Below are 54,981 nucleotides of genomic sequence, written 5' to 3'. Positions count from 1 at the left end.
ACAAGCCTGCTTCTCAGGCTGTGGCGACACTGACGTTCTCCAAGCGTCGTATCGCTCAGCAGGTTAAGAAGACGCTTGAGAGCGCGATCGCCAACGCTGAGAACAACCACCAGCTGGACGTTGACCAGTTGGTGGTGAAGACGGCTGATGTCGGCAAGTCGATTGTAATGCGTCGCTTCCACGCTCGTGGTCGCGGTCGTTCCGCTCGTGTCGAAAAATTCTTCAGCCATCTGAAGATTGTCGTGGCCGAGCGCGCGCCCGAGCCTGAGGCAAAGACGGAAAAGAAGGCGGCCTGACGATGGGACATAAAGTCAATCCGATCGGGCTTCGGCTCGGTATCAACCGCACCTGGGACAGCCGTTGGTATGCAGACGGCGACTATTCACGGTTGCTGCATGCAGATCTGAAGCTTCGCGCTTTCCTGCGTCGCAAGCTGTCCGGCGCGGGTGTATCCCGTGTGGTCATCGAGCGTCCGGCAAAGAAGCCGCGTGTAACGATTTACGCTGCCCGTCCGGGCGTCGTGATCGGCAAGAAAGGCCAGGACATCGACGCGCTCCGGAAAGAGCTGACGAAGATGGCCGGCACGGAAGTCGCGCTGAATATCGTCGAAATTCGCAAGCCGGAAATCGACGCGACACTGGTGGCTGAGAATATTGCTCAGCAGCTTGAGCGTCGTGTTGCGTTTCGTCGCGCAATGAAGCGTGCGGTGCAGTCTGCTATGCGTCTCGGCGCACAGGGCATCCGGATCAACTGCTCCGGTCGTCTTGGTGGTGCTGAAATCGCCCGTGTCGAGTGGTATCGCGAAGGTCGCGTGCCGCTTCATACACTTCGTGCCGACATTGATTATGGGACTGCGACGGCGAAGACGACCTACGGGACGTGCGGTGTCAAGGTTTGGATCTTCAAAGGTGAGATCCTTGCTCATGACCCGTTGGCCCAGGATCGCCGTGCCGCTGAGCAGGCGCCGCAGCGCTGAGGGATAGAGAACAATGCTTTCTCCGAAGCGGACTAAATTCCGCAAGGCCCACAAGGGCCGCATTCATGGGCTGGCGAAGAGCGGCACGCAGCTGAATTTCGGCGCGTTCGGTCTCAAGGCGCTTGAGCCAGAGCGTATTACGGCACGTCAGATTGAGGCGTCCCGTCGTGCAATCACTCGTGCGATGAAGCGTGCTGGTCGCGTGTGGATTCGTATTTTTCCTGATCTTCCGGTCTCGACAAAACCTGCCGAAGTGCGTATGGGCTCCGGCAAGGGATCTCCGGAGTACTGGGTAGCCCGTGTAAGACCGGGTCGTATCCTGTTCGAGATCGAGGGTGTCCCGCCGGAAGTCGCGCGTGAAGCGCTGGCTCTTGGTGCTGCGAAGCTTCCGATCAAGACGAAGTTCGTGACCCGAATCGGAGAGGCATAAGATGAGCAAGGCACTTAAGCCGGCTGATCTGCGTGTGAAGTCCGTTGATGAGTTGCAGGCGCTTCTTCTTGATCTGAAGCGCGAGCAGTTCAATCTTCGGTTCCAGCAGGCAACCGGTCAGAATGAAGGGGCAAGCCGCGTACGCGTTCTGCGTCGCGACATTGCCCGTATCAAGACGGTCGTAGCTCAGGCTGCGAAGAAGACTGCCGTAGCTAGCGCTGCGGCCAATTCCTGAGGGAGCGGCTGATGCCTAAGCGCATTCTCAGCGGTCGCGTGACCAGTGACAAGATGGACAAGACGATTACCGTCCTTGTTGATCGTCGCATCATGCATCCGCTTTATAAGAAGTTCATTCGTCGTTCGAAGAAATATGCGGCGCATGATGAACTCAACGTTTGCAAGATTGGAGACGCGGTTCGCATCGAAGAATGCATGCCGATTTCCAAGCGCAAGACCTGGACGGTCATCTCGCGTAACGGTGAAACCGTTGGCGAAACAGCGTCCGGGAATGTTGCGTAACAGGGGTATAAGGTAAATGATCCATCCCGAGACCAACCTTGAGGTCGCCGATAATTCCGGCGCACGTCAGGTGCAGTGCATTAAGGTGCTGGGCGGTTCCAAGCGGAAGTCTGCCTCGGTCGGCGACGTGATCGTCGTTTCCGTCAAGGAAGCGATTCCCCGTGGCAAGGTGAAGAAGGGTGACGTCCATCAGGCCGTTATCGTTCGGACGTCCTACCCGGTGCGTCGTGCAGACGGCAGCGCGATCCGCTTCGACCGCAATGCGGCTGTGCTGATCAACAAGCAGCAGGAGCCGATCGGTACGCGTATCTTCGGTCCGGTCGTCCGTGAACTGCGTGCGCGCAAGTTCATGAAGATCATCTCGCTGGCGCCGGAGGTGCTGTAATGGCTGCCCGTATCAAAAAGGGTGATACCGTCATTGTGACAACCGGAGCGTCGAAAGGCGTTCGTGGTGAGGTCCTGACGGTTCTCCCGACCGAAAACAAAGCGGTTGTTCGCGGTGTTGCGGTGGCCAAGCGCCACAAGCGGGCCACGCGCATGGGTGAGGAAGGTGGTATCATCGAGCGCGAAGCTCCGGTGCATCTGTCCAATCTTACATTGATCGATCCCAAGAGCCAGAAGCCGACGAAAGTGGGTTTCAGGGTTCTTGAGGGTGGTCGTAAAGTTCGTGTCGCCAAGGCGACCGGCGAAGTCATCGAAGGCTGAGGGGGCGACTGATGGTTACCGAAAACACGCGCGTCGTCCCGCGTCTGCAGGCGCTGTATCAGACGGAACTGGCTGCCAAAGTGCGCGAGCAGTTTGGCTACAAGAATGTCATGCAGATTCCTCGCCTTGAGAAGATTGTTCTCAATATGGGCGTAGGTGAGGCTGCTGGCGACCAGAAGAAACTGGACGCTGCTCTGAATGAGATGATGCTGATTGCCGGTCAGCGCCCGGTCAAGACTGTGGCGAAGAAGGCAATCGCAGGCTTCAAGATCCGTGAGGGTCTGCCCATCGGTTGTAAGGTCACACTGCGCCGTGCACGGATGTATGAGTTTCTTGATCGTCTTGTGACCATTGCGATGCCGCGTATTCGCGACTTCCGTGGACTGCCGGCGAACAAGGGCTTTGACGGACGCGGCAACTTTGCGCTTGGTCTCAAGGAGCAGCTGATGTTCCCCGAGATCGAATACGACAAAGTTGACGATATCCGCGGCATGGACATTATCTTCGTGACCACTGCGAAGACCGATGCCGAGGCAAAAGCACTATTGAAAGCTTTTGACCTTCCCTTTATGGGGTGAGCTCAAGCAGAGTGATCGTTCCCTGCGGCGTCCGATAGCCGCAGGTTGTTTGTCCTGATAGCAGCTCTATGCAGTCAGGATGTTGAAGGTTTTGGAAAACCGCTGGAATGGTCCGGCAGGTTCCGGAGGGTAAATCAGGCATGGCCAAGATTTCCGCCGTCAATCGCAACGTTAAGCGCGCCTATATGGCTAAGCGCGATAAAGCGAAGCGAGTGGCTCTCAAGAATATTGTGATGGATCGCACCCTTCCGATGGAAGATCGGTTTGACGCTTCTCTGAAGCTCGCTGAACTTCCTCGTAATGGCTCGCGTGTCCGCGTCCGTCTGCGCTGCAAGATAACCGGCCGTTCTCGTGGTAATTACCGCAAGTTCGAGTTGTGCCGTATTGCTTTGCGTGATCTGGCCTCGAATGGTCAGATTCCGGGCTTGGTCAAGGCTAGCTGGTAAGGGTAGGCAATGTCACTTTCTGATCCCTTGGGTGATATGCTCACCCGTATTCGCAATGCGCAGCGCGCTCGTCACGCTGCATGTGTTGCTCCGGCTTCAAAGCTTCGCGCCAATGTTCTTGAGGCTCTGAAGCGTGAAGGCTATATCCGTGGTTTTTCCCTTGAGGAAGTCCGTAAAGGTATTGCCCAGATCCGTATCGAGCTCAAATATTCCGAAGGTGAGCCGGTGATCAAAGAGATCCACCGCGTCTCCCGTCCGGGGCGTCGTGTCTATTCCAAAATCAAGGAATTGCCGCGTGTGTATGCCGGTCTCGGTGTGTCGATCCTTTCGACGCCTCGGGGTGTTCTTTCTGACGCAGAGGCTCGCGCCGCCAATGTTGGTGGCGAAGTTCTCTGTCGTGTATTCTGAGGAGGGATAAATGTCGCGCGTTGGCAAATATCCCGTCGAGGTTCCGGGTGGAGTCACGGTCAGCATCAATGCTGGCATTCTGACAGCCAAAGGAAAACTCGGAGAGTTGCAGCTTCCGCTTTCTTCGCTCGTTGAGACGACGGTCGAGGATGGTAAGGTTGCGGTAAGACCGCTCGGATCTCTGACCCAGGCCAGGATGATGTGGGGTACGACTCGTGCTCTCGTCGCTTCCATGGTGAAGGGGGTTTCCGAGGGTTATTCCAAGACCCTTGAGATTACGGGTACTGGTTTCCGTGCCGCTGTGCAGGGTTCCAATCTGGTTCTCAATCTCGGTTATTCTCACGACGTGGTGTATCCGATCCCGCAGGGGATCAAGATCACGACGCCGCGTCCTACAGCAGTGGTTGTTGAGGGAATTGACAAGCAACGTGTTGGTCAGGTTGCTCTCGATATCCGCAACTTCCGTAAGCCGGAGCCCTATAAGGGCAAGGGTGTGCGGTATGAGAACGAGACCATTCGTCGCAAGGAAGGCAAGAAGAAGTAATGAGCACTCAGCAGGAATTGCGGGATCGTCGGCGCAAGCGCCTTCGCTTCCAGCTCCGCCGCAAGGCCGGCGGACGTCCGCGCCTGTCGGTGTTCCGTTCAGGCAAGAACATCTACGCCCAGGTGATCGACGATGCAGCCGGCCTTACGGTGGCGGCAGCGTCTTCTCTGGACAAGGAGTTCCGCACAGCCGGTGCGGCAGGTGCGAACCGGGATGCCGCAACGGCAGTCGGCAAGCTGGTCGCAGAGCGTGCGGTTGCCGCAGGTGTGACGCAGGTCGTGTTCGACCGCGGCTCCTATCTGTATCATGGGCGCGTCAAGGCGCTCGCGGAGGCTGCCCGCGAGGGCGGCCTCTCCTTCTGAGGGAGGTCGCGTAATGGCACGTGAACCTAGAGAGGGCGGTCGCGGTCGCGATCGTGACCAGCGCCAGGAGCGCGACGGTGACGATCTGATCGACAAGCTCGTGACGATCAACCGTGTTGCGAAGGTGGTTAAGGGCGGTCGTCGCTTTGCCTTTGCGGCTCTTGTAGTTGTTGGTGACCAGAAAGGTCGCGTCGGGTACGGTGCGGGCAAAGCCCGTGAAGTTCCTGAAGCAATCCGTAAGGCTACTGAAAAAGCGAAGCGCGGCATGATCCGTGTTCCGATGAAGGAAGGTCGTACGCTGCATCACGATGTTGCTGGTCACTTCGGTGCAGGCAAGGTGGTGCTGCGTTCGGCAGAAGCCGGAACCGGGATTATCGCGGGTGGCCCGATGCGCGCTGTCTTCGAGAGCCTTGGTATCAACGACGTTGTTGCCAAGTCGCTCGGAACGCGTAATCCGCACAACATGGTGAAGGCGACGTTCGCGGCGCTGGAACGGTGTGCAAGCCCGCGTGTTGTGGCTAATCGTCGCGGCAAGAAGGTCTCTGACATTCTTGGTAAGCGCGAGCAGGTTGTGGAGGGCGCTGATGTCTGAAGCTAAGACTGTTCGTGTCAAGCAGATTGCATCAGGTAATGGGCGCAAGCCGGGCCAGCAGGCAACTCTGATCGGTCTGGGTCTTAACAAGATTGGCCGCACCCGTGAGCTGCAGGATACCCCCTCTGTGCGGGGTATGCTGAGCAAGGTGGCCCACCTCGTGAAGGTGGAGGATTGAAATGAGGCTCAACGAACTTCGTGATAACGAGGGCTCTCGTTATCGCAAGAAGCGTCTTGGTCGTGGTATTGGCTCTGGTAAGGGCAAGACCTCGGGCAGGGGCGTCAAGGGTCAGAAAGCGCGTGAAGGCGTTTCGCTGAATGGCTTTGAAGGTGGTCAGCTTCCGCTGTATCGCCGTATGCCGAAGCGTGGCTTCAAGAATATCTTCCGCAAGGTTTATGCACCGGTGAACCTCGGTTCTCTGGACAAAGCTTTCGCTGAAGGTAAGCTTGAGACTGGTGTTGTCGTCAACGAGGATGCTCTCCGTAAGGCGGGACTGATCGGCTCTGGCAGGTATGCTGGTGTACGTCTTCTGGCTGGCGGTGAGATCTCACGTGCGGTCAATCTCGAAGTTTCGGGCGCGTCGGCTTCTGCGGTTGCTGCTGTCGAGAAGGCTGGCGGCTCCGTGAAGCGACTGGTTGCTTCGAAAGAAGAAATCGCCGCGGCTTCGTGATGTGGTTAAGCGGACAGAATATATCATTCTGTCCGTGACCTATAAGTTGGTTTGCAGGCGTTGGTGTCTGCCACGACAGCGCCCCGCTTTGCGGTGGCGCTGTTTTTTGTGAAAGGACAGGCGTATGGCCTCGGCGGCTGAGCAACTCGCGGCCAATTTCAATATGGGTTCGTTTGCCAAGGCGACGGAGCTCAAGAAGAGGATCTGGTTCACCCTGGGTGCCCTGATCGTCTATCGTCTGGGAACCTATATTCCTGTCCCGGGCATCGACGCAAAGGTGATGGGGCAGCTTCTCGCCCAGCATCAGGGTGGCATTCTCGGCATGTTCGACATGTTCACGGGCGGTGCGCTCGGGCGCATGACCGTCTTCGCCCTGAATATCATGCCTTACATTTCCGCCTCGATCATCATTCAGCTGATGTCGACGGCGATCCCCTCCATGGAAGCTCTCAAGAAGGAGGGCGAGCAGGGGCGAAAGAAGCTCAATCAGTATACCCGCTATCTGACGGTAGCGATTGCGTTCTTCCAGGCTTACGGGATTGCCGTAGGGCTTGAGCGGATGAGTTCATCTTCAGGCTCAGCGGTCGTCAATCCGGGTATGTTCTTCTTGGTCTCCTGCGTCTTCACGCTTGTGGGCGGAACAATGTTCCTCATGTGGCTGGGAGAGCAGATTACATCGCGAGGTGTGGGGAATGGTATTTCTCTGATCATCTTCGCGGGTATCGTGGCTAACCTACCTCATGCGCTCGCGACCCTGTTTCAGTTGGGATATACGGGAGCGCTCTCTCCATTCTTTGTGCTGATCTTTCTTGTCCTTGCTGCAGCGACCATTACGTTCATCGTCTTCATGGAGCAGGCGCAACGACGGGTCGTTATCCAGTATCCGAAGCGGCAGATGGGTAATCGGGTCTTTGGCGGGGAAGCGACGCATATGCCGCTGAAGGTCAATACCGCGGGTGTCATTCCGCCGATTTTCGCTTCCTCGGTGTTGCTCATTCCCGTGACCATCGCAGGTTTCATGAATGGGAAAGGAATGCCCAGCTGGCTCTCTTTTCTCGGGCAGTCACTGGGGCAGGGGCAGCCACTCTACATGCTGTTCTACGCCCTCATGATCGTATTCTTTTCGTACTTTTATGCGGCAGTGACGTTCAATCCGGAGGAAACTGCGGATAATTTGCGGAAACAGAACGGATTCATTCCTGGTATTCGGCCCGGAGCTGCGACGGCGACGTATTTTGACTCGATCCTCACGAAACTGACAACGATCGGGGCTCTTTATCTTGTCGCGGTCTGTCTTCTGCCGCAGATTCTGATTAGCCGGTACAATGTACCTTTCTATTTTGGTGGAACGAGCCTGATCATCATCGTGTCGGTGACAATCGATACAGTGACGCAAATCCAGTCGCACCTGGTAGCGCATCAATATCAGGGACTTATCCAGCGGAGTCGCAAGGGTGGTTCCAATCGAAGGATCATTCGTAAATGAACATCATTTTTCTTGGGCCGCCGGGTGCGGGAAAGGGAACCCAGGCAAAGCGTCTGGAAACACGTTACGGCATTACCCAGATTTCGACGGGTGACATGCTGCGCGCCGAAGTGAAGGCGGGGTCCGAGATCGGTCAGGAAGCGAAGGCCCTGATGGACGCAGGCAAGCTGGTGCCGGATTCCATCATCGTGAGCATGCTTGAAGCGCGAATCCAGAAGCCTGACTGTGGAAAGGGATTCATTCTGGATGGGTTCCCCCGCACAGTTGCGCAGGCGGAAGCCCTCGATATCGTATTGCAGCGTCTAGGACGCAAAATCGATGTCGTCCTGATGCTTGAGGTTGACGAGAACGCTCTGGCTGATCGTGTTGCTGGCCGCTTCTCCTGCGCGAAATGCGGGGCCAGCTACAATGATGTCTCAAAACCGACGGCTGTGGGCGGGACATGCGATCTCTGCGGCTCCCATGACTTCGTGCGGCGTGCTGACGACGATCGTGAGACGGTAACGTCACGGCTGGCAGCGTATCGCAAGGAAACCCTGCCACTGCTTCCTTATTATGAGGAAAGAGTGACAGTCTCCTTTATTGACGGCATGGCGCCGATCGATGAAGTGAGCAAACAGATTGATTCCACAATGATGGAAATCGAGAAGATCACGCAAAAGTGATCTCTTTTGATTGACTCTTCATGCCTGCTCGGTCTATTGCGCGCGCTCTAGACCGCGTGGTCGTGGACGGCCGACAGGCGGCAAATAAATTCGAATCAACGCTCGGGCGCGCAAAGCCGGGCGGACTAGGAGTGTGTAGCGTGGCGCGTATTGCCGGCGTTAATATCCCGACGAACAAGCGGGTCGTGATCGGACTGCAGTATATTTACGGCATCGGTCAGACCAAGGCTCAGCAGATCTGCAAGACTCTCGACCTCCCGGACGCCAGGCGCGTTAACGAGTTGAGTGACGACGAGATCATGAAGCTTCGTGAGCTTATTGATAACAACTACCGCGTCGAAGGTGATCTTCGTCGTGAAGTTGCTATGAACATTAAGCGTCTCATGGACCTTGGTTGCTACCGTGGCCTGCGTCACCGTCGCGGCCTGCCAGTGCATGGCCAGCGTACCCATACCAATGCGCGCACGCGTAAAGGTAAGGCCGTGGCCATTGCGGGTAAGAAGAAAGTTACCCGCTAATCGGCTTCGCCTTCGGGCAGGTCATACAAAATTCCAGGTGCCTGTCGGCTTCGGTCGGCGGGCGTCAGGCGGGTTTGTCCCGCTTTGACAGTAAAAAACAAGGCGACAGATATGGCGAAGGCCGCTGCACCGCGTATCCGCAAAAAAGAGCGCAAGAACATTATCTCGGGCGTGGCGCATGTGCTCTCCACGTTCAACAATACCATGATCACGATCTCTGATGCGCAGGGGAATGCCATTGCATGGTCTTCCGCTGGTGCTCAGGGGTTCAAGGGTTCTCGTAAGTCCACGCCATATGCCGCACAGGTTGCTGCTGAGGATGCTGGTCGCAAGGCGCGCGAGCACGGCATGGAAACTCTGGACATTCAGGTCTCGGGTCCTGGGTCGGGGCGTGAGAGCGCACTCCGTGCTCTTCAGGCTGTCGGTTTCCAGATTGCTTCCATCCGCGATCTGACCCCGGTGCCGCACAACGGCTGCCGTCCCCGGAAGCGTCGTCGCGTCTGACGAGTGCATTCCCGGTATCGGAGAGTGGTTTGCCCCTCTCCGGGACGGAATTCTTTTATAGAAGCTGCCCCGGCTTGATGTCGGGGCTTCCGCCGTCTTGTTGCGGCCCCTTTTATTGAAAGGCCGAGACCTTGGTGCTCCAGAAAAACTGGCAATCCCTGATCAAGCCGGAGAAGCTGGAAGTTGAATCCGGCTCCGTTCCGTCTCGCGTGGCGACGATCGTTGCCGAGCCGCTTGAGCGCGGTTTCGGCATGACGCTTGGCAACGCTCTGCGTCGCGTTCTGCTTTCTTCACTTCAGGGCGCGGCGATCACCGCGATCCAGATCGACGGCGTTCTACATGAATTCTCGGCTGTGCCGGGTGTGCGTGAAGACGTGACGGACATCGTGCTCAACATCAAGCAGCTCGCTCTCAGCATGCATGGCGAGGGCCCGAAGCGCATGGTGTTGACGGCGACTGGTCCGGGTGAAGTCAAAGCCGGTCAGATCCAGACGGGTCATGGTATTGAGATCATGAACCCCGACCTGGTGATCTGCACCCTCGACGAGGGTGAGAAGCTGGGCATGGAGTTCACGGTGAACATCGGTAAGGGTTATGTCCCTGCTGCTGCCAACCGTCCGGAAGATGCGCCGATCGGGCTGATCCCTATCGATGCGATCTATTCGCCGGTGAAGCGTGTCTCCTACAAGGTTGAGCCGACCCGTGTCGGGCAGGTGACGGATTATGATCGTCTGCTGCTCACGGTCGAAACGAATGGCGCGGTGACGCCTGAGGATGCAGTGGCTCTTGCTGCGCGTATTCTTCAGGATCAGCTTCAGTTGTTCATCAACTTTGATGAGCCTCGCCCGGTTGTCACGACCGAGCCGCAGGACGACCTGCCGTTCAACCGCAACCTGCTTCGCAAGGTTGATGAGCTTGAACTATCTGTCCGTTCGGCGAACTGCCTCAAGAACGACAACATCATCTATATCGGTGATCTGGTTCAGAAGACCGAGCAGGAAATGCTCCGCACGCCGAACTTCGGTCGTAAGTCACTGAACGAGATCAAGGAAGTCCTGACGACTATGGGACTTTCTCTTGGCATGAATGTTCCGGCATGGCCGCCGGAGAATATTGAGGATCTGGCGAAGCGGCTCGACGAGCCCTTCTGATCCGCGACAACAGGAGACTTAACAATGCGTCATGGTGTTGCCGGTCGGAAGCTCGGCGTAACCTCCACCCACCGTGCGGCGATGTTTCGCAACATGGCCGTCGCTCTCATCAAGCATGAGCAGATCACGACGACCCTGCCCAAGGCGAAAGAACTGCGCCCGGTCGTTGAAAAGCTGATCACGCTCGGTAAGCGCGGTGATCTGCATGCTCGTCGTCAGGCTTATGCACAGCTGCGTGACGACACGATCGTCAGCAAGCTGTTCTCGGCTGTGGCTGATCGCTACAAGGCTCGCACGGGCGGTTACACGCGCGTTCTGAAGGCTGGCGTTCGTTATGGCGATGCTGCCAATATGGCTGTTATCGAACTGATCGACCGTGATGTCGAAGCGAAGGGCAAGGACAGTGGTCCGCGTCCGGTTGCTACGGAAGAAGAAACCGGTCTGGCGGCCTGAACTGCCGCGGTTGATTGAAAGCCGGCCTTCGGGCCGGTTTTTTTTTGCTCTTTTGCTGGCCGAGAGGTCCGGGACTCAGAACGATAGCGTCGAGGCAGATGGCGGCTAAGAAGACTACTGCTGGCAGTTGTCGTAACGTGTGGCGATCTGTCGCCAGTCCCTGAGGCAGGTGCACATGATTTCGGTGAGGTTACGGCGTTTATAGCTCGTTTGTCGTATCTGACAGGCTTTGTCCACGACTTCACCCCCCGCTATGAATACAGGGAAATACCTTTTTCCTCAAAGGTGTAGGGCTGCCGAGAGTTCTTCAGATTCTGCCAGCGAACAGGCTGAGCAAACTGGCATCATTTTAAATGCTGTTTCACGAGGTCTCTGCTGGCGATCCGGCGCCCGTTTTCTGCGCTCCGATGTTCACGCCCCGTATGACCGCTCCGCTTCAGTAATCAAAATACACGGTGTCCTCGCGCCTTCAGAGGCTTTCTTGCTCGGCAGATAGCTTTTGAAGCAGTCCCCTTAAAATCGTGGGATGGGCTCCCGCGTGTGGCAGATGTGGCAGGCCCGAACTGGACCAGTAGCTCGCTTTTCCTGCTTTAGCCTGAGATGGCAGCTTTCACATTGATGGTGAAATTGCTCCTCTATGAAAGGCGTAATCTCAGGCGTTTTTTTGTGACATTCAATGCAGTGCTGAAATGGCCATGAGGCGAGCTTCGGCTCCGTGTAGTTGTGATGGCAGATCACGCAGTTAAAAGCTCCATGATCGCTGTGAGCAAACGTCAGAGGCATGAGGGCATGTTGGGCGAAACTTTTGGGAGCACCTTTGAGGTGCCACCAGAGTGCGCTGCCGATGAGGCCGCCGCAGACAAGCAATCCAGCGAGTAAACGGAGCGCTAAAGCAGTCGGCTTTCTCAATGGTGCAGCCATAACACGCATAAAATCGGCGTCAGAATTCCTGCAAGACAAAGAACGGTGACCGCCGGCACGGCTAATCTCGTAGTATTCCGTATGCGGCGTTTTTGCGTGCGAGGCGCTCGTTCAGGAAGGAAGCAGCGGTTCACGGCCGGGCTCGCCAGCGTCGCTAAAGTGACGAGGGCGAGAATGTAAGGGATCGTGTGGCCCGAGATCCGGAAGCCTGCTTGCCAGGCATGAAAAGAAGCGGCGCAGAGAAGAACACCGGCCAGACCGTAATGGGCATAACGGAAAAAACGAGAGTTTCCGAAAATCAGGCGTCTGGTCCCGGTATGTGATGTGGTGAGCATCACGATCAGGAGGATGCTGGACAGGAGTCCGGTCTGCATGAGTGGAAGTACTGGAGGCCAGATGTCCTGCCAGATCAGGGGTTCACACAAGAGACTGCCGCCAACGTGAACGGCAACGAAGAGGGAAGCCAGATAGCCCAGAAAGATGTGAAGGCGCATGAAAAACTTGCCTTCATAAGCGGGTTTTCTGAAAGGGCGTCCCGTCAGGATAAACAACGCCAGAAAAGCAAAGATGGCCGACAAGCCACTGAGCATTGCAAAATCCCAGCCGCGCGTAAGGGCGGGTTGCCCGGTTCCGAAGCCGAACAGGCCGAAGAATAACAGGTAGAGAAGCGTCAGGCTCAGGGAGAGCGTCATCCAGCTTTGCATGACGGCTAATCCGGATTGTTACGAATTCGTTTTAGAAAATCACGGACGTTCGGCCAACCCCAATGGTTGTCGCTTTTTGGCCAACAAAAAACGGGGATGCCTGAGAGCATCCCCGTTGATATGAACGCTTCTGATAAGCGGCGGACTATTTGGAAACAGCCCCGACGCCGATGAGGACCATTGCAAACAGCACGACACAGATGATGACGGCGATGAAGAAGAGGATTTTCGCCATCCCGGCAGCAGCGGAGGAGATGCCACCAAAGCCAAATAAGCCGGCAATGATGGACACGATCAGGAAAAACAGAGCCAGTCTGAGCATAACTTTTTATCCTTTTGATTTGTGGGCTCTATGTAATGAGTAAACTGTTTTCCCTTGCGTCAGTTGCATTGAAAACTCCGTAAGAGACGGAATTTTATGCTGATCCACAGAAATTTGTCCCAGCATAATGCCTGTCAGCGGCGCGCAAGCCACATGCCGCACAGACTGCCAAACACCAGTGCTACGCTGAGGGTCCGGATGGGCGTATCCACGGTCAGATCACGCAGGATATCCAGCCCGTCCGTCATGCAGTCGTTTACGCTGGCCCAGCGGGAGGTGTGCGGTCCGTCCTCGTCTTGCAGGCGACCGATGCCACTTTCAAGCGTGTAATTGTCCTCGGGGCTCGTCTGAGACATGCGGTCTTCCTTTGTATGTTTGGCGTATCGGATCAGGAAATTCAGTCTGTGTTGGCCGTCCGGGGAGGTCAACATCCGTAAGGTCAGATTTCGGCGGCCTGCCAGTAGGCACTGTCACCGGGGTCGTCTTCGCCCGCGATCAGACTTCTCAGACGGCCGGCAAGAGCACGAAGAGCGGGGGTGGACGGATCGCGGGGACGCTTCCCGACCTGAAGGTCGCCTTGCACGCGGGCCGGTTTTCCCGCCAGCACGATCACGCGGTCGGCCAGAAGGAGTGCCTCGTCGATATCGTGCGTCACGAAGAGTACCGTCTTGCGGGTCTTTTCCCAGATTCCGAGAAGTTCCGTCTGGAGACTGCTGCGGGTGATCGCGTCCAGTGCGCCGAAGGGTTCATCCATCAGCAGAAGGTCCGGGTTCACCGTCAGGGCGCGGGCGACGCCTACACGCTGCCGCTGGCCGCCGGAAAGCTGGCGCGGCCAGCGGTCGGCTTCCGCAGATAGACCGACCAGTTGCAGCGCCTGCGCCGCGCGGTCATGCCGTTCGGCACGACTGAGGCCCAGTCCTTCCAGGCCCAGTTCGACATTGGTGCGGACCGTTCGCCAGGGCATCAGGCGCGCGTCCTGAAAGACCAGTGCGGCCTGCCGGTTGCCTTTATGCTCCGTGGTCGTGGTCAGCGCGATCTGGCCCTCGGTCGGCGGAACGAGCCCCATGATCACCCGGAGGAGAGTCGACTTTCCGACGCCGGATGGCCCCAGAACGGCGACAAATTCTCCCTGCCTGATTGAGAGGTCGACATGGCGAAAGATGAAATTCTCGCCGCCGTCATGCGACAGACCGGCATCCTCGACGTGCACAAGAGACGTCATGTCATTCATCCCTGCCACCGAAGCAGCCGGTCGCGGACCAGTCCAAACAGAAAATCAGTCAACGCATACAACCCCGCCATCGTGATCATGTAGACGACCACCACATCCGTCGCGAGCAGGCTGGACGCCTGCATCATCCGGGCGCCCACACCCGGCACGCCGAACAGTTCCGCCGCCACGACGGACATCCAGCCCTGCCCCAGGCCCGTTCGCAGTCCCGCCAGAAGGCCCGGCGAGGCGGCAGGCAGCGTGACATAACGAAGCTGGGCGAGCAGTCCCCTGTGACCGAAGGCGGCCGCCACCTCGTACAGTTCACGGTCAACCGATTTAACCGCACCATAGGCGGCATAGAAATTGATCCAGAAGACGGAAATGGCGATGACGAACGTTGCACCGACATTGTTCAGGCCGAACCACAGGATGGCGAACGGCACCCAGGCCAGTCCGGGAATCGGACGCAGGAGGCGGACGATGCCGCCGGTGAAAGCATCCACCAGAGGCACGGACCCGCACAGAAGTCCGGCTGCGGCACCGAGCAGCGAGCCGATCAGCAGGCCCGCGCAGTAATGGACCAGACTGTCCTCGATGGATTGAAGCCAGAAGCCGCCGGAGACTTCCGATACGAAGGCAGGCCACAGTTCCGTAGGGGCGGGAAGCAGCCCCGGCGGCACGAGATGAAACTGGACCGCGCACTGCCAGAGGCCGACGAGTGTCAGCAGGCCGAGAGAGCCCAGCCCCAGCCGGCTTTTTGTTCCAACATGCAAACCGATCATTCCAGGTCCCTTGTCCCGCGCTTAGGGCGCAGGCTGGCGCCACATCTGCAGGTCGAAGAGGTCATCTACCGGTACTGCCTTCTTGAGGACACCCTCCTTGACCTCAAAATCCTGCAACGCCTTTACGCCGGGAATGATCTGGGCCGGGTCGGTCACGAACTGTGCCGATGAGGCTTTCAGCGCCTGCTCGATCACGACCGGTTTCAGCAAGCCGCCACCCAGTGCTTTTGCCACGAATGGGGCCGCTTCCTCCGGATGATTCGCGATCAGCGTGGTTCCCTTGACGAACAGGCCGGTCAGTTTGCCCGACCAGGGGGCATGATCCGGAGCGTTGGGGCTGACGATTGCCAGAACCGATCCGGGCTGTCCGGGCAGAATGTCATGGCCAGTGGCCAGCACGCGGGTTTCCGGCACGCGGGCCTTGATGACGGTCAGAGCTGGCTCGCGCAGGATGGCGGCATCGACGGCACCAGCGAGAAACGCCTGCTGCGCGGCGTCGATATCAATCCCGACAATCTCGACTGTCGAAAGATCCACGCCTTCGCGCTCCTTGAGCCAGTAGCGGAGCGCGGTGTCAGGGACGGAGCCTGTCGGCTGTGTGGCGATTTTTGGCTTGCGTCCGGTCGCTTTGGTAAAGGCCGCTATCCGGTCGGCGAGCTGCTCTTTCGTCAGGCCGCCCGGCTTTGTCACGTCCAGTCCGCCTGCGAGAGGCCCACGAGCGATAACGGCCAGCTCCTCGATGGCCCCGGATGCGACGACCTTCACGTCCACGCCGCGGCTGCGAACCTGAAGGAGCGGGAGAACACCGGCGACATAAGCGTCAATCCGACCGGCGACGAGGGCCTGAATCGCCTGCGGCCCCGAGGTGAAGCGGACGAGCTCAAGATCCAGCCCGGCCTGTTTTGCCCAGCCTTCTCCATCGACCACAAAAAGAGAGGAAGAGCCCAGCACGGGGATGTAGCCAACACGGATGGCTGCGGCACTTGCCATCTGGGCGGCGCTGACAAGCAGTCCGGCCGCGACGGCGAGGCCCGACAGAACTCTTCTGGTTTTCTTGGCCAGCATCGTGTGGGATTCCTATCCACTTATTGAGGTTGTGATATGTGAATTACCTCATATCTCAGGATATATTTTCGCGCAATCCATGCTTCTTTGTTAGCGAAGGCTGGAATTTCCACTTTTTATTTCTGTTGAATTTTGGTGGTGTGCCGGAGAATGCGGCATTTCCGCCTGCTATCTTTGGAGGCGAAGGGGAGGAGCCCACCCGGTGTTGTGGCTCCTCCCGATAAAAAACGCCGCTTGTCAGCTCCGAACGGCGGCGGCCAGTTCGCGGAGCTGTGTCAGAACGGAAGGGAGAGTGGAGGGCGTCGCCTGATCGGCCGCATCCAGTGTTTTCGCCAGTGTCGCCAGCAGGGCCGAGGCGACAACCGCGCCCTCAGCGATGCGTGACGCAGACGCCGCCTGTTCCGGCGTGCGGATGCCGAAGCCGATGGCGACAGGAAGATCCGTCACTGCACGCAGACGCACAAGGGCCGCACGCAGATCCTCGTCGCTGGCCGAACGTGTTCCGGTGATGCCGGTGATGCTCACATAATAGACGAAGCCGGACGCGTGGTTGAGCACCAGCTTGAGGCGGTTGTCATCTGTGGTCGGCGCGATCAGGCGGATGATGTCCAGACCAGCGGCTTTGGCCGGTCCCTGCATCGGTCCGGCTTCTTCCGGCGGCATGTCCACGATGATCAGGCCGTCGATTCCGGCGGCTGAAGCGTCGACACAGAACCGATCGATCCCATAAGCTTCAATCGGGTTCAGGTAGCCCATCAGGATGATCGGCGTGTCGTTATCCTGCTCGCGGAACGACTTCACCATCTCGAACAGGCGCGGCAGCGTGGCGCCCGCCTTCAGGCCGCGACGGGCGGCAAGCTGGATGATCGGGCCGTCGGCGGAGGGATCGGAGAACGGCATGCCGATTTCGATCAGGTCCGCGCCCGCTTCCGGCATGGCCTTCAGCAGGTCGAGCGACGTCTGGAAGTCGGGGTCACAGGCTTCGAGATAAGGGATGAGCGCACCACGCCCTTCCTGTTTCAACGCCGCAAAACGGCGGGCGATACGGCTCACAGCTTCACTCCCAGATGTTCGGCGACGGTGAAGATATCTTTGTCTCCACGGCCCGAGATGTTGATGACGAGCAGGGTCTCCGGGCTCAGCGTCGGTGCGATTTTCGTCGCATGGGCGACAGCATGGGCGGATTCCAGCGCCGGGATGATGCCCTCCGTGCGCGTGCAGGTCTGGAACGCGTCCAGCGCCTCATCATCCGTGATGCCGACATACTCGGCGCGACCGATTTCATGCAGCCAGGAGTGCTCAGGGCCGACGCCGGGATAGTCGAGACCGGCGCTGATGGAGTGGGCTTCGATGATCTGGCCGTTCTCGTCCTGCAACAGATAGGTGCGGTTGCCGTGCAGCACGCCGCGTGTGCCCCGCTCGATCGAGGCGGCGGTCTTGCCGCTGTCCAGACCATGTCCGGCAGCTTCGACGCCGATCAGCCTGACGGAGAGATCGTCAAGGAACGGATGGAAGATGCCCATCGCATTCGAGCCGCCACCGATGGCCGCGACGATGACATCCGGCAGGCGGCCCTCGGCTTCCTCCATCTGGACCTTCACCTCGTCGCCGATCACGCTCTGGAAATCACGGACCATGGCAGGGTAGGGGTGCGGGCCAGCGACGGTGCCGACCAGGAAGTAAGTGTCATGAACATTGGCGACCCAGTCGCGCATCGCCTCGTTCATCGCATCCTTCAGCGTGCCGGCACCGGACGTGACGGGCACGACCTCGGCCCCGAGCAGCTTCATGCGGAACACGTTGGGAGCCTGCCGTTCAACGTCGGTCGCGCCCATGTAGATGACGCACTGCATGCCGAACAGCGCGCAGACCGTGGCGGTGGCGACGCCATGCTGACCCGCGCCGGTCTCGGCCACGATGCGCGTGCGGCCCATGCGGCGGGCAAGCAGGATCTGGCCCATCACGTTGTTGAGCTTGTGGGAGCCGGTGTGGTTCAGCTCCTCGCGCTTCATGTAGATCTTCGCGCCGCCGAGCTGGTCTGTCAGGCGCTTTGCGAACCACAAGGGAGAAGGCCGACCGACGTAATCCTTCAGGTAAAACGCCAGCTCCTTGTGGAAAGCCGGATCGGCCTGCGCGGTCTTGTACGCCGCGTCCAGCTCCAGAATCAGGGGCATCAGAGTTTCCGCTACGAACCGTCCTCCCAGCCCGTCGCCGAAATGGCCGGATGCGTCTGGCCCGTTTCGCAGACTGTTTGCTCTTGCGCCGTCTGTCATGATTGTCGCCGTCTCCGCTGCACTGCGCTCTCGCGCGGAATTATCAGGTCTGGCGGTATAACAAGGGGCCACGAAAGCGTCCATGAGGGGCATCCATGAGCGGGGCGTGTGTTGTCGCAGGCGGAGGCTGGCGATAGCGTGACGGCAGAACAGACGGGACGGAGATGAGCGTGAAGCAGGCGGCCACGAAGTCAGGAGACGGGAGCAGAGAACTCTCCGCCGTCACACGAAAAGGCACCAACCCTGCGCCCCATGTGAAGGCCATGAAATGGAGCTGGTACGTTGCGGGCGTGACGGCCGCCGTTCAGGTCGTCTTCATTTCCCGCGCCCTCCTCAGACCGCATCGCCAGCCGGCTTCACGGGTGGCCTGGGTCGCGATCATTGGTGCGCTGCCTGTTGTCGGGTCCGTAGCCTATCTTTTGCTCGGTGAGACAAATCTCCTGCCCGAGCGTGTGCTGCGGATACGGGATGCGATGAAACGCCTGCCTGTTCCGGGCAAGAGGGCGGACGCGCTCATCGATGCGGAAAAGGAATTCGGTCTGCCGCCACGGCTCGCGCCGCTGTTTCGGGTAGGACAGTCGATCAGCGGTTACCCGCCGATGGGTGGTAACCGCGCGGCACTCATGAAGGATTCTGATGCGGCGATCGACGCCATGGTCGCCGATATCGATGGCGCCCGCGCGCATGTCCATATCTGCTTCTATATCTGGCTGCCGGATGGCAATGGCATGAAGGTTGTCGACGCACTGGTGCGGGCGGCGAAGCGCGGTGTGGTGTGCCGTGTGATGGCGGACGATCTTGGGTCCCGTCACCTGATCCACACCCCGCACTGGGGCAACATGGAGCGGAGTGGCGTGCGGGTGGTGCGGGCGCTTCCTCTCGGAAGCCTGCTGCTGCGGCCGTTCCGTGGCCGGTTCGACATGCGCAATCACCGCAAGGTCGTGGTGATTGACAATCGCGTGACCTATTGCGGCAGTCAGAACTGTGCCGATCCTGCCTTTCTGGTAAAGGCGAAATACGCGCCGTGGGTGGATATGGTCGCCCGCTTCGAAGGGCCGGTTGTCCTGCAGAACCAGCATCTGTTCGCCACGGACTGGATGGCGCACACGAACGAGGATCTGACTCCGCTTCTGGCCTCGGCGAAGGTGGAGGAAGGGGAGGGATTCGTGGGGCAGGTGATCGGCACGAGCGCGGCGGTCCGTTATGCTGCCATGCCGGAAACCTTTGTCTCGATCATGAATGCGGCAGCGGAGGAACTGACTGTCACGACACCGTATTACGTGCCGGACGAGTCAATACAGGCGGCGTTGTGCGCGGCGGCGCGGCGCGGGGTGGTGACGACTCTGACCGTGCCGAAGCGCAACGATTCCTGGATCGTTGCCGGTGCCAGCCGCAGCTATTACCGGGATCTGCTTGAAGCGGGCGTGAAGATCCATGAATACCCCCATGGACTGCTGCATACCAAGGCGATGACGGTGGATGGCCGCATGACTCTCATCGGTTCCGCCAATCTGGACCGGCGCAGTTTCGATCTGAATTTCGAGAACAACATTCAGCTTGTGGATGCGGCCTTCACCGAGGTCGTCCGGGAGCGGCAGCAGGTCTATATCGATGCATCGGAAGAGGTGACGCTTGAACAGGTTGTGAACTGGCCAAAAACGCGGGTGCTCTGGAACAACACCCTTGCGATGATCGGCCCTGTGCTTTGATGGACGCAAGTTAAGGACAGCAACTCTTGAAAATTGAAAGATGCGGCCCAATATTCAGGAGAGAACTGTGGCCGTAAGGGTCGTGGTCGTCGTGATTTCAGGAGTGCAGCTATAATGAGCGCCACCGATATTCTACGGAAACTTGCCCCCGAGGATCTTGAGGAGATTGCCAAGCATCTCGACAAGTCCCTCCACAAGCATAAGAACGAACTGCACAAGCAGATCACCGAGCATCTCGCGGAGATGAAGGGTGAGGTGAAGGTGCATGAGAAGACGATTCCGACCGGCTGCAAAGTGTTCGGCTTTCTGATCCTCGTGGCGGCTTCGGCCATCAGCTATGTGCTGGGCCGCAAGGCTGCTGAGTAATCCGAAAGGTATTGTTATGAGTACGCTTGTTGTTGTTGGGTTCGACAGTCTCGACGGCGCGAAGAACGCGCTGGGCGAATGCCGCGAACTTGAAAAGGAATATCTTCTGGATCTGGAAGATGCCGTGGTCGTCCGCCGTACGGCTGATGGCAAGGTTCATCTTGACCAGAGCATCAACCTTGAGAAGGTTGGCGCTTCCTGGGGCTTCCTGTCAGGTGGTTTCTGGGGTGCGCTGGTAGGATTGCTGTTCCTCAATCCGCTTGCCGGTCTGGTGGTCGGCAGCGTTGCCGGCGCGGGTATCGGCGCGCTGGACGGGAAATTCAGCGATTATGGAATCAATGATGATTTCATTAAGAATCTCGGTGCGACGCTGACGCCGGGAAGTTCCGCGCTGTTCGTGCTGATCCGCAAGGCGGAGCCGGAGAAGGTGATCGCTCACCTGTCCGATCTGAAAGGTCATGCGAAGATCATTCAGACCTCACTGTCGCCGGAGGCCGAAGGCAAGCTCCGCACGGCTCTGGGGCAGGTCGTGGCCGCTACCTGATACGGGTTTACGGGAAATGGCGGGAATGCTGGACAGCAGCCCCGCAAAGACGCCAAACTGGAAAGCCTCGCGGTGTGCGGGGCTTTTCTTTTAGCGGGAGTGGTCCGTGCGCCTGATTATTGCTTTTTTCTTGCCCTGGCTGACATTCTTTACGATTGGGCGTCCGATTGCGGGCATTGTCTGCCTCTTCCTTCAGGTCACCGTTCTCGGCTGGATTCCGGCGGCTATCTGGGCTGTCTACGCGTTAAGTCAGTATAAGACCGATCAGAAGCTCAAAAGAGCTGGCCTGAACTGACTCCGAAAGAATCGGCTTGCGCCCGGCTTTTGATCCTGTGCCGGGCGATCAGGCACGATGCTGAATACGCCCGATCGTTCCCGTCGTTGAGTGTCCTGCCTGAAGATCAGCCAGAAATAACCGGCCGCCACTGGCGGTGACTTCCCTGCCTCCGATCACATCCTCCGGCCTGTAGTCTGAGCCTTTTACAAGCACATCAGGCATGAGCGCGAGGATGGTCTCCAGTGGCGTGTCTTCGGTGAAGGCCACGACGGCATCGACATAGCGGACAGCGGCCATGACAGCGGCGCGACTTTCCAGCATGTTGACGGGGCGAGTTTCCCCTTTCAGGCGACGGATGCTGGCATCGTCATTCAGGGCGACAATCAGCCGGTCGCATTCGGCCCGTGCGGCTGCCAGAAGACTGATATGTCCCGGATGCAGGATGTCGAAGCACCCGTTCGTAAACCCTACGGACAGTCCTTGTGATTTCCAGCCAGCGACCTGTCTCTGGGCATCGTTCAGGGTGAGCAGGTGCGGAGATGTGACCGGTGCATCTTCTGCATGCAGTTCGCGTTTGACCTCGGCAATGTCCGCCGTCGCGGTCCCGAGCTTGCCGACCACGACACCCGCCGCCGCGTTGGCGACACGCATGGCCTGAGCGAAACGCATTCCTGACCCGACTGCTAGCGCCATGGTCGCAATCACGGTGTCGCCCGCACCGGACACATCGAACACTTCCCGGGCACGGGCCGGGACGGCTTCGGCTTCACCCTCCGCTGGAATGAGCATCATGCCTTTTTCCGAGCGTGTGGCGAGGATGGCGTCGGCTTCCGCCTCGGCCATGACCTTGCGGGCCGCGCGTTCGACACTGGCATCATCAGTGCCGGAGATGCCTGATGCTGCAACCAGTTCTTTGGCATTGGGTGTGATGCAGGTCGCGCCGCGATAATGCCGGAAGTCGGATGTTTTCGGGTCAACGAATACCGGGATGCCCCGCAACCGGGCTTCGCCGATCAGGTGCCGCACGACCATGCTGTCGCAGACGCCTTTGCCATAGTCTGACAGGATCACGACACTGGCCTCATCCAGCCGTGCGTCGATGGCGCGACAGAGCAGTTCTGCTTCTTCGGGTTGCAGTTTCAGGCGGCTTTCCTCGTCAGCCCGGACGACCTGCTGATGCGAGGCGATGAAGCGTGTCTTGCAGATGGTCGGGCGTTTGGGGGTCGCCACCAGCATTTCCGAAACGCCTGTGCGGAGGCGCAGGGCGTCGCGCAGCGTGAGGGCGGCCTCATCCTCGCCGACAAGGCCGATCAGGATGGCGCGTCCGCCCAGTGAGATGATGTTACTGGCAACGTTGCCCGCGCCGCCCGGCATTTCACGCCGTTCCTTGAGAAGCAGGACTGGCACCGGTGCTTCCGGGGAGATTCGTTCCATCTCGCCATAGACGAAACGGTCGAGCATGACGTCACCGACACAGAGAACGGTGATGCGGGAAAAATCCATCATGGTTCAGCCCAGAAACCCGGCAACAAAGTCGGCAAGCCCCGTCTGCCGTGGTGTGCGCAGCCGCGCGGCGGTCAGGACGGCACGGGCTTCGGCGATGGCGCGGTCGAGTTCCGCGTTGACGATCACATGGTCGAATTCCTGCCAATGTGAAATCTCCGCGAGCGCGGCGTCCATGCGGCGTCTGATTTCCTCGGGGGCATCGGCCGCACGACCGGTCAGGCGTCTTTCCAGTTCGGTGAGGGAAGGGGGAAGAACGAACAGGCTGGCGACGTCATCGGGCAGAGCGGTGCGGATCTGGCGATGGCCCTGCCAGTCGATGTCGAACACCATGTCGTATCCGGCGGCGAGTGCCTGCTCCACCGGCGCGCGGGGCGTGCCGTAGCCGCGTCCGAACACGGTGGCCCATTCCAGCAGTTCACCCTGTTCGGCCATTCTCTGGAATTCATCCATCGAGCGGAAATGGTAATGGATGCCGTCCGTCTCGCCGGGGCGTGGCGTGCGGGTGGTGATCGACACCGAGTGCCGGAGTCTGGGGTCGGCTGCGCGGAGGGCATTGGCAATGGTTGACTTGCCTGCGCCGGACGGAGCGGAAATGACAAGGCAGACGCCCCGCCGCGTAATAGGTGTCGTGGCGGTGGTCGTTCCGGTGCGTGTCATATCGGCGTTCTCAGCCTCCCTGCCGTATTCAGCAGCCTTCCCCGTTTATGTCGGGGCGGCGGTTGCGACCTTTTAGCAGCAGGTTCTTAATGGGGCGACTATGAAACAGGATTCTCTTCTGATCACCGGCGCAGCCTCGGGGCTGGGTCGGGCTTTCGCCCTGCGTTCCGCCCGTCCGGGCGTCACGTTGTATCTCATCGATTGTGAGGACCGTCGGCTCGCCGACACCGCCGCGCGCGCGGAAGGGCTCGGCGCGCGGGTGGTGGCGCACGCGCTGGATGTCGCGGACGAGGCGGCCATGCGTCAGGCGATCGAGGCTGCCGAAACGCTGGACGTCGTGCTGGCCTGCGCCGGCATCACGGGTGGTATTCATGCCGCGGCAAAGGCCGGTGAGGCGCCCGGTGAGTCCGAATATCAGGTGCGCCGGATGGTGGCCGTCAATCTGGACGGCGTGCTCAACACGATTTTCCCCGCTATCGATGTGATTCGTCGTCAGCCACTGGCCCCCGATGGGTTCCGGGGCCGAATCGCGGCGATTTCTTCGATTGCCGGACTGGTGTCCTTTCCGGGAACCCCGTCCTACTGCGCCACGAAGGCGGCGGTGGACCGGTTCATGGTGGCGACCGGAGGTAATCTGAAACAGGAGGGCATTCTGTTGAGTTCGGTCGTCTGCGGTTTCATCAACACGCCGATGGTGGCGTCGAACGAGTTTCCAATGCCGGGGCTTGTCCAGACAGCAGAGGCGACGGCCCGGATCATGGCTGGGCTGGCGAAGAACCGTCGTCGCATCTCGTTTCCACGATGGATTGCCGCCGGATCGCGCTTCATGGATCTTCTGCCCGTTTCTCTGGCAGAACGTTATTACCAGAATCAACCGACCGGAGCGGCGGGCAGTATGCCGGCAGTAAGTGAACCTGGAGTCGCATGATGGCTGCTGATCCCCATGGCCTGATGGAGGATCTGTCGGCTGCCTCGGTGTGTCAGCCGGTGCCGGAGGCGCGGAAGACGATGCCGATGGACAGGGTGTTCTGGAGCCATTTTTCACCGAATCTCGGCCCCGGAGGATGGGTTACAGGCGCGTTGCTGGTCAGTCTCGGTCTGGATTTCCGGACGGGCGTTCTGGCGATTCTGATCGGTAATCTTGTCGGAGCATTTCCTGTGGCGCTGGCGGCCGCGATCGGTCCTTCGACGGGACTGACGCAGATGGAAGCTTCCCGCATGGCGCTGGGGACGATTGGTGTCAGGCCACCATCCTTCCTGAACTGGCTTTACTGCGTCGGCTGGGATGCCGTGAACAACGTCCCGGCTGCTGCGGCACTGATCAGCCTGCTGGCACTTGCAGGATTCCCACCACCGTTCTGGCTGGCGCTTGGTGTTCTGGCATCGATCCAGATGGTGGCCTCGATTTACGGGCATCATGTCGTGCAGGCTCTCCAGAAATATCTCGGTGGAGGGCTGCTGATCGTCTTTGCCGCAATCGGGGTGACCTTCGCCGTGCGTGGCGGAGGTGTGATCCATGCGACGCACCCGGTCGGGCTGGCGACGTTTTTATTGGCGGTGGGCATTCTCGTCAGTTTCAACCTGTCATGGGCGACCTATTCGTCGGACTACACGCGCTATCTTCCGGCAAACGCAGAACCGAAGCGGGTGGTGAAACTGGCACTCGCGGGACTGTTGCTATCAGCCGTGCCGTTCCAGATTCTCGGCCTGCTGACGGCGACGAGCATTGCGGAGCCATCGCCCACGGCGGTCATTGCCAGTCTTCAGCATGCGATGGGACCGCTCGGCCCTCTGGCTCTGGCGGCCATCGCGCTGTCATCGATCACCGGGAATTCGTTCAATGACAATACGGCGAGTTACAGCCTGATTTCGGCAGGTATTCACATTCCCCGCGTAGCGGCGGCGATCATCACCGCATCCCTCGGCTACGTTCTTGCGGTTGCGGGTGCCGGACGGTATGCGACCCTCTATACGGACTATCTGCTGGTCACCATGTACTGGATCGCCCCCTGGTGCGGGATTGTGCTGGCAGACTGGTATCTTACAGGGGGCCATTCGGCTGCGCGGGCGGTCTATGGACAAGTCTTGCGCCCTCCCGCGGGATGGACCCGGGGCGCAACGATCTTTGTGGTCACGTCCGTGCTGACCATCCTGCTGTTTTCCACCAGTTCACTCTACACGGGCCCGGTTGCAACGTGGCTCGGCGGAGCGGACATCGGCTATTATATAGGCTTTCTGGTGGCGGCGGCCTGGTATGCTGCGGGGCGCGGCAAAGGGCGGATCTCCAAGCCTGCAGGAAATGGCGTGATTTGACGATTGCCCGAAATCTGGCGCAACTTACGCGTTTTGAAAGACCTTTCGAACGCACCCGTGCGCGGCTTTGTGTTCGGCGGCAGCTTACAGGAAGAGTCAGAAGCCTATGAGATATCTGTATCGTAAGCCCTTTGGTTCTGTTCTGGTGCTGTGTGTCTGTTTCCTTGGAGCAGGGGCGGCGCACGCGCAGACCTCGTCTGATGGCCAGTCCGGCACATTTCAGCAGCCTCCTGCGCCCACCGAGCAACAGATGGCGGTGATGCGGCGGGATGTTCAGACGGCGGCAGCCTATCCGTTGCCGACGGATTTTTTCCCCCGCATGATCAACACACTGGAAATCCTGCGCAGCACGGGACTGCAGCCCCCGGCGCCGACCGGCCGCACGTCGCTGAATGAGACCATCGCACGTGTTGCGGCGGTCCCCGGGATTGATGCGGTCCTGAAGTCGCAGGGATTCACGCCGCGGGATTTTGTGATGGGGCTGACCTGTTTCGGCATCACATATGCTGTGACGACGAACACGTCCGGCAATACCCAGGATGCGCCCAAGCTTAATCCGGCCAATATCCGGCTGTTGCAGGGCAATCAGGCCGGTGTGCAGGGACTGTTGCAGGAAATGGGCAACACGCCGTCTCAGGGGCAATAAGGAGGAGATTCTACCTCTTTCTTGAGACGATCGGCGGTTCACGGATGATTTGACGAGGCCGTGAGAAACCGGTAGGTTCCGCCGCACAAGCACGCGCAGTGTGCTTAGGAGGGGTGGCCGAGAGGCTGAAGGCGGCGGTTTGCTAAACCGTTATACGCTTAACAGCGTATCGTGGGTTCGAATCCCATCCCCTCCGCCATTTCCGAAATTTCCCAAATACAATTCTTATTCGTTCCAAATCTCGGCCGATTACGTGGCATCCGAGTTTTTTGGATATGTCGCCGAATGTCCGTCGAGCTGCAGGCTTTATGGTGTCAGGCACGCATGAATCCGCAGCGGGAAGAGTATTAGCTTTATGCAGGCAAGTCATTTTTCATGGTGCGCTGAAAAGACAGGTCTTATCGGAATATATGGTAATATCTGAAATGCAAAACGCTTCGTTTCTATAAATTAAGGCGAAAATTAAGTATTATTTATTCTAATTTTGGATAGTTTGAGGAGCCTTTTAGGCTGTAAATCGATCTAAAAAATTAAAAAAACTCAATAAATATGAATCTATTCTATAAATATAAGCATTAAAAACTATAACTTTAATAAAAAACACCTTGATTGATGTTATGTTGTGTTACTTAATAGTAAATGTATAATACTAAATTATACAATAAAACCAACGACCGTATTGTCTCCAGTCAGCTTCCTGCCTATCCGGCCGCCGTCTGGGGTAGGGCGATAGGGTATAGATGAAAAGGGTCTGCTGAATTATGACGACCACTTACTGGAATGGTGGAGCTGAAGGCGATTTTTACGCCGCTTCAAGCTGGTCTTACGGCGATATCCCGCAGAGCAAGACGTGTCAGGGAGCCGATGTTACCGGAACGGCGGACAGCCCTGTGGTGGCTGTGGCCGGAGGCGCTTCCTATGGTCAGATCAACTCTCTGAGCGTAGGCGATTACGGAACAGTCAAGATCACGGCTGTCGGTGGTTCAGACGACGCTGGCTATGTGTTCGCGATACAGGCGCTGCAGGTCGCTCAGACCGGGTCTCTGATCATTGATACGCCCTCGGCCGTCGATCTTGGACTTTATACGGAGATTCGTGGCGGCACCGTCACTATCATGAACAACGATGGCAACGTTGTGCTTGATGGCAACTCGCTCAACGGCACCGGCACGCTGAACCTGATCAACTCAACGCTCGGTTCGGCGACTGCTCCCGTTCATATCCCTGACATGGATATCACCCTGCAGGGTAGCAGCACCATTTACACGGGCTGGGATGCGACGGGGCGTTCCGTGACGTTCGATCCGGACACGGTCAACACGCTTGTCCTGCCGTCCAACGATCCCACTGTCACGACGGCAATCAAGGGCTTTTCCGAAAATGCCCGTATTGAGATCGCATCCGAAGATGGCGTCCATCCCACTGCTGCGAGCGTTACAGCTAATGGTGACGGCAGCTATAAGATGGTCATCACCCTGTCGAATGGCGGCACGCTGACGGCAAGTGATATCGTTCCCGCAGAGGGCTTCACGCCGGGTTCCGTGTCCATCAATGAGACGGCTGACGGCAATTACATCCTGACGGATGCCAACGCCTCGATGGTCACGCCGGACTACAGCGCATCCACGATTCATCAGGATCTGCAGAATACGCTCACGGTGGCGACCGACACAGGCAGCAGCGTGACCACCAGTGCTGGTGTGGTGAACCATAACAGTGCCGGCAACGACTACTATACAGCGGCTTCAGGTGACTGGTCGGATGCGAGCAACTGGTCTGCCGGTTTTATCCCGCAGAGTGACAGTTGCTATCAGGGGACAGTGGATGGTACCTCCAATGTCGTCGTCACGCAGGCTAGTTCTGACCAGTTCGTCAGTCTCTCCGTCAATGACAGCGCGACCCTGACCATCGAAGCGGCTGCAGGTGAGAACCCGCAGAGCTATGTGTTCTCCACGGCAGGTCTCGAAGTGCGAGAGCAGGCTTCTCTGGTGGTCGACACATCTGCCAGGGTCGAACTGGGCGGCGTCAGCGCGATCGATGGCAAGCTGACCATCGACAATAACACCAGCAACGTGATCGTTGACAGCAATCATCTTTCCGGCAACGGCACGCTGACGCTGAACAACTCGACGTTCGGCTCTGCCCGTCAGGCGCAGGAAGTCGATCTGCCGACGGTCAATCTGACCAATAACAGCACCTATTATGCGTCGCTTTATGGCAATGACAGCACGATCAACGTTGATGGCACGAGCGACACCATCGTCCTGAGCGGCAATCTGCAGGATATCCAGAGCACTTTTGCCGGGGTGAATGCCAACACGCACTTCCTCATCAATCCGAATGAGGATGCGACAGCGACGTCGCAGGCTTACAGCCAGAACGCGGACGGCAGTTACACGCTGACCATCGGCCTGAGCAACGGTCAGGACGTGACGCTCAGCCACATCATCGCAGCGTCTTCGTTGTCTGGCTCCGCCTCATCCCTTTCTGCCATTGCGAGCGGGACGGACGTACATTCGTCCATTCAGTCTAGCTTCGCGGTGGCCGCTCTGGGAAGCACGACGGCAACGGCCACGATGACTGCGGCCACGATTATGCCCGATGAACAGGCGTCGACGACGGGAAGTGTGGCGGCTCTGCTTGGGACGTCCCAGACCGTTACGGCTCCGGTTCTGACAAACGATCAGTCCAGCACCACCCTGCTCGCTTCGTAAGAGAACATTTGCGATCCGGATTTTCCTTTGTGAGCCGGCTCGCAGGGTTGTTCGCTCCCTGTGCCTGCATTCTACGATGCAGGGAGCGGATAGTCCCTTTCACGCTTTAAATGAGGACGGCCACCTGTGAGGCGAGGCACCCGTCGACGGCCGCTCCGGGTGGATGCATCGCCATCTCCTGCATTCGGTGGCGATTACTTTTGTCAGCGCCCTTCTTCAGCAGGTCTCTTACCCTCCACTGAACTTTATCTGGGATGGCTCGACGCGGGGCTCTGACGTGGCATCTTCTGCGCTTTCTTCCCCGCGTTCACAGGGAGATGAGGCGTCCTGATTCCCTTCGCCGTGGGGGCCGCCGTTATGCCTGTCATCAAGGCCCGCGACAGCGGACAGTCCGTGAAGCGACATGCCCGCCACCTGACCAGCAGTTCCTCCGATTGCGCCGGTGGCCATGGAAGCTGCCGAAAGTGCGCCCCTGCCAATCTTACCCATCGTTTCTGAGGCAGGATCTTTCACGCAGCTTCCACCGTGGGTGCATGCTGTCGTCAAAAGTGCCGTGAACAGAACGGAAAAACTTAGTCTGTGCACTCTCATTCGGCAGGCTGCCGGAGTGCAGACGGACTCACGGCGCATAGGTCTGCCGGAATGGATCTAGCTTCTTGCGTATTTTGCGCAGCGGCGGCGCTCTGGACGATGAGTGGGGTGTGGAAAAAGGGGATGCAAGGCAAAGGCCCCCGCGAAAATGGGGTACCCGGTTTCGCAAACGCAGCCATAGCCATTTGCGACCTGTTCCCTGCCGGGTTCATTCCCGTGGTCATGATTGCACGGGTTGAGAAGCCTGCGTGCTCACATGCATTGTCCGAGCGGGCAGGTAAAAACAACAGGAGCGATAATGCTGAAAAAACCCGCTTTTGTTTGCATGCTCAACTCTGGTTCTCCGCGAAAAAACCAGAATAAGCGCATCATGTGACGAGAGTTTTTCTGAATGTTACTGATATTGGGTAAAATGAATATGCATGCGTCAGTATGCTTCGATGGTCCCGGGGACTTCTTGCATACATATTCAAGGATTTTGCACGGCAGCCCTGTGGATGCCAGTCAGTTTATGGTCGGTGGTTTTTTGGCAGGACTATCGTCAGGGTCCTGACGCGGGGGCGGTGTTCTAGGAGGAGGGGGTGGTGGGGGCATCTTGCCCGGAATGGGAATTTCGTTCGGCAGTTCGGCTGAGGTGATTTCTGTCATCGTAACCTCCCGGCTTCATTCCCAGCAGAATAATGCCACATGCCCATTCAACCAAGAAAAATCCACAGTCAGCAACACCGGTATTCTGTAAGCTTTATTCCGCGTGCTGACAGCGTAATCCCTTGAGATTGACAAAGATGATGCCGCTCAACACGCGACGATCCTTAAGAGGCTGTTTCAAAAGCTCTCTGCTGAATGCGACCGTCCTTGAGGGTGAGCGCGACCAGTATAGGTTTTTGAGCATTGAAGCGAAATAGTCATGCGGGCCGTGAGCACCGGAATGCAGAAAAAGCGCGCCGGATCACCAGAAAAGAGCTTTTGAAACAGCTTCTAACACCACATTTACCCAGCCTCTTTGGAAAGCAGGACCCATACCGGGCCATCTGTTCCCCAGTTTTCTCAAAGAGCCTGAAGCAAAAACTTCTGCATTAAATCAATAGGCCATGAGTCTAAACACCGAGTGCGTCTTTGCCGCTCCACCTCAGATCAGCCCGTAACGCTCCAGCAGATTATCAATTTCCGTCCCGTCCGTCAGATGACGCAGCAGCCCGGACGCCAGCACCTTCTTCCCGTCCCGCAACTCCGCTGCCGCCTGCAACAGCATCCGGACATCATAGACGCTGCCAAACACCTCAGGCACGGCGCGATCGACGTTGAGCAGCGTATAGACGGCCTCCATCGCCGTGCGGACCGAATACTCCGTCGTGAACACCGTATCGCGGGGCGTCTCGGCAAACTGACCGAGAAAGGCAAGATTGACGCTGCCATCCGGTACGACCTTCGGGCGGTCTCCCGCCGAACGCGTCATGAACTGCGCTGTGATGAACGGCATCATGCAGGGACGGGTGATCGCCCCTGTCGCCGCCATGTCGTCAATCTGATCCGCAGGCACGCCCATATGAAACAGCCATTCCTGCGTGATTTCCTCGCCCGTGCAGTCCTGCATGGGCTTTTTCACGTAATCGCCCGGCACGTCGCTGAACAGACCATACAGCCACGCGACCATCTGCCCTTTTGGCTGGTCCTTGAAATGCGGCTGACGACTGACAACCCAACTCATCAGCCAGGCGGAATCCTGAATGGTGATCGGGCCACCCGTCACCGTGCGACCGGAGAACGGATCACGCCCGGTGACCTTATGCACAAGATCGGGAATACGCGCGTCCAGCGTCGTAACAGTCGCGGACTCCCAGCGGGATTTTGTCGTGTCGCCGCAGAACACATCCGGGCGCCCGAACGCCGGATCCTGATCCGCGATGTTGCGCCACAACTGCCAGATACTTCCCTCCGTAATGGTCGTTTCAATCGGTGCGGGCGTGTGATGATCGCCCCAGCGGGAGTTTTCCACCATCGAGCCGTTGGTGACGAAAACCAGTTCGTCCGGACTGAGATCGACACCGGCTGCCGCGCCACTTTCCAGCCAGTCGATATGGGTCGCGACTTTCTTGCCGCCGGATGTGTCCACGGCGACGTTGGTCACCTGCACACCATGACGAAACACGACGCCCTGATCGGCAAGCCACGTCGCCAGCGGCTTGCTCAGCGATTCCTGCTGATTATATTTCGTGAATTTCAGCGTGTGCAGATCCTTCAGCCCGAGGATCTGATGCACGAAGCGGGCGAGGTAACGCTTCATCTCGATCGCGCTGTGCCACGTCTCGAACGCAAACATCGAGCGCCAGAACAGCCAGAAATTGGACTCCATGAAGTCATGGGAGAGGACATCGCTGATCGTCTTGCCGTCGAGTTTATCCTCATCCGCCAGAATAAGCGCAATGATCTCGCGCCGCGCCTTGCCCGTCAGCTTCAGCAGGTCGCGGCCCGGCAAAGGCTGCCCATGCCCGCACATCGCCCGGACCGGACTGCTGCTGGGATCGACCCGATTGAGACGATAGAACTCGTCCAGCACCGAAGCGTCGGGCACCTCCAGAGAGGGGATCGAACGATACAGATCCCACAGGCACTGGAACTGCTCTTCCATTTCCCGGCCTCCCCGGATCAGCCAGCCGGTCTCCGCATTGCCCGCGCCATCCAGCGCGCCACCGTTGAGATCTGAGGCTTCGAGAATGGTGATGTTCGAGGGCGTCATCTGTGCATCGCGGATCAGGAAGGCCGCTGCCGCCATGCCACCAAGCCCACCACCGACAATCCATGCCGAGCGGGAGTCGATCCCGGCCGGCTTTTCAGGACACACAAAGGCTTCGAAATTGCTGTGGGCGTATCTCATGGAATGGCTGCCTCTTTGGGACCCTATGTGGGCCGGTCGGTATTCCCAGATGGAAAACTTTGCCGGTCATAGCGTTCCGCTTTGCCATTCCTGTCGTTGATATGCGTCAAACTCACGGAAACGCGATGTCAGCAGAACTGTTGTCTTAATTCCAGAGCAACGACTGCGAGCTGTTTCCTGATGGGGTTGAGACTTCAGGGAGAGGAAAGAAAAGTAATGTTTTCGGAGGGATGACGCCTGCCAGAAGCAATGTTCAGGCCATCTTCCCGATCGCCATGCGCTCTGGGAATGGGACGGACCCACTCTTCAGGCAGTGTGCTCGTTCTTTGTCCATGGTCGGTCATGTGCATGATTTCTTGCCGCTGCCAGCAAGGATATTCTATCGAACAGCCGTGACGCTACGGTTTCATACCCTGACCTGCCGGATGAATGTCAGCATCCGGTGTTCCCGAACAGACGGGGCTCTCCGTGCCGCGTACCCTGAACAATCCTCATCACGCCTTACAGGGCGAGGACATGCCTCACCATGCGAGGTGGGGATCAGTGTGTTTGGTGGCCAGAAGTCTTATTTGAGGCGTCGTGTCCGGTTTGATGTCCGGAACCCGGGAGTGATCGAACAGGAATGTCGGTTTCAGGTCACGCGTTTCCGAGTTTCGCGTCAGCTTGACCGCCGTGCGGCTGATGGTGGCGATCGTCCAGTCCTGTATCATCTGACCGCTTTGCCGGATCTCGCTTTTCGCGTCCGGCGCATTGTTTCGGAAAATGGCGACCCAGTGGTCCGACCGTCCGGCGATCCCGGCCAGACGAAACCCACCCTGTTCGGCCACCGGAACGCCCTTCGGGCGTCGGTCGGGTTCGAAAAGCGGACGCCCCAGAAGAATGGTGCCGACAGGACTCGCGGCTGGCGTTGCCGGGGGCGCTGCTGTTTCGGCACTCAGCGCCGGAAGGGGAAGAGCGCAGACCCAGAATGCAGCCGCCAGACTGACAATACGAAAAAGCGGAATCACAATTTGCCTTTCTGCGGAACGACGGGGCCGGTTTCATCAAACCGCAGCAATCTGCCTGCATTTGCAAGCCCCGCAAAGGTGGAGGCGTTGTGAAGCAGGGCCGCCATCACCGCGCCTTCCGCGCCAAGGAGATTGAAGGCGGCCAGACCGATCAGGATCGCGGTCCACCCAACCCCCATGCCGACATTGGTCTGGATCGTGCGCCGACAGCGTCGGCTGAGACGGATGGCGGTGCCGATGCGGTGCAGGTTAGGCTGCATCAGTACGAGATCGGCTGAGTTGAGCGCCACATCCGTGCTTTCCGCACCCATCGCGATGCCGACTGCCCCGGCGCGGAGGGCCAGTGCATCGTTAATGCCGTCACCAACCACCAGCGGCCGGTTGCCAAGACGGATTTCTTCCAGAACGCAGGCCATCTTCTCGGCGGGCAGTACTTCGGCGCGGATGGTGGAAATCCCTACCGTCTCGCCAATCCGCTCAGCAACGGCCTGACGATCCCCTGTCAGAAGAATCTGTCGGGACAGGCCGAGCGCCTTCAGTTCCTGCATGGCGTTTGCCGCCTCCGGACGCGGCTGGTCCGAAAGCAGAAGCCAGCCGAGGGGACGACCATTTTCGCTGAGACAGACCATCGGACCGTCATGGTCGGGAGTGAGGCCGGGATCAATGCCTTCCGCTTCCAGCAGCGCGGGGCGTCCCATGCAGAGTATCGTTCCATTGCTCATGATGGCGCGGAGGCCGAGGCCGTGGAGTTCCGTCGTTTCTTCGAGCGTAAGGGGCGGCGCGTTCGGTCGGGCGTGGGCGAGTGCCCGGCTGACAGGATGGGCGCTGAGACTGCCCAGTGCGGCGGCGCGGTTGAGAAGGGCGTCGGGGTCCACGCCCCGGGCGGGCACGACGCGGGCGAGGGCAAGTTGGCCCGTGGTGAGCGTGCCGGTCTTGTCGATGACCAGTGAACTGACATCGGCCAGATTTTCGAGAAAGGCCGTGCCTTTGATGAGAATGCCGTGCCGTGCCGCGACAGCGATCGAGGCGATGGACGCCGCAGGAGCCGCCAGAACGACGGCACAGGGACACGATGCTACCAGAACCGCGAGCATTGCGGCGGTTGAGCCGGAGGCGAACCACACAGCCGCCGCCACGGTCATGATCAGCGCCATGTAAGGACCGGCATAGCGCTCCAGCAGGCGCGTGATGGGAGGCTTTGCGTCCTCTGCGACTTCCATCAGCGAGATGATCTGGCCGAGGGCTGTCGCATCGCCGGTCCGCGTGACTTCGACCGTCAGCACACCGGAAAGATTGATCGTGCCTGCCAGAACGCGGTCGCCGGACGTGACCTCGACAGGAACGGATTCACCGGTGAGGGATGCCATGTCCAGTGAGGACTGCCCGGAGCCGATCAGACCGTCGGCAGGAATGCGGTCGCCAGCGCGAAGTTCCAGAACGTCCCCGGTCTGGAGCGAGGAGGCGGAAACGGTTTCGACCGTGCCATCCGCAGCGATGCGATGCGTGGTGGTGTCCACCAGTCGTTCCAGCGCCCGGATGGCTTCCTGCGAGCCGAGCAGGGACCGTTCTTCCAGCACATGACCGGCAATCATGATGATCGGCAGCAGGGCAGCGGTGAGCAGATCGCCGGATGCCCATGACGCCAGCATGGCGACGGCGACGAGCTGGTCGGTCAGGCCGTGCAGGGAAGGACGCCGGAGGCTCGCGAGCGCGGCGGCGAGGATGGGAGGTGCTACCAGAAGAGCGGCGGCAGCCGAAGCGAGATCGGGCAGCGCGCTGTTGCCGCCGACCACGAACCGCCAGACCAGCGCGATGGCCAGCAGCCAGCATGAGATCATCGCCAGCGTCAGACGCGCTCCCATGAACCAGTGCTCGGAACGGGTCATCAGGTCGGCTTGTGTGTCTGTTCCGGCTGCGCGCAGAACGTGCCCTTCCAGACCGCGACCGGCGTTGGGAGCGGAGGAGAAGGCGCTGGCACTCATTGGGTCTCTCCGGAGGAAGCCGTTTGCGGCGGTGTGGTACGCGGGATGGCAAGCAGCATCTGTCCACCACCGGCGGGGACGACCGTGATCTCCCCCGTCTTTGAAAGGAAAGTGACGATCCGCTCGCGCCACGCCTGAAGGGCCACTGCGTCCCGCATTTTCGGGGGAGCGGCCGCCATGGCGTTCTCGTCAGCGGAGATGGTGGCGGTCAGGGCGGACGCCTGCCGCACGAATTCTTCTGCGGCGGCTGTCGCATTGGCGCGGATACGGTCACGCTCGCCATTGGCGCTCTGCCGCGTGCGTTCGGCGTTCGTCTGCGCGGCAGCGACGTTCTGGGCGGCGGCCTGTTCCGCTGTCAGCACCTGATCGAAAGCCTGCTTGGCGCGAGGCGGCAGAATGGAAACAAGATCGATACGTGTGATTTCGATGCCGGAATCCGCGTCTGGTCCCTGAAGACGGATAAGGCGCTGGTTTACGGCGTCCACGAGCCGGGACCGCACGGCGGCGCGGCGTGCGGACAGGATCTCATCGTCTTCGCCTGCATCGTTCGTGCCCGCATGGATGACGAGAAAATCCTCGATCGGATGAGAGGCGGCAAGATCGGTCGCGGCAGCGTAGAACAGGCGGCGCAGGGTGGGCTGGATATGTGGCAGGGCCTGCATGTAGGCCACGGGCCGCACCACGCGGTAGAAGAGCGTTGCATCCAGCCTCACGACACTATTGTCGCCCGTCAGGAGATAACTGGAATTGGCCGCGTCCCGGTTTTTTTCCATATGGAAAAAATCGTCGGATTCCTGAAGTTCGAGGTCGGTCTCGTCGCTGTTGTAAGCCGTGTTGTCACGCGTGACGCGGAGGGAAAGCTGATGATCCGGCGAGGGCAGGAAACGGATTTCCTCGAAAGGGCGGGGCAGGGCGACGACGAGCCCCGAATGACGCTCCGAGATAACCCGTCCGTAACGGATCACCACGGCGGTGCCATCTGTCGGCACGGCGCGGATATTACCCGTGAGCCAGATCAGCCCGAGGATTACCGTGACGCCGGAAAGCAGCATGAACGCCAGCCGGACGGTCTGTTCCAACGGGCTGGCGAGTGGTGCCAGACCAGCGGACGGCAACATCGTGTCCGGCAGCGGCTCCGTTGCGGAAGAACTCGCCGGTGCTGACATCAGTGCCGCTCCGCCGCGAGGGCCGTGCTGTCACTGTTTCCCATCTGGCCGATCGCACGAGCAATGCTTTGACCGGTGCCTTTCGGGCCGTCCAGCACGGAAAATGGTGCGGTGTCGGTGCGCATGACCAGCCGCATATTCTGTCCCGCAATAGCGTTCAGCGTGTCGAGAGTGCGCAGCGTGGCGTAAAGATCGGGATCCTTGCTGTAGCTTTGCGCATAGATCGTCGCGGCCTCCTCATGGGCTTTCGCTTCCGTGGATGCAGCTTCGGCACGGGCGGTCGCGACTGTGATGCGGGAATCACGTTCGGCATCAGCCTTGATGGCGGCCGCCTTGCGAAGTCCCTCCGCCGTACGTGCGGCGGCGACCGTCTCGCGTTCGGCGCGCATACGGGCGACGGTAGCGGCCAGCGTTTCCGCAGGCAGGCTGAGACGCTCAAGCCCGACCTGTTCGATGCGGATGCCATAGATGGACTCTGCCTGTGGCCGCAGCAGGGTGAGCAGATGGTCCTCGAAAGTGGCGATCTTCACCTTCTCGGGCGTGGTGTTGATGAGATCACGCAAGGCGAAATCACTGGCGACGATCTGGAGTGCCGAACCGAGCAGGGAGCGGAGCTGGCGGGCAGCTCCATCAGGATCATTGCCGGTAGCGCGTAGAAAATGCCTGATATGCTCAGGATCATCCGGAATCGACCATGCCACGAAGGCCTGCACCAGAATCCGCAGACCGTCGCGCGTGCCGACATCTTGCAACCCGCCCGAAGTGGTGCGGGTCTGCATGTCGACTGTCTGCGTCATTTCAAGAGGTGCGGGGAGCTTCCATGCGAGGCCGGGGACAGCCTGAACGCGCACGGGCGCACCGAAACGGGTGACGACCACAGCCTTTCCCGTTGCGACAGTAAAGGAGGTTGCCGCGAGAATGGCCGCCGACAGGACGACACCGGCAAGGGCAACGCGACCGGCCAGTCCACGGCGGGAAGGGGGGAGGGAAGCGTCGTCCTGCGTGGGGGAAGGCGAGGTCATTGCGCACCTGAAGCGTCGGAGGGGGTACGTAGAGCCGAAAGCTCGGGGCGGAGATCGAACAGGGTGTTACTGAGATGGCCGTCAACAATCGTGAGGCTCGCTTTTTCGAGCCCGTGTTTCAGCGCCGCGAGATAGCGTTCGAGCAGGAAGGCCTGTCCGCCAGCACGCCACGCTGCTTCGTCGCCCTTCATCCGCAACGTATCGGCGGCAGCCGTGCGGCGGGTCGTTTCCGCCTGCGCTGCTGATTGTGAAAGTGCGTCATAGGCATCGCGCTGGGCGAGGGCGTGGGTACCTTCCGCACGGGCCGTTTCTTCGGCGACGGAGGTCTGGGCGCGGACCTCGGCAGCCTGCACCATGCGCCATGATTTGGCGGCGGGCGCCGGGGGCTGGATGGTGTCCACCAGAACAGCCATGATTTCGAGGCCTGTGTTGTACTGATCAAGAACTGTCTGGAGTTTTTCAGAAACGATCTTGGCGATCCGGTCTCGTCGTGTGGCCATCACGCCTTCCAGCGTTTCGGCTGCGAAGAAGGTGGTCAGCGTGCGGTGAGCCAGTGAATCCAGCAGGCTTTCGGGAGATGCAACCGTGTAGAGTGCGTCCATCGTGCCCTGCCGCGACAGGCGCACACGATAGAGAATACGCAGGTTCGCCGTAAGCATCTGGAAACCGGCGCGATTACCGCTCTGGTCGCGGGCCACGAGCCAGGATGCGTCTTCGGGTGACCTGTCCCACAGGCGGTTCGCACTGTCGGGCGGCTCTCCCTCGGCTGTCGTTCTATCGGCAATACCACCGGCGGCGAGCGGTACGTCCGTCACTGCAAGGGAATGGATCGTGCCGAATTCCATCAGGCGCACACGCCCGAAGGGAGCGGGCAGGCTGATATGCAGTCCGGGTTCGAACACATCGACCGGCACGCCCAGCCGTTCATATACGCCGCGCTGATTTTGCGGAATCTGCACGATCCCGCTTCCAGTCCATGCGAGCAGAAGCATCAGAGTGGAAACAGGAAGAAACGTTTTCCTGACAAAATCGAGAGCCCAGCTTCTGTCGAAATCCAGACCGAACCGTTGCCGGAGCGTTTCCGCAATGCGGTTGGGGGTGAAGGAAGCGGGCGCGGTGAACAGCGTGACATCGACACAACTGCGTGCCGTTTCTGTCGTGGGCGGAGGGGAGAACCATGAGAGGCTCAGGCGAAGTGTGACTTCGAGAACCCCATACAGCGTCAGAAACGCGGGAACTTTCCAGAACCACGTAGGGACGAATGTTCCGGCCGCATTGCAGCCCGCGAACAGTCCCGACAGCAGCAAGATGCATACTGAAAGGCGCAGGAGGCCCGGTAGTCCCGCGATATCGCGGCGATCGGCTTCAGAACGCGCAGAGAGAAAGCGTTCTTCCAGAAGGAAAATGAAAGCCAGCCCGAGGAGAATGGTTGTCACGAACGAAGCCGCCCCGTTGCCGAGAGCCAGCGGTGACAGGGGGTGTGCCACGGCACGGAAGGCAGCGCCCAGCGCGATCAGAAGGAAGGGGATCAGGACAGCATGTTGTGGCCATGCGGGGATTTTGCTGGGATGTCCGGCCTGCTCAGGGGTGGCTTTGCGCCGTGCATAACGGACCGTAAGGGCGGACAGGAGCGCGCCGGACGTGAGCGCGAGCAGTGCCGTGGCAGTTCCGGTGAGGGGCGTCTGGGCCACCAGATCGGCAAATGCGGAATGTGCTCGCGCAGGTCTGCGTACACTCGCTGTTGCGATCCATGTGCCGATCAGGGCGAGAGTGGAAATTATGCCTGTCAGGAGGATCGAGCGGTGTGTCCCGCGTGTCGCGGCATCCGGAGCGGATGGTGGCACGAGAAATATCTCCGATCCTGAATCCAGCCCGACATTCCGGAAAATCCGTCGTGCCCGCAAAGACGTGCGTGTTATAGGCAGCGCGTTGACTTTGTTTGTGACAATCCCGTTAAATTAAGGGAATCTTTCAGATATCCGCAGACGGGCGCTGCCCGTGGATCACAGGTCGCACCAGCGTCGCACGAGGTTATGATAGGTGTTGGTGAGGGAGAGAATGGCCGGGTCGTTCGGCTCTGTCCGCGCACGAAGGTCGATGATGGCGCGATCAAGAGAAAACAGAAGTGTACGGCTTGCATGATCCGCAACAAGAGACTGAATCCAGAAGAACGAGGCAAGCCTTGAACCTTTTGTGACGGGTGTCACGCAATGGATCATGGTGGTGGGATAGATGATCATGTCGCCAGCCGGAAGCTTGATCATTTCTGTACCGGACGCGGTTTCCAGTTCCAGTTCGCCGCCTTCGTAATCCTCAGGATCGTTGAAGAAGATGGTGGCGGAAAGATCGGCTCTCATCATCTGTCCACCCGAGCCGGGAATGACCTGAACGGAATTGTCGACATGCGCGCCGTAGGTCATGCCGCCATCATAACGGTTGAACATCGGCGGAAAAATGGTGCGGGGAAGCGAAAAACCGCGAAAAAGCAGGTTCGCTGAAAGCGCCTGAAGGATGATGTTTCTTACGGTGCCTGCATTCTCGCAATCGGCAGCAAGTTGCAGATTGTGCTTGGCGTGACTGGCCTGCACGCCTGCTGTCGTACGTCCGTCGATCCAGTTTCCCGCTTCGATCAGGGGGCGATATTCCGCGATCTGGTCCGGGGACAGGAGATTGGGGATATGGGCGGGCATGGCACACTCGAAGTTTCAGTCATGGAAAATGCGAAATTGCCGCCGCCTTTTCAGGCGACGGCAATCCGGAACGTATCAGACCTGAGCCTGAAAAGATGTTCAGCCGAAGAGGATCGACGTCAGAGAAGCCCAGAGGCTAGAGAGGGCAGTCTCGATCTGCTGAAGCAGCTGAGCAACTGCGCTCGTGGTGCTGCTGGTTGTGGAGCCTGTTGTCGAACCGGTTGTGGAACCCGTCGTCGTGCTGCTGCCCGAACCACTGGAAGAGCCGGAGCTGCTGCCTGTGGTGGAGCTGTCGCTGCCCGAACTGGAAGACGAGCTGAAGTCGAACATGTCCATCAGATCACCGATGGCCGGGCTGTTGGTCGGCGCATACGGATTGCTGCTGGACGTTACCGGGTTCGGCAGGTTGTCACGACCTGTCGAAGAGATAACGTTCAGGCCCCAGTTCTTTTCGACGAACTTCAGGAACGAAACGTGGTCGGAATAGGTGTGGTTGATGTGGCCGCCTTTGGAGTATGGGGAGACCATGATGGCCGGGATACGCGTGCCGTCGCCGAAGAAGTCGAGCGGCTGGATGTAACCCGAATCCCAGGAGCCACCGCCTTCGTCAAAGGTGACGAGGATTGCGGTGTGCTTCCAGATCTCTGGCTGCGCCTTGATCTTTTCGATCACGTGCTTCGTGAAGGCTTCGAACAGAGAAGGCTTGGAAGAAGCCGGGTGACCGTCAAGAACCGTGTCCGGCTTGACGATGGAAACGGCAGGCAGGTTGCCCATGGCGAGATCGGCTTCAAGGTCGGTGATGTCCTTGATGTGCTCTTCACGCTGGCGGGCATCCGCCATGATTTTTGTTTCATACTGGAACGGGTTGCAGATATCGCAGTAGACGCTGCCGAGCTGGCTGGTCGGATCCTTGACATACTGATTCCAGCCTGCACCGTAGTAACGCCACGTGACTTTCTTGTCGTTCAGGCGGTCAGCAATGGTCGGAACGGTGGACGGCGGGATGACGTAGGTGCCGGTATTGACCGTGCCGTCACCGAAATAGCCGGGGCTGTAGTTGTTGACGAGGTAATAGGCGTCCGTCTTGCAGCGCTTCGGATGCGTATTCGGCAGCGTCTTCAGATAGTCGTCGATCGGCTTGACGCCGGGCTGGGAGTCGTCAGAGCACTTGACGTAGGAACCGCCCGAGTAACCATCCTGGGTGTACCAGTTGGTGGTGCCGCTCTGCGGGTTCGGGTTTTCGATCTGGCTGCTCGGCGGTGTGGCGAGGTTGCCGTTGCCGTCAGTGTAGTAGATGCCAAGGCCGGTGCCGAGCGCGATGTGGTTGGCGCCTGTTCCACCCATGACGGACTGGTGGAAGTTATCGCTGGTCGTGTACTTGTCTGACAGGGAGCGGAAGTATGAGACATCCCCCATCGTCATGTTGTAGAAACCCATCGAAACGGAGCCTTCGCCCGTCGTCAGGTTATTGAAGTTGGCTGCCTGTGCCGCGCCGTTTCCGCCTGTGCCGCTCTGGATTTCAACCCAGGGGAAGAGATCGTTCAGGCAACCCGAAGGATTCTTCGTGGTAGCATGATCGAGCGAGCAGTCGGTTTCCTGCCACATCTGGAAAAAGCGGTGAACCGGGCTTCCTGTATAGGAATCGTATGGCAGCGTCGCGCCTGTCCACTGGAAAGGACCATCCGGCAGGTTGTTGGCGTTTGTGACGCGCGTGTCCACGCCGCTGGTGCCCAGACCGCTGGCACCCGTGGTGAGCATATACCAGTCGGAGCGATTGAGGCCGTCATTGCCGACAGCATTTTCAAAAGCTTCTGCTGCTGCCAACGTGGCGAACGGCATTGGATCGGAATCGGAAGCCGCCGCAGGCGTTCCGGAAAGAGCCGGCGCCGGGAGAGTCGAATAGGCGGTCTTGGTCTTCGGCGCGATCGTATACGTGGTGTTCGCTGCTGCCTGCATCTGGGCGGCTGTGGTGAAGTTCGTGCCCGGTGTGCCGTCGGCATTGACGATCTTTTTCGACAGCAGATTGTCGATCGTCTCTCCGCTCTTCGGCTTGTACGTGCCGTAGAGATTATCGAAGGTGTGGTTTTCACCGATAATCAGAACGATGTGTTCGATCGGTGTGGCAGCGGTTGCAGCGGCGTTGCTTTTCGCGAATGCCGGAGCCGATGCCGCAATCGGGGAGAGAACCATAGAAGCTGCGGTCAGATGAGCCACTGAATGATTCAGTGGTTTTCGCAGGCGTCTCCAGACGGGGTGAGACATTGTGAAACCTTCCGTATATCTGTCGGCATGAACCCGAGGGGGAGTGTCCGGCGAAGGGACATGAACGAAGACGCAGAATCCTTTTCGGAGCACTGAAAATTTTGGATTTTTTGGTATTCAGACCGAATCCTGTGTTTCGCGTTCCTTACGGTTCGGGAAACATTTAGTTAAAAATCCGTCAGAAAAATAATGAAGAAACAATGACCGTTCGATGACATGAACGCTGTCGTTTTTGTCGTAAAAATTATACGGCCGAATAAAGAGATTTATGATTCTGTTCCAGCCATGAGTGGACGGATATAGATGTCCGGCCAGTTGAGATCGGTTCGCATGAAATCAACATGCAATTTTACAAGAAAAGGCAGGCCCGGCTGGTTCCAGGACTCCTGCCATCCATGAATCTCTTCCTTGCGGCCATAATAGGAAAACGTAATGGCCCGGACGTTCCGTGCGAGAATCTCTTCATGAAATGCGGGGTCGTCGGTGGCGCATCGGGCGCGACGGAACGGACGCCAGCGCAGGATAAGCTGGTGTTGGGCATTGAGCCCCAGACCAGCCTCTATATCGTGTTTGTAACCACCGTTTTCGGGTAACCATGAAATCAGGCGAAGACGATCCGTCAGTCCACCGAAGGCGGGTGGCAGGTCGTTGTCGGTAGGCTCCGCTCTGGCGATCACCCGTCGGAGGGCGGTTTCCATATCCACAAGTTCCGTGGATGATTCATAGAATTTCTGCTGACTCGCCCACCCGTGCGTGCCGACGGAAATCCCTTCCCATAAGGCGGTCGCAAGCAGCCCGAAGACAAGGGTGACGACCAGAATTTCCAGCAGCGTGAAGCCGCTTTCGGCAGGATCATGCTGATTGTGGGAGGGGGAACTCATTCGTCTGATGAACTTGGTCGGACAGCGCGTGCCGAAAGCTGGACGGAATGATGCAGCAGGCCCCAGCCCACCGTGACGGAGACGGAATACAGTCCAAGGCGTCCGGTGCTGTTTTGGGAGTCGGACGTGCCGACCTGCCTGACTTCAACGGAGGAATGATATTGGCCGTTCACGACATAGCTTGTCGTGCCGGGATGCAGTTGCAGGGAGGCGAGTGTGGCCTCAAGCTGCGACCGCGCCACCGAGACGGCCCTGATCGTCACGTCGGCCTGCCGACCGCTCCATAAACCTGTTTCAAGAGATGAAAACATCACCGCAAGCGCACTTCCTGCGATCATGAGGGCGATGATGACTTCCAGCAGCGTGAAGCCTCCGTCACGAGGGGCTTCACTGCACATGCGCCAGAATCCTTCCGGTGACGGGGCTGACGGTAAGGAGTTCGGTTTCGTTCCCGAGCAGCAGCGCCAGAGGCGGTCCGGACGCCGAGCCATCCGGGTCGAAACGGAATATGCCACGCGGCGCCATGCCTCCGCCGGGAAGTGGCATGAAGGCGCTTACCGGTCCGGTCAGGCGATCGTGCCGCACTGATTTTCCGGCAACAGTCATGAAATCCCGTTGCGCGATATCGACAATCACGGTCACGCTCCGGCCGCCCGTCAAAGCCCTGTCCTGCGCGGAACGAAGGATGTGCACGACTTTTGACCGGGCCGCACCGAATGTGACGACCGAGCTGTGAAAGGGGCCGCGCTCAACGACCACCCCGAGCAGTAGTCCGGCGATGACCAGCACGACGGTGATTTCCAGCAGCGTGAAGCCGCTGTCGCGCCGGTTGTCAGTGTGCGAGGTCATTGAGGCTCAGCATGGCAAGCAGGAGGGCCGAGACAATACCGGCGACAAGCAGTCCCATGATGATGGTGATGGCGGGTACGAGAATGGCCAGCAGCCGCTGAATGGTGACGCGGCTCGCTTCCTCGTGGATATCGGCGGCCTTCAGGCAGAGCTGCGCAAGCTGGGCGGTTTCCTCTCCCACCTGAAGAAAATGCGTCATGGTGATGGGATAGACTTTTGAGCGTTCCAGTGCTGCGGCGAGGCTCCCTCCCTCACGCACCACCCGCGTGGCTTCCGCGACGCAGATTGCACCGGGACGGCTGCTGATGACCCCTTCCGTGATGCGAAGGGCCCCGACGAGGGGTACGCCGTTGCGCATCAATGTGCCAAGCGTGCGGGTGAGGCGTGCGGCCATGATCTCACGAGTCAGGGTGCCAAGCACCGGAACGCGCAGCAGGAAACGGTCAGCGGAGAGACGGACGGCTGGTCGTTCCAGAGCCGTCCGTCCCGCGATCACGCCCAGCACCAGTCCAACGAGAAGATAGGCCCCCCATGATGTCAGGAAATCGCCTGCCGCAATGACGATGCGGGTGATGGTGGGCAGTTGCGCGCCACTCTCCTCGAACAGTGGGACGAACTGAGGCAGCACATGGGTGAGCAGCAGGATGATGGAAAAGACCGAGGCCACAAGCAGGACGGCTGGATAGATCATGGCCGACTGGACGGTTGAACTCAGTTTCCGCTCGCGTTCCAGCAGATCGGCCAGGCGGAGCAGGGAATCCTGCAACGCACCGCCTGCTTCGCCCGCCCGCACAAGGCCGACATAGAGGCGCGAGAAGCTGCGGGGTTCCGCCTCCAGCGCCTCGGCGAAGGAGCCGCCGTCACGCACGCGGTCACGGATACGCCCGATGACCTTCGTCACGCGCGGACCGGGCGATGTCTCGGCGAGAAAGCGCAGGCTGCGGTCGAGATCGAGCCCGGCACCGATCATGGTCGCGAGCTGACGTGTGAAGTCGCTCAGTTCACCGGCACGTAACGCTGCTTCACGCCGCTGGCTGAGCCAGCTCGTCAGGCCGGTCCGGACAAGACCGCCGCGTGTCGCGGGGACGACCTGAAGCGGCATGAGTTTCTGACGCTTCAGCCAGCCGAGAACCTGAGCCTCGTTCTCCGCCGCCATTTCCCCGGCGGTGACGGTGCCATCAGCGGTCAGTGCGCGCCATGTCCAGCGAGCGGCGGAAGTTTCCATCAGTCGTCATTCCCGACGATGCGACTGATTTCCTCAAGCGATGTTTCCCCGTCGAGCGCGGCCCTGAGACCGGCATGGAACATGGTGACCATGCCTTCCGCGACGGCGGCCCGTTCGATTTCGCCGTGATCCGCCCCTGAGAGAATCAGCTTCGTCACGGTGGGAGAAGGTCGCAGGAATTCGGCGATCGCGCTGCGTCCCCGATAGCCCGTATGGCGACATTCCGAGCAGCCGGTCGCGTGCCAGAGCGTGTGCTCCCGCCCCGGATCAAGCTCCAGTTTCCGCGCCAGTTCGGGCTGCACGATTTCAGGGCGACGGCAGGAAGGGCACAGCTTGCGGACCAGTCGCTGAGCGAGAATGCCGCGCAGAACCGCTGTCAGAAGATAGTCTTCAAGTCCCATGTCGCGCAGACGGGTCACGGCGGCGGCGGCGGAATTGGTGTGGAGAGTCGAGAGCACCAGATGGCCGGTGAGCGCCGCCTGCACGGCGATCTGCGCCGTCTCCAGATCGCGGATTTCGCCCACCATGATCACGTCCGGGTCCTGACGCAGAATGGCGCGGAGCAGGCTGGCGAAGGTCAGGCCGATGGCTGGCCGCACCTGAATCTGGTTGATGCCCCCAAGCTGGTATTCGATGGGGTCCTCGACCGTCATCACGTTGCGGTCCGTCGAGTTGATGCCTGACAGGCCGGTGTAGAGCGTCGTCGTCTTGCCGCTGCCGGTCGGGCCGGTCACGAGCACGATGCCGTTCGGCAGTTCCAGCGCCGCCCGGAACGCATCAATGATGCCGGGGGCGAGGCCGAGCCTGCTGTAATCGAAGCTGACCGTCGTCCGGTCGAGCACGCGCAGCACCGCGATCTCGCCATGCAAGGATGGAACGGTGGAGACACGGAAATCAATCTCGTGCCCGCGCACCGCGAGCTTGATGCGTCCATCCTGCGGCAGGCGGCGTTCGGCGATGTCGAGCTTGGCCATGATCTTGATGCGCGAGATCAGCGCCGGGGTGACGCGGGGCGACTGGCTATCCACCTCATGCAGCACGCCGTCATAGCGGTAGCGCACGAGAAGGCGATCCTCGAAGGGCTCGATATGGATGTCGGAGGCCCGCGTTTCGACAGCGCGGAAGATGGTCTGGTTGACCAGCCGGATGATCGGCGCCTCGCTGGCGAGATCCTTCAGGCGGTCGGTATCCTCTTCCGCCGGATCGTCGGACATGTGGTCACCGGCACCATCCTGCCCGTCCTTGTCCTCCGGATAGAGCCGGTTCAGGGCGGATTCGAGGTCGGCAGGCCGTGCGACTTCCCGCAGGACATCCTGTCCTGTCGCCAGCCTGATGGCGGCGACCGTGTAGCCATCGAGCGGGTTTGCCATGGCCACGCGGAGGCCCTCTTCCGTCTCTTCCAGCGGCAGGGCGCGGGACTGCCGCAAAAAGCGTGCCCCAAGCCGTTCGGGCAGCACCGGTTCCTGTACCCATTCCAGCGCGGCGCCATCCGTGACCTCGCGACCGAGGAGTGCGGCGTAGGTGCGGGCGAGATCGACTTCCGTGACAAGGCCAAGCTGAAGCAGCACGCTGGAGAGCGGCTGGCCATTTTCGGATGAAACGCCGCGTGCCCGTTCCAGAGCCCGCATGTCGCACACACTGGCGGAAATGAGCGCCTGCTCCAGCAGGGTGTCTTCCTGAGAGGTGACGGCGTTATCCAACGGCGTTCATCCCTTGTCGCTCAATGCGGAATGAACCACCCTGCGCCGCATCATGACTGACACAGGCTTTCTGATTCCGTTTCTCGCCGCCCCGTTTGTGGGAAGTTTTCTGGGCGTGCTGATCCGGCGTATTCCGCGGGGCGAGCCGTTCGCGGGTGGCCGTTCCCGCTGCGAGAGTTGTCATAGCGTGCTGGGAATCCCCGATCTGGTGCCGGTCCTGTCGTGGCTGGCGCTGAAGGGCCGCTGCCGGCATTGCCGTGCGCCGATTGCCATCCAGCATGTTCTGGTCGAACTGGCGGCATGCGCCGTGCCGGTCATAACCCTGCTGGCCTATGCGCTGGTCAGTGTCGTTCACGGCCTGCCTCCGTTCAGCGGCTTGCCCGAACCGCTGACGTTCCTGTTCGACTGCATTCTGGGATGGGGATTTCTGGCGTTGTGCTGGATCGATATTCTCTGCTTCCGGTTGCCCGATGTTCTCACATTGCCGCTTGTGCTCATCGGATTGTGCGAGGGGCTGTGGGAAGGCGGCATGGACGGGGGATATGATCGGGCGCTGGGCGCGGCCACGGGCTGGGGGCTTCTGGCGTTCGTTGGATGGGCATACCGGCGGCTGCGCGGCCGTGTTGGCATCGGTGGCGGGGATGCCAAGCTTCTGGCGGCCGCAGGAGCATGGACGGGAGTTGCCGCCATTCCCACCATTCTGGTGCTGGCCTCGTGCGTTGGCATTGCGCAGGCGGTGACGATGCTTGTCAGGCAGCGTCGTCTCAGCATGACACTGGCCATTCCGTTCGGTCCCCCGCTCGCGATCGCCACATGGATTGTCCGGATCATCTCCCAGTCCGGGTGATTTCGGCCGCACAAAGCCTTAACTGGGCGATGCACATGTAAAAGAGCGCCGTGTGGCGGACCAGAGCGAATATTAACGTGTAATAAATATGTCATACATCGTTGCTGTTGCGGTCCGGAGTGCAATGTTATCCACCCGTCTTAATTCCATGGCCTGCACCGCTCCCGCAGCCAGCAGCCTCATGAAAGGTGACGACCGGTCCGTCCATGACAAGCATCGCCACAGACCACCGCAACGGCGTTCTACAGGAGTTCGGAACGTGGTGGGCGCGTCAGATGCTGGATTGCGTTCCTGCGTCATGGCGGAGAAAGCGTGCGCCGCTGCACAGGATGGTCGTTGACGGCAACGGGTGCGTCGCTGAAGAGAATTTCGGAAACTATCTGAACAGAAAAGGCAAGGTGAGCGAAAAGCATCCTTCCGCCATTTCGCTTGTTCTGCCGGAAGGCGGGATTTTGCTCAGGACCGTATCCCTCCCTGCCGCCGCCGCGGGAGACATGGCGCAGGTCATTGCCTATGATTTTGACCGGCTGACTCCCTTTCGCATTGATGAAGTCGTCTGGACGGCGCGCCGACTTCCGGCAGCCGGACAGGGTGTGTCCGTGCCGGTTGAACTGCTGTTTTCGCCGCGCTTCCTGTTTGAAAATGCGCTTGAGCAACTGAGACGGCATGGTCTCACCGCCTCATCCATCATGACGGTTGACGGCCATGATGCGCCGTCTCTGGAAATTCCTTTCCTGAACCGGAAAAAAAGCGACCGGGCATGGTGGAAATTTGTGCTGGTCGCGGTCCTGTTTCTCGGTCTGGTGCCGTTCGGAGTGCAGGAGGTTCATCTGATCCGCCTGAATCACGCCATCGGCGCTCTGGCCAGCGGTCGCGCACAGGCGGAAGACTTGCGCAATCGAATCAGCAGCTATACCGCAAGCCCGGCGGCCGTGGAGCGGGAGGCGAAGACAGTGGGGGCGGTTTCGGAAACGATGAAGGCCCTCACGACGGCACTTCCTGACGACACGTTCCTGACGGCACTGCATGTTCACGAGCATCATGTCACGCTGGAAGGGCAGACACTGGAATCCGCCCGTCTCATTGGCCTCCTTGAGCACAAGGCGGGTTTTTCCGGCGCGGCGTTCTCCGGTCCCGTAACGCACTCGGGCGATACGCACATGGAAGCGTTCACGATCAACGCGACAGCGCCGGAATGAACGGGATGGCCTCAGGTGTGACGTCTTCCGCATTCGGAACGGGAAAACTGCCTGAAGGGCGCTCAGGAAAGCTTTGCGCGCTGGGGGTAGCTTTTCTGGGGCTGGTTCTGTGCTGGCTGCTGCTTTCCACCCTGATCGGATTTCTGTCCGATCTCAAAAGCAGTGTGGAGGACAAAAAGATTCTCCTCGCACGCACGGAATCCCTCGTGGCGTCGATTCCCCGTCTGCAGGAGCGCGCCGAAGAAGCCGCGCGCAATGCGGACGGAAACAGCGTGCTGATCGAAGAAGATTCCGATGCCACCGCGCAGGCCAGACTACAGGAAATCGTGCAGGGCGTGGGGCAAGCCGCGGAGGTCGAACTCAGCAGTCAGGAACCGCTGCCACTGGTGCGTCACGGGGCTTTCCAGAGGCTTGCGCTGCGTGTGTCGTTTACGTCTTCCTGGCCGCTGTTCGTGAAATTCCTCAACGGTGTCAGCGAGAATGCGTCTCCCCGCCTGCTGATCGACGATCTGCAGATCCAGTCCGCCGGCAGCACGCGGCTCGTGGACGAAGCCAGCAAGGGGCGGCTGGTGGATGTGTCGCTCACAATCGTCGCTCTGCGGAACGCCGCCCTGCCGTCCTCCCGTCAGCCGCTCCAGCCATGACCTCCAACGCTTCTGGTGAACTCGCTTGAATTATCCGGATATTGCCCCTCGCATGCACAGCAAACGCCGTGGGCACGTCATCTACCGTTCCTCATGGCGCTGGCTGGTGTCCGCATTGCCTCTGCTTGCGTCATGCGCGGATCAGACGCCGCATCCGGAGCCATTGCCCTTTAGCGGTGATATGGGCGGTACCAACGCGACGCCACGGGTGGACGGTGCGATCGGGGCGACCGCGCAGAGACAGGCGGGCACTGTCAGCAGGGGCCGGAGCGGCGGGGCAGGTGGCGCTGACGGCACGTTGTCGGGCGGTGGCGATATCACGCTTAATTTCGCGGATACCGATATCCGTGCAGTGGCCGATCAGGTCCTCGGACAACTCCTGCACGTCAATTACGTGGTCGATTCCGCCGTTCACGGCACCATAACCCTCAAGACGACGATGCCGCTGACCCATGCGCAACTGGTGCCGGTTTTCCGCACCGCGCTGGCGGGCGCGGGTGCAGCGCTCGTCGTGGAAAATGGCATTTATCGGGTCACGACCAGAACATCCGGTCCCGGTGGCGGGGACATCGAAGGCGAGACCGTTATTCCCCTGCATTACACGTCCGCCGAGAGTCTGGCGAAAGCGGTCCAGCCGGTTATCCGGTCAGGGGGGCATATCGTTGCCGCGCCGTCCGGCAATGCGGTCGTGGTGACGGGCGATCCGGTGACCCGCGCCTCTCTCGTCGAACTGGTGCGGGCATTCGACACGGATGTGCTGGCGGGCAGGTCCTATGCGCTGTTTCCGGTGACGAGCGGTGATGCACAGGAACTGGCGACCGCTCTGGAAACCGCGATGGCCAGCAAGAAAGGCCAGTCGATGGCGGAGCGCGTTCAGGTCGTTCCGATGCCGCGCATCGAATCTGTCATGGTGATCGCGGCCCAGCCCTATCTGGTGGACAATGCCCGTCGGGTCTTCGATGTTGTGGAAACCGAACGGCGGCGGACGGTGCGCCATTGGAACGTCTATTATCTTCAGAACGGGCGCTCCAACGATATTGCCTATATCCTGCAGCAGGCTTTCACACCCAACCATGTGACGGCTGTTCCGTCGTCGAAGATGTCAAGCCAGTCCCAGAACGGTCAGTCGCAAAGTTCCGGCCTTGGCAGCAGCATGGGATCGAGCCTGGGTTCAGGTTCTTCGGGCAGCAGTTCTCTTGGCTCCAGTCTGGGCTCTTCCTCGTCCGGTACGCAGAGTTCGGGTTCCGGCAGCACGACGCAGGGAAGTTCCCAGAGCGGCGGGCAGGGTGACGATGGCATCGCGTCCAATCCGCTCCTTGGTGGTCTGGGCAACAGTTCTTCGGACAGCAGCAAGGCAGCGGAAATTCGCATCATTCCGGATAACCAGAACAATGCCGTTCTGGTTTATGGGACCGCTGCAGAATCGGAAACGGTTTCAGCCATGCTGCGAAAGATCGACATCATGCCGCTTCAGGTGCGGGTCGACGCCACGGTCGCCGAAGTGACGCTGAACGATTCTCTGGCGTATGGCACACAGTTTTTCTTCAAATCCGGTGGCATCAACGGCGTTCTCAGCAGCGCCACGCAGTCACTGGGTACGGCCAATCTTTCGGCTTCGGAACTGTCCAGCAGTTTCCCCGGCTTCGTAATCGGTGGGCACGGTCAGGGGGGCGCGCCTTTCGTCATCAACGCGCTGCAGGCCGTCACCTCCGTGCAGGTGCTGTCATCGCCGGAAATCATGGTGGTGGATAACCAGCCGGCCTCGCTGATGGTGGGCGACATGGTCCCCTATCTGACAGGCAGCACTACGGGTGTGCTGACATCCAACTCCACCATCACCAACTCCATCAACTATCAGCCGACCGGCGTTATCCTTCAGGTTACGCCGCATGTCAGTAATGGCGGGGTCGTCACGCTGGATGTTTCTCAGCAGGTCAGTTCGGTGGCGTCCTCAACCACCTCGACGGGCAGCGGCACGATCGACAGCCCGACCTTCTCGCAGCGTCAGGTGAGTTCGCGTGTGGTGATTTCCGACGGCCAGACCGTCGGGCTGGCCGGATTGATCTCCGATAAGTCCAGTCGAGGCAATCAGGGTATTCCCTGGTTGAAGGATGTCCCTATCCTCGGTTTGCTGGGAGGCAGTCAGAGCAACACGCGCGCGCGCACGGAACTGCTGGTGCTCATCACGCCTCATGTCATCCACAATCAGACTGATGCCTATGCTTTCACGGCGGATCTGCGTGAACAACTACCGCATGCGGCTATCCTTCCGCACGAGCTGAACACGCTGCCCATGACGGGCTCGCCTGATCCGCAGCACAGGATACTGCGTTCCTTGGGATTGAATGACTAAACGGCGATCATCGGGGACGAGACGCGGCGAGGAGGGGTTCGCACTCCTCCTTGTTCTGTGGACAATGGGCTTCCTGGCCCTGCTGGTCAGTCAGGTGCTGTCCACCGGGCGGTCTGCCATGCAACTGGGGGAGCGCGTTTCTCTTCAGGCGAGACTGGAAACCACGGCAGACGCGGCCATTACGACGGAACTGTTCACCATTGCCACGTCCGGACATGCTGCATCCGCCGTCAACGGCATGTGGCATCCGCTCGAAGGCGATGACGGTGGCGCCACGGTTCGCAGCGTGATGGAGCGGGGAAAGCTCAATCCGAATACGGCAAGTCGCGCCCTGTTGCAGGCGTTCTTTACCGCCAGCGGTCTGTCATCCGAACAGTCCAGCATGCTGGCGGAACAGATTTTCTCATGGCGCAACCCGGATTCCGATAATCAGGCAGGCTCTCTGTCGATCGCTGGCAAAGCGGTGTGCACGACGACGGGTGCACCGTTTCGCACGTCCGATGATCTTCTCGCCGTGCCCGGCATGACGAGTTTAGTCCTGAAAATTGTCTCGCCACACCTCTCTTTTTCAGAGTTGCAGCAGCCGTCTGCGGCGACGGAGGACAAGGTGGTGCGTGCTGCGCTGCGCCAAACCGGCATTGCGGGAAATGTTGTGGACGAAGTCAGCGACGAGGACACACTGATCACGGTGGATGCGCGGGTCGAGTTACGGGGCGGCGCGATCGTTCGTCATGTGGAGGTTATTCTGCTGCCGGATGCCCGCCCCGTGCCTTGGAAGGTCATGCGGTGGGAGACGGGGGCGCTGCCGTTCTGAGGAGTCTGTTAAAAGGACCAGGACGGGAATGAGTCTTTCATTCCCGCCCTCGTCTTTTCATAAAACAGACGATTTCTTACGGATTGCAGATTTCTTCGCTGTGGTCGCCTTCTTTCGGGCCCTGGGAGCAAAGATCGTAATCCTTGCCGTCACGGTCGGAAGGGAAGCGATAGATGTAAGGATGTTTCCAGGGATCTACCGGAGCGCCCGAGCCTTTCAGATAGGGGCCATTCCAGTTTTCCGCACCGGACGGGCGGTGGACAAGGGCGTCCAGGCCGTCTTCCGTGCTGGGATACGTGCCTGCATCCAGCTTGTACATGTCGAGAACAGTCCCGATTCTCGCTATGGATTGCTGGGCGACGGAGACACGGGCGCCTCCGAGCTGACGCAGGGCGGCCGGTGCAACAAGCCCTACCAGAAGGCCCAGGATAGCCAGCACGACCAGAATTTCCAGAAGTGTGAAGCCAGCATCGTCCTGCTCTGAAGGGTGGTCAGGTTGTGACATTTTTATGATGACGCTTTCACTGTTTGAAGGCAGTGCGTTACTAGACGCCTGCCGTGGCTCTGGAACAGGTCTGAAGTATTAAAGAACCATGACATTTCGGTCCAGACGGTCAAAATCTGGTTTTTTGAGAACATGGAGTTCTGATGCCGGCTCCCTTGCTTGCCTGTATGCTTGCCGCCGCGATCCGTTACGATATCCCGCCCCGCGTCCTGCCGACCATATGGGAGGTGGAACGCGGAGCGATTGGTATGATCCGGCGTAACAAGGACGGATCGTCAGATCTCGGGCTGATGCAGATCAACACGCGCTGGATTCAGCCGATTGCCCAGCTTTCCAGACTTCCCGAGGTGCAGACGGCGGCGCGCCTTGTGTCGGACGGTTGTTTCAATGTTGCGGCATCGGCTGTGGTGCTGCGTACTTATCTGAACGAGTCGCATGGCGATCTCATGAAGGCCATCGGGGATTATCATTCCCATACGCCCGCACTGAATTCGGCCTATCAAAAGAAAGTCATGACGCAGGCGCTGCGTCTCTTTCCGGCAGCGCCGGAACCCTGATCGCAGCGTGGTCAGTCGGCTCGTGTGGCATGAGAGCCGATATGCCCGGAAAATACTCCTGCGACGCGCAGATATCCGTTTTCCGAACTGACGGGAACGAAGGGGAGGGGAAGGGGTGCGGGCCCTTCCACGACACGTCCTCCCTGATCGACATCGTAGGCCGACCCATGACAGGGGCAGACCAGCAGATGTCGTTGAGCATTCCAATCCGAGACAAGGCAGCCTGCGTGCTGGCAGATGACGGAATATCCGCGCAATCCGAGAGATGTTTGCAGCAGCCAGATCCGATTGAACACTGTGTCCTTGCGTGGCTTTCTCGTATCGGGTGCGACAGGCCAGCACATGATGGGAACGTTAGGGCTGGCCCGAAAGCGGCTTGTCGTCATGAGGGTGTGGTTGTCCCCCTCGACTTCCGTCAGGAAATCCCCTGTTGAAATCGTGACATTGCTTGGCAGCGGGTTCGCACGGGCTTGCGTGCCGCAACAGAGGGATGTTCCCAAAAGAACGGAAAGCTGGCGCCGTGAGAGCGCCGGGAGGGCATTGGCAGTCATGAATCAGACATTTCAAGCGATGTGAAAAAGCTGTTCTGTCATGGCACAGCAGATTCCACGGTCAAAGGAAACGCTGACGCAAAGATGCTTTTTAAAGATCCTGTCACATTCCGCTTTCAGTCCGATGCGAATAACCGTTGCATTTTAGCCACATGGGTTAGTGGGCGTTGTGTTGCTGGTGTTTGAATTTGGTGTGGAAGTGGCGGATTTCCGGGGCTGCAACAAATCTGCAATCTGTGTG

61 protein-coding genes, 1 tRNA gene and 1 pseudogene (1 of these 63 only partly in view) are annotated in these 54,981 nt (G+C 59.4%); 36 read left to right on the top strand and 27 right to left on the bottom strand.

What is annotated here, in order from left to right:
• The 21 genes from rplV to rplQ all read left to right on the top strand — a co-directional run.
• Positions 1 to 296: the 3' portion of a 50S ribosomal protein L22 gene (gene rplV / locus GOB81_RS03800; protein ID WP_173569056.1), read on the top strand. The gene continues 112 nt to the left of window position 1, outside the view; only the last 296 of its 408 coding nucleotides appear in the window; its start codon lies beyond the left edge, outside the window; its stop codon occupies positions 294 to 296.
• A gap of 2 nt (positions 297 to 298) precedes the next feature.
• Entirely contained in the window at positions 299 to 976 is a 678-nt protein-coding gene (gene rpsC / locus GOB81_RS03795; RefSeq protein ID WP_173569055.1) for a 30S ribosomal protein S3, read from the top strand.
• Between the two features lie 13 nt (positions 977 to 989).
• Entirely contained in the window at positions 990 to 1,406 is a 417-nt protein-coding gene (rplP, locus tag GOB81_RS03790) for a 50S ribosomal protein L16 (protein ID WP_010666048.1), read from the top strand.
• A gap of 1 nt (position 1,407) precedes the next feature.
• Positions 1,408 to 1,641, top strand: coding sequence for a 50S ribosomal protein L29 (gene rpmC / locus GOB81_RS03785; RefSeq protein ID WP_173569054.1), 234 nt, complete (start codon positions 1,408 to 1,410; stop codon positions 1,639 to 1,641).
• Positions 1,642 to 1,652: 11 nt separating this feature from the next.
• The gene (gene rpsQ, locus GOB81_RS03780) at positions 1,653 to 1,925 is read left to right on the top strand and encodes a 30S ribosomal protein S17 (RefSeq protein ID WP_173569053.1); all 273 of its coding nucleotides are present in this window, start codon (positions 1,653 to 1,655) and stop codon (positions 1,923 to 1,925) included.
• 16 nt (positions 1,926 to 1,941) lie between these two features.
• Positions 1,942 to 2,310 (top strand): 50S ribosomal protein L14, encoded by a 369-nt coding sequence (rplN, locus tag GOB81_RS03775; RefSeq protein ID WP_010666045.1) that lies wholly within the window; start codon positions 1,942 to 1,944, stop codon positions 2,308 to 2,310.
• The gene (gene rplX, locus GOB81_RS03770) at positions 2,310 to 2,630 is read left to right on the top strand and encodes a 50S ribosomal protein L24 (protein ID WP_173569052.1); all 321 of its coding nucleotides are present in this window, start codon (positions 2,310 to 2,312) and stop codon (positions 2,628 to 2,630) included. Before rplN ends, rplX begins: the two co-directional genes overlap by 1 nt.
• Before the next feature lie 11 nt (positions 2,631 to 2,641).
• A complete protein-coding gene (gene rplE / locus GOB81_RS03765) occupies positions 2,642 to 3,208 on the top strand; it encodes a 50S ribosomal protein L5 (RefSeq protein ID WP_173569051.1) in 567 nt (188 codons plus the stop codon).
• A gap of 140 nt (positions 3,209 to 3,348) precedes the next feature.
• On the top strand, positions 3,349 to 3,654 hold the full coding sequence (rpsN, locus tag GOB81_RS03760; protein WP_173569050.1) for a 30S ribosomal protein S14: 306 nt from the start codon (positions 3,349 to 3,351) through the stop codon (positions 3,652 to 3,654).
• Positions 3,655 to 3,663: 9 nt separating this feature from the next.
• Positions 3,664 to 4,062, top strand: coding sequence for a 30S ribosomal protein S8 (rpsH, locus tag GOB81_RS03755; protein ID WP_173569049.1), 399 nt, complete (start codon positions 3,664 to 3,666; stop codon positions 4,060 to 4,062).
• 10 nt (positions 4,063 to 4,072) lie between these two features.
• On the top strand, positions 4,073 to 4,606 hold the full coding sequence (gene rplF / locus GOB81_RS03750; protein ID WP_173569048.1) for a 50S ribosomal protein L6: 534 nt from the start codon (positions 4,073 to 4,075) through the stop codon (positions 4,604 to 4,606).
• Positions 4,606 to 4,968: a 50S ribosomal protein L18 gene (gene rplR / locus GOB81_RS03745; RefSeq protein WP_173569047.1), complete on the top strand. Its 363-nt coding sequence runs from the start codon at positions 4,606 to 4,608 to the stop codon at positions 4,966 to 4,968. The genes rplF and rplR overlap by 1 nt, the downstream gene beginning before the upstream one ends.
• A 13-nt stretch (positions 4,969 to 4,981) precedes the next feature.
• Positions 4,982 to 5,560, top strand: coding sequence for a 30S ribosomal protein S5 (gene rpsE, locus GOB81_RS03740; RefSeq protein ID WP_173569046.1), 579 nt, complete (start codon positions 4,982 to 4,984; stop codon positions 5,558 to 5,560).
• Positions 5,553 to 5,738, top strand: a complete 186-nt coding sequence (gene rpmD, locus GOB81_RS03735) for a 50S ribosomal protein L30 (protein WP_173569045.1) — start codon at positions 5,553 to 5,555, stop codon at positions 5,736 to 5,738. Before rpsE ends, rpmD begins: the two co-directional genes overlap by 8 nt.
• A 1-nt stretch (position 5,739) precedes the next feature.
• Positions 5,740 to 6,231 (top strand): 50S ribosomal protein L15, encoded by a 492-nt coding sequence (gene rplO, locus GOB81_RS03730; protein WP_173569044.1) that lies wholly within the window; start codon positions 5,740 to 5,742, stop codon positions 6,229 to 6,231.
• A 124-nt stretch (positions 6,232 to 6,355) separates the two neighbouring features.
• Complete coding sequence (gene secY / locus GOB81_RS03725) at positions 6,356 to 7,717, top strand: preprotein translocase subunit SecY (RefSeq protein WP_173569043.1); 1,362 nt, start codon at positions 6,356 to 6,358, stop codon at positions 7,715 to 7,717.
• A complete protein-coding gene (locus GOB81_RS03720; RefSeq protein ID WP_173569042.1) occupies positions 7,714 to 8,382 on the top strand; it encodes an adenylate kinase in 669 nt (222 codons plus the stop codon). Before secY ends, GOB81_RS03720 begins: the two co-directional genes overlap by 4 nt.
• A 140-nt stretch (positions 8,383 to 8,522) precedes the next feature.
• Entirely contained in the window at positions 8,523 to 8,900 is a 378-nt protein-coding gene (gene rpsM, locus GOB81_RS03715) for a 30S ribosomal protein S13 (protein WP_173569041.1), read from the top strand.
• Positions 8,901 to 9,011: 111 nt separating this feature from the next.
• Positions 9,012 to 9,404: a 30S ribosomal protein S11 gene (rpsK, locus tag GOB81_RS03710; RefSeq protein ID WP_173569040.1), complete on the top strand. Its 393-nt coding sequence runs from the start codon at positions 9,012 to 9,014 to the stop codon at positions 9,402 to 9,404.
• Between the two features lie 131 nt (positions 9,405 to 9,535).
• On the top strand, positions 9,536 to 10,555 hold the full coding sequence (locus GOB81_RS03705) for a DNA-directed RNA polymerase subunit alpha (protein ID WP_173569039.1): 1,020 nt from the start codon (positions 9,536 to 9,538) through the stop codon (positions 10,553 to 10,555).
• Between the two features lie 24 nt (positions 10,556 to 10,579).
• On the top strand, positions 10,580 to 11,008 hold the full coding sequence (gene rplQ / locus GOB81_RS03700; RefSeq protein WP_173569038.1) for a 50S ribosomal protein L17: 429 nt from the start codon (positions 10,580 to 10,582) through the stop codon (positions 11,006 to 11,008).
• Positions 11,009 to 11,084: 76 nt separating this feature from the next.
• Here rplQ and GOB81_RS17625 read toward each other — a convergent pair.
• The 10 genes and pseudogenes from GOB81_RS17625 to trpB form a co-directional block, all read right to left on the bottom strand.
• Positions 11,085 to 11,235: pseudogene (locus GOB81_RS17625) on the bottom strand (IS5/IS1182 family transposase); the annotation flags it as partial.
• A gap of 286 nt (positions 11,236 to 11,521) precedes the next feature.
• A complete protein-coding gene (locus GOB81_RS18015; protein ID WP_173569037.1) occupies positions 11,522 to 11,929 on the bottom strand; it encodes a cytochrome c3 family protein in 408 nt (135 codons plus the stop codon).
• Positions 11,914 to 12,633: a ferric reductase-like transmembrane domain-containing protein gene (locus GOB81_RS03690; protein ID WP_173569036.1), complete on the bottom strand. Its 720-nt coding sequence runs from the start codon at positions 12,631 to 12,633 to the stop codon at positions 11,914 to 11,916. Before GOB81_RS03690 ends, GOB81_RS18015 begins: the two co-directional genes overlap by 16 nt.
• A gap of 145 nt (positions 12,634 to 12,778) precedes the next feature.
• On the bottom strand, positions 12,779 to 12,955 hold the full coding sequence (locus GOB81_RS03685) for a DUF1328 domain-containing protein (protein WP_173569035.1): 177 nt from the start codon (positions 12,953 to 12,955) through the stop codon (positions 12,779 to 12,781).
• 134 nt (positions 12,956 to 13,089) lie between these two features.
• Positions 13,090 to 13,311 carry a hypothetical protein gene (locus GOB81_RS03680; RefSeq protein WP_173569034.1) on the bottom strand — a complete coding sequence of 74 codons (222 nt, stop codon included), beginning with the start codon at positions 13,309 to 13,311 and terminating at the stop codon, positions 13,090 to 13,092.
• An 83-nt stretch (positions 13,312 to 13,394) separates the two neighbouring features.
• Positions 13,395 to 14,186 carry an ABC transporter ATP-binding protein gene (locus GOB81_RS03675; protein WP_173569033.1) on the bottom strand — a complete coding sequence of 264 codons (792 nt, stop codon included), beginning with the start codon at positions 14,184 to 14,186 and terminating at the stop codon, positions 13,395 to 13,397.
• Entirely contained in the window at positions 14,183 to 14,950 is a 768-nt protein-coding gene (locus tag GOB81_RS03670) for an ABC transporter permease (RefSeq protein ID WP_173569032.1), read from the bottom strand. The genes GOB81_RS03675 and GOB81_RS03670 overlap by 4 nt, the downstream gene beginning before the upstream one ends.
• Before the next feature lie 21 nt (positions 14,951 to 14,971).
• Entirely contained in the window at positions 14,972 to 16,015 is a 1,044-nt protein-coding gene (locus GOB81_RS03665) for an ABC transporter substrate-binding protein (RefSeq protein ID WP_173569031.1), read from the bottom strand.
• A 237-nt stretch (positions 16,016 to 16,252) separates the two neighbouring features.
• On the bottom strand, positions 16,253 to 17,068 hold the full coding sequence (trpA, locus tag GOB81_RS03660) for a tryptophan synthase subunit alpha (protein WP_173569030.1): 816 nt from the start codon (positions 17,066 to 17,068) through the stop codon (positions 16,253 to 16,255).
• Positions 17,065 to 18,288, bottom strand: coding sequence for a tryptophan synthase subunit beta (gene trpB, locus GOB81_RS03655; protein ID WP_173569029.1), 1,224 nt, complete (start codon positions 18,286 to 18,288; stop codon positions 17,065 to 17,067). The genes trpA and trpB overlap by 4 nt, the downstream gene beginning before the upstream one ends.
• Positions 18,289 to 18,458: 170 nt before the next feature.
• On the opposite strand from trpB, the gene cls reads away from it, so the two are divergent.
• From cls to GOB81_RS03635, 4 genes are all read left to right on the top strand, one after another.
• Positions 18,459 to 19,997, top strand: coding sequence for a cardiolipin synthase (cls, locus tag GOB81_RS03650; RefSeq protein WP_338421301.1), 1,539 nt, complete (start codon positions 18,459 to 18,461; stop codon positions 19,995 to 19,997).
• Between the two features lie 114 nt (positions 19,998 to 20,111).
• Positions 20,112 to 20,363: a hypothetical protein gene (locus GOB81_RS03645; RefSeq protein WP_173569028.1), complete on the top strand. Its 252-nt coding sequence runs from the start codon at positions 20,112 to 20,114 to the stop codon at positions 20,361 to 20,363.
• Between the two features lie 16 nt (positions 20,364 to 20,379).
• Positions 20,380 to 20,907 (top strand): DUF1269 domain-containing protein, encoded by a 528-nt coding sequence (locus GOB81_RS03640; RefSeq protein WP_173569027.1) that lies wholly within the window; start codon positions 20,380 to 20,382, stop codon positions 20,905 to 20,907.
• A 106-nt stretch (positions 20,908 to 21,013) separates the two neighbouring features.
• Positions 21,014 to 21,202 (top strand): YqaE/Pmp3 family membrane protein, encoded by a 189-nt coding sequence (locus tag GOB81_RS03635; RefSeq protein ID WP_173569026.1) that lies wholly within the window; start codon positions 21,014 to 21,016, stop codon positions 21,200 to 21,202.
• 48 nt (positions 21,203 to 21,250) lie between these two features.
• Here GOB81_RS03635 and hldE read toward each other — a convergent pair whose 3' ends face one another.
• Entirely contained in the window at positions 21,251 to 22,687 is a 1,437-nt protein-coding gene (hldE, locus tag GOB81_RS03630; RefSeq protein ID WP_173569255.1) for a bifunctional D-glycero-beta-D-manno-heptose-7-phosphate kinase/D-glycero-beta-D-manno-heptose 1-phosphate adenylyltransferase HldE, read from the bottom strand.
• Between the two features lie 6 nt (positions 22,688 to 22,693).
• On the bottom strand, positions 22,694 to 23,347 hold the full coding sequence (gmk, locus tag GOB81_RS03625; RefSeq protein WP_173569025.1) for a guanylate kinase: 654 nt from the start codon (positions 23,345 to 23,347) through the stop codon (positions 22,694 to 22,696).
• A gap of 100 nt (positions 23,348 to 23,447) precedes the next feature.
• On the opposite strand from gmk, the gene GOB81_RS03620 reads away from it, so the two are divergent.
• The 5 genes from GOB81_RS03620 (at position 23,448) to GOB81_RS03600 (ending at position 29,020) form a co-directional block, all read left to right on the top strand.
• On the top strand, positions 23,448 to 24,275 hold the full coding sequence (locus GOB81_RS03620) for an SDR family NAD(P)-dependent oxidoreductase (RefSeq protein WP_173569024.1): 828 nt from the start codon (positions 23,448 to 23,450) through the stop codon (positions 24,273 to 24,275).
• Complete coding sequence (locus GOB81_RS03615) at positions 24,275 to 25,660, top strand: purine-cytosine permease family protein (RefSeq protein WP_173569254.1); 1,386 nt, start codon at positions 24,275 to 24,277, stop codon at positions 25,658 to 25,660. The genes GOB81_RS03620 and GOB81_RS03615 overlap by 1 nt, the downstream gene beginning before the upstream one ends.
• A gap of 106 nt (positions 25,661 to 25,766) precedes the next feature.
• Positions 25,767 to 26,306, top strand: a complete 540-nt coding sequence (locus tag GOB81_RS03610; protein WP_173569023.1) for a hypothetical protein — start codon at positions 25,767 to 25,769, stop codon at positions 26,304 to 26,306.
• Between the two features lie 107 nt (positions 26,307 to 26,413).
• A tRNA-Ser gene (locus tag GOB81_RS03605) sits at positions 26,414 to 26,505 on the top strand.
• A 562-nt stretch (positions 26,506 to 27,067) separates the two neighbouring features.
• Positions 27,068 to 29,020 carry a hypothetical protein gene (locus tag GOB81_RS03600; RefSeq protein WP_173569022.1) on the top strand — a complete coding sequence of 651 codons (1,953 nt, stop codon included), beginning with the start codon at positions 27,068 to 27,070 and terminating at the stop codon, positions 29,018 to 29,020.
• A gap of 1,720 nt (positions 29,021 to 30,740) precedes the next feature.
• Here GOB81_RS03600 and GOB81_RS03595 read toward each other — a convergent pair.
• The 13 genes from GOB81_RS03595 to GOB81_RS03535 all read right to left on the bottom strand — a co-directional run bounded on the left by GOB81_RS03595 (position 30,741) and on the right by GOB81_RS03535 (position 47,270).
• Positions 30,741 to 32,486 carry an oleate hydratase gene (locus GOB81_RS03595; protein WP_173569021.1) on the bottom strand — a complete coding sequence of 582 codons (1,746 nt, stop codon included), beginning with the start codon at positions 32,484 to 32,486 and terminating at the stop codon, positions 30,741 to 30,743.
• A 521-nt stretch (positions 32,487 to 33,007) separates the two neighbouring features.
• Positions 33,008 to 33,493, bottom strand: a complete 486-nt coding sequence (locus tag GOB81_RS03590; RefSeq protein WP_173569020.1) for a hypothetical protein — start codon at positions 33,491 to 33,493, stop codon at positions 33,008 to 33,010.
• The gene (locus GOB81_RS03585; protein WP_198912099.1) at positions 33,490 to 35,475 is read right to left on the bottom strand and encodes a heavy metal translocating P-type ATPase; all 1,986 of its coding nucleotides are present in this window, start codon (positions 35,473 to 35,475) and stop codon (positions 33,490 to 33,492) included. The genes GOB81_RS03590 and GOB81_RS03585 overlap by 4 nt, the downstream gene beginning before the upstream one ends.
• Complete coding sequence (locus tag GOB81_RS03580) at positions 35,472 to 36,641, bottom strand: SPFH domain-containing protein (protein WP_173569019.1); 1,170 nt, start codon at positions 36,639 to 36,641, stop codon at positions 35,472 to 35,474. The genes GOB81_RS03585 and GOB81_RS03580 overlap by 4 nt, the downstream gene beginning before the upstream one ends.
• Complete coding sequence (hflC, locus tag GOB81_RS03575; protein WP_173569018.1) at positions 36,641 to 37,663, bottom strand: protease modulator HflC; 1,023 nt, start codon at positions 37,661 to 37,663, stop codon at positions 36,641 to 36,643. Before hflC ends, GOB81_RS03580 begins: the two co-directional genes overlap by 1 nt.
• Positions 37,660 to 39,507, bottom strand: coding sequence for an SPFH domain-containing protein (locus tag GOB81_RS17950; RefSeq protein WP_173569017.1), 1,848 nt, complete (start codon positions 39,505 to 39,507; stop codon positions 37,660 to 37,662). Before GOB81_RS17950 ends, hflC begins: the two co-directional genes overlap by 4 nt.
• A gap of 159 nt (positions 39,508 to 39,666) precedes the next feature.
• Positions 39,667 to 40,353 carry a Fe2+-dependent dioxygenase gene (locus tag GOB81_RS03565; protein WP_173569016.1) on the bottom strand — a complete coding sequence of 229 codons (687 nt, stop codon included), beginning with the start codon at positions 40,351 to 40,353 and terminating at the stop codon, positions 39,667 to 39,669.
• A 99-nt stretch (positions 40,354 to 40,452) separates the two neighbouring features.
• Positions 40,453 to 42,567: an alkaline phosphatase family protein gene (locus GOB81_RS03560; RefSeq protein WP_198912098.1), complete on the bottom strand. Its 2,115-nt coding sequence runs from the start codon at positions 42,565 to 42,567 to the stop codon at positions 40,453 to 40,455.
• 314 nt (positions 42,568 to 42,881) lie between these two features.
• A complete protein-coding gene (locus tag GOB81_RS03555; RefSeq protein WP_173569015.1) occupies positions 42,882 to 43,496 on the bottom strand; it encodes a prepilin-type N-terminal cleavage/methylation domain-containing protein in 615 nt (204 codons plus the stop codon).
• Positions 43,493 to 43,894, bottom strand: coding sequence for a PulJ/GspJ family protein (locus GOB81_RS03550; protein WP_173569014.1), 402 nt, complete (start codon positions 43,892 to 43,894; stop codon positions 43,493 to 43,495). Before GOB81_RS03550 ends, GOB81_RS03555 begins: the two co-directional genes overlap by 4 nt.
• Complete coding sequence (locus GOB81_RS03545; RefSeq protein ID WP_173569013.1) at positions 43,884 to 44,345, bottom strand: prepilin-type N-terminal cleavage/methylation domain-containing protein; 462 nt, start codon at positions 44,343 to 44,345, stop codon at positions 43,884 to 43,886. Before GOB81_RS03545 ends, GOB81_RS03550 begins: the two co-directional genes overlap by 11 nt.
• Positions 44,329 to 45,570 carry a type II secretion system F family protein gene (locus GOB81_RS03540; protein WP_173569012.1) on the bottom strand — a complete coding sequence of 414 codons (1,242 nt, stop codon included), beginning with the start codon at positions 45,568 to 45,570 and terminating at the stop codon, positions 44,329 to 44,331. Before GOB81_RS03540 ends, GOB81_RS03545 begins: the two co-directional genes overlap by 17 nt.
• Positions 45,570 to 47,270: a GspE/PulE family protein gene (locus GOB81_RS03535; RefSeq protein ID WP_242010035.1), complete on the bottom strand. Its 1,701-nt coding sequence runs from the start codon at positions 47,268 to 47,270 to the stop codon at positions 45,570 to 45,572. The genes GOB81_RS03540 and GOB81_RS03535 overlap by 1 nt, the downstream gene beginning before the upstream one ends.
• Positions 47,271 to 47,322: 52 nt before the next feature.
• On the opposite strand from GOB81_RS03535, the gene GOB81_RS03530 reads away from it, so the two are divergent.
• The 5 genes from GOB81_RS03530 to GOB81_RS03510 all read left to right on the top strand — a co-directional run bounded on the left by GOB81_RS03530 (position 47,323) and on the right by GOB81_RS03510 (position 53,127).
• Entirely contained in the window at positions 47,323 to 48,117 is a 795-nt protein-coding gene (locus GOB81_RS03530; RefSeq protein ID WP_173569011.1) for a prepilin peptidase, read from the top strand.
• A gap of 206 nt (positions 48,118 to 48,323) precedes the next feature.
• Positions 48,324 to 49,316: a PilN domain-containing protein gene (locus tag GOB81_RS03525; RefSeq protein ID WP_173569010.1), complete on the top strand. Its 993-nt coding sequence runs from the start codon at positions 48,324 to 48,326 to the stop codon at positions 49,314 to 49,316.
• Positions 49,317 to 49,321: 5 nt separating this feature from the next.
• Positions 49,322 to 49,960, top strand: a complete 639-nt coding sequence (gspM, locus tag GOB81_RS03520; protein WP_173569009.1) for a type II secretion system protein GspM — start codon at positions 49,322 to 49,324, stop codon at positions 49,958 to 49,960.
• A 52-nt stretch (positions 49,961 to 50,012) separates the two neighbouring features.
• The gene (gspD, locus tag GOB81_RS03515; protein ID WP_173569008.1) at positions 50,013 to 52,313 is read left to right on the top strand and encodes a type II secretion system secretin GspD; all 2,301 of its coding nucleotides are present in this window, start codon (positions 50,013 to 50,015) and stop codon (positions 52,311 to 52,313) included.
• Complete coding sequence (locus GOB81_RS03510; protein ID WP_173569007.1) at positions 52,306 to 53,127, top strand: helix-hairpin-helix domain-containing protein; 822 nt, start codon at positions 52,306 to 52,308, stop codon at positions 53,125 to 53,127. Before gspD ends, GOB81_RS03510 begins: the two co-directional genes overlap by 8 nt.
• Positions 53,128 to 53,203: 76 nt before the next feature.
• On the opposite strand, the gene gspG is transcribed toward GOB81_RS03510, so the two are convergent.
• Complete coding sequence (gspG, locus tag GOB81_RS03505) at positions 53,204 to 53,632, bottom strand: type II secretion system major pseudopilin GspG (RefSeq protein ID WP_173569006.1); 429 nt, start codon at positions 53,630 to 53,632, stop codon at positions 53,204 to 53,206.
• A gap of 143 nt (positions 53,633 to 53,775) precedes the next feature.
• Between gspG and GOB81_RS03500 the strand changes: the two genes are divergently transcribed.
• Positions 53,776 to 54,189 carry a lytic transglycosylase domain-containing protein gene (locus GOB81_RS03500; RefSeq protein WP_173569005.1) on the top strand — a complete coding sequence of 138 codons (414 nt, stop codon included), beginning with the start codon at positions 53,776 to 53,778 and terminating at the stop codon, positions 54,187 to 54,189.
• Positions 54,190 to 54,200: 11 nt separating this feature from the next.
• Here the strand turns inward: GOB81_RS03500 and GOB81_RS03495 are convergent, their stop codons facing one another.
• The gene (locus GOB81_RS03495; RefSeq protein ID WP_173569004.1) at positions 54,201 to 54,740 is read right to left on the bottom strand and encodes a QcrA and Rieske domain-containing protein; all 540 of its coding nucleotides are present in this window, start codon (positions 54,738 to 54,740) and stop codon (positions 54,201 to 54,203) included.
• Between the last annotated feature and the right edge of the window lie 241 nt (positions 54,741 to 54,981).

Source organism: Acetobacter conturbans, assembly GCF_011516755.1.
Classification (GTDB): domain Bacteria; phylum Pseudomonadota; class Alphaproteobacteria; order Acetobacterales; family Acetobacteraceae; genus Acetobacter; species Acetobacter conturbans.
The sequence above is the reverse complement of the archived record's forward strand: the minus strand, read 5'-3'. Positions and strand labels throughout refer to the sequence as shown.

Coding starts and splice junctions, on each gene's coding strand:
- rpsC (WP_173569055.1), top strand. CDS start 299: ATGGGACATAAAGTCAATCCGATCGGGCTTCGGCTCGGTATCAACCGC.
- rplP (WP_010666048.1), top strand. CDS start 990: ATGCTTTCTCCGAAGCGGACTAAATTCCGCAAGGCCCACAAGGGCCGC.
- rpmC (WP_173569054.1), top strand. CDS start 1,408: ATGAGCAAGGCACTTAAGCCGGCTGATCTGCGTGTGAAGTCCGTTGAT.
- rpsQ (WP_173569053.1), top strand. CDS start 1,653: ATGCCTAAGCGCATTCTCAGCGGTCGCGTGACCAGTGACAAGATGGAC.
- rplN (WP_010666045.1), top strand. CDS start 1,942: ATGATCCATCCCGAGACCAACCTTGAGGTCGCCGATAATTCCGGCGCA.
- rplX (WP_173569052.1), top strand. CDS start 2,310: ATGGCTGCCCGTATCAAAAAGGGTGATACCGTCATTGTGACAACCGGA.
- rplE (WP_173569051.1), top strand. CDS start 2,642: ATGGTTACCGAAAACACGCGCGTCGTCCCGCGTCTGCAGGCGCTGTAT.
- rpsN (WP_173569050.1), top strand. CDS start 3,349: ATGGCCAAGATTTCCGCCGTCAATCGCAACGTTAAGCGCGCCTATATG.
- rpsH (WP_173569049.1), top strand. CDS start 3,664: ATGTCACTTTCTGATCCCTTGGGTGATATGCTCACCCGTATTCGCAAT.
- rplF (WP_173569048.1), top strand. CDS start 4,073: ATGTCGCGCGTTGGCAAATATCCCGTCGAGGTTCCGGGTGGAGTCACG.
- rplR (WP_173569047.1), top strand. CDS start 4,606: ATGAGCACTCAGCAGGAATTGCGGGATCGTCGGCGCAAGCGCCTTCGC.
- rpsE (WP_173569046.1), top strand. CDS start 4,982: ATGGCACGTGAACCTAGAGAGGGCGGTCGCGGTCGCGATCGTGACCAG.
- rpmD (WP_173569045.1), top strand. CDS start 5,553: ATGTCTGAAGCTAAGACTGTTCGTGTCAAGCAGATTGCATCAGGTAAT.
- rplO (WP_173569044.1), top strand. CDS start 5,740: ATGAGGCTCAACGAACTTCGTGATAACGAGGGCTCTCGTTATCGCAAG.
- secY (WP_173569043.1), top strand. CDS start 6,356: ATGGCCTCGGCGGCTGAGCAACTCGCGGCCAATTTCAATATGGGTTCG.
- GOB81_RS03720 (WP_173569042.1), top strand. CDS start 7,714: ATGAACATCATTTTTCTTGGGCCGCCGGGTGCGGGAAAGGGAACCCAG.
- rpsK (WP_173569040.1), top strand. CDS start 9,012: ATGGCGAAGGCCGCTGCACCGCGTATCCGCAAAAAAGAGCGCAAGAAC.
- rplQ (WP_173569038.1), top strand. CDS start 10,580: ATGCGTCATGGTGTTGCCGGTCGGAAGCTCGGCGTAACCTCCACCCAC.
- GOB81_RS18015 (WP_173569037.1), bottom strand. CDS start 11,929: ATGGCTGCACCATTGAGAAAGCCGACTGCTTTAGCGCTCCGTTTACTC.
- GOB81_RS03690 (WP_173569036.1), bottom strand. CDS start 12,633: ATGCAAAGCTGGATGACGCTCTCCCTGAGCCTGACGCTTCTCTACCTG.
- GOB81_RS03685 (WP_173569035.1), bottom strand. CDS start 12,955: ATGCTCAGACTGGCTCTGTTTTTCCTGATCGTGTCCATCATTGCCGGC.
- GOB81_RS03680 (WP_173569034.1), bottom strand. CDS start 13,311: ATGTCTCAGACGAGCCCCGAGGACAATTACACGCTTGAAAGTGGCATC.
- GOB81_RS03675 (WP_173569033.1), bottom strand. CDS start 14,186: ATGAATGACATGACGTCTCTTGTGCACGTCGAGGATGCCGGTCTGTCG.
- GOB81_RS03670 (WP_173569032.1), bottom strand. CDS start 14,950: ATGATCGGTTTGCATGTTGGAACAAAAAGCCGGCTGGGGCTGGGCTCT.
- GOB81_RS03665 (WP_173569031.1), bottom strand. CDS start 16,015: ATGCTGGCCAAGAAAACCAGAAGAGTTCTGTCGGGCCTCGCCGTCGCG.
- trpB (WP_173569029.1), bottom strand. CDS start 18,288: ATGACAGACGGCGCAAGAGCAAACAGTCTGCGAAACGGGCCAGACGCA.
- GOB81_RS03645 (WP_173569028.1), top strand. CDS start 20,112: ATGAGCGCCACCGATATTCTACGGAAACTTGCCCCCGAGGATCTTGAG.
- GOB81_RS03640 (WP_173569027.1), top strand. CDS start 20,380: ATGAGTACGCTTGTTGTTGTTGGGTTCGACAGTCTCGACGGCGCGAAG.
- hldE (WP_173569255.1), bottom strand. CDS start 22,687: ATGGATTTTTCCCGCATCACCGTTCTCTGTGTCGGTGACGTCATGCTC.
- gmk (WP_173569025.1), bottom strand. CDS start 23,347: ATGACACGCACCGGAACGACCACCGCCACGACACCTATTACGCGGCGG.
- GOB81_RS03620 (WP_173569024.1), top strand. CDS start 23,448: ATGAAACAGGATTCTCTTCTGATCACCGGCGCAGCCTCGGGGCTGGGT.
- GOB81_RS03615 (WP_173569254.1), top strand. CDS start 24,275: ATGGCTGCTGATCCCCATGGCCTGATGGAGGATCTGTCGGCTGCCTCG.
- GOB81_RS03610 (WP_173569023.1), top strand. CDS start 25,767: ATGAGATATCTGTATCGTAAGCCCTTTGGTTCTGTTCTGGTGCTGTGT.
- GOB81_RS03600 (WP_173569022.1), top strand. CDS start 27,068: ATGACGACCACTTACTGGAATGGTGGAGCTGAAGGCGATTTTTACGCC.
- GOB81_RS03595 (WP_173569021.1), bottom strand. CDS start 32,486: ATGAGATACGCCCACAGCAATTTCGAAGCCTTTGTGTGTCCTGAAAAG.
- GOB81_RS03585 (WP_198912099.1), bottom strand. CDS start 35,475: ATGAGTGCCAGCGCCTTCTCCTCCGCTCCCAACGCCGGTCGCGGTCTG.
- GOB81_RS03580 (WP_173569019.1), bottom strand. CDS start 36,641: ATGTCAGCACCGGCGAGTTCTTCCGCAACGGAGCCGCTGCCGGACACG.
- hflC (WP_173569018.1), bottom strand. CDS start 37,663: ATGACCTCGCCTTCCCCCACGCAGGACGACGCTTCCCTCCCCCCTTCC.
- GOB81_RS03565 (WP_173569016.1), bottom strand. CDS start 40,353: ATGCCCGCCCATATCCCCAATCTCCTGTCCCCGGACCAGATCGCGGAA.
- GOB81_RS03555 (WP_173569015.1), bottom strand. CDS start 43,496: ATGAGTTCCCCCTCCCACAATCAGCATGATCCTGCCGAAAGCGGCTTC.
- GOB81_RS03550 (WP_173569014.1), bottom strand. CDS start 43,894: ATGTGCAGTGAAGCCCCTCGTGACGGAGGCTTCACGCTGCTGGAAGTC.
- GOB81_RS03545 (WP_173569013.1), bottom strand. CDS start 44,345: ATGACCTCGCACACTGACAACCGGCGCGACAGCGGCTTCACGCTGCTG.
- GOB81_RS03540 (WP_173569012.1), bottom strand. CDS start 45,570: ATGGAAACTTCCGCCGCTCGCTGGACATGGCGCGCACTGACCGCTGAT.
- GOB81_RS03530 (WP_173569011.1), top strand. CDS start 47,323: ATGACTGACACAGGCTTTCTGATTCCGTTTCTCGCCGCCCCGTTTGTG.
- GOB81_RS03525 (WP_173569010.1), top strand. CDS start 48,324: ATGACAAGCATCGCCACAGACCACCGCAACGGCGTTCTACAGGAGTTC.
- gspM (WP_173569009.1), top strand. CDS start 49,322: ATGGCCTCAGGTGTGACGTCTTCCGCATTCGGAACGGGAAAACTGCCT.
- gspD (WP_173569008.1), top strand. CDS start 50,013: ATGCACAGCAAACGCCGTGGGCACGTCATCTACCGTTCCTCATGGCGC.
- GOB81_RS03510 (WP_173569007.1), top strand. CDS start 52,306: ATGACTAAACGGCGATCATCGGGGACGAGACGCGGCGAGGAGGGGTTC.
- gspG (WP_173569006.1), bottom strand. CDS start 53,632: ATGTCACAACCTGACCACCCTTCAGAGCAGGACGATGCTGGCTTCACA.
- GOB81_RS03500 (WP_173569005.1), top strand. CDS start 53,776: ATGCCGGCTCCCTTGCTTGCCTGTATGCTTGCCGCCGCGATCCGTTAC.
- GOB81_RS03495 (WP_173569004.1), bottom strand. CDS start 54,740: ATGACTGCCAATGCCCTCCCGGCGCTCTCACGGCGCCAGCTTTCCGTT.